Origin of the sequence: Streptomyces sp. NBRC 110028 (assembly GCF_001417735.1) — a bacterium.
Classification (GTDB): Bacteria; Actinomycetota; Actinomycetes; order Streptomycetales; family Streptomycetaceae; genus Streptomyces.
In genome coordinates this window covers 281350-336650 of record NZ_BBUZ01000025.1, presented here as the reverse complement: position 1 = coordinate 336650, position 55301 = coordinate 281350, and the positions used below count along the sequence as shown (strand labels likewise).

Genomic DNA, 55301 nt, shown 5'->3' with positions numbered 1-55301 from the left:
GGTGATGCGGCTGAGCCCGGACGAGCGGGAACCGGGCCGGGAGGAGCGGCATCTACGCATCCATACGCCTATGTGCGGACTGCTACCGGTGCCGCGCACCCGGACCGCGAGGGGACCCATGACCACGAAGGCAACCCGCCACCTCTACCTCACCCGGCACGGTGAGGCGACCGAGGACGAGCGCGCGCTGACGGACGACGGCCGCCGCCAGGCCACCCTGCTCGGCAAGCGGCTCCGGACCGTACCCCTGACCACCATCCACCACGGCCCGCTCCCCCGCGCCGCCCAGACGGCCCACCTGATCGCCGCCCAGCTCGACGGCGTCCCCACGCACGCGTGCGAGCCCGCCGGGGACTACGTCCCCCACACGCCGGAACGCCACGAACTCCCGCCGGACTCCGCCGACCTGCTCCTCGACTTCGTCCACCGCCTCCCGCCGGCCGAGCGCGCCGAAGGCCCACGCCTGGCCCACGAGGCCATGGGGGATGTCTTGTGGGCCAGGCCGGGCTCCCGACGCCTGGCACGGCACCTCGCGGCCCCGCGCTCGTCGCACGCAGCGCCGCTGCGCTCTCCTCACGCGGGTTGCGAGCTACCGCACCAGACGCCGCTCGCTGATCCGGCCTGACCCACAAGACACCCCCCGAACGCTTCACGGACCCGGTGCCCGGCACCGAGGACCGCCACGAACTGGTCGTCACCCACACCTTCCTGATCGGCTGGCTCGTCCGCGCCGCGCTCGACGCACCGCCCTGGCGCTGGATGGGCCTCAACCACGACAACGCGGCCCTGACCGTCCTCCGCTACCGCCCGGGCTTCCCCGTCTCCCTGCGGTGCTACAACGACACCTCCCACCTGCCGGCGTTTCAGCCGGACCGTACGGACCGGAGATGAGCCGGACGAAGGCCGGACCCGTGCTGTAGGGCCCGGCCTTCCGCATCCGAGTCACGTGCAGCCCAGCAACGTGAATAAGGACGGGAATCACGGTACGGCCACCCACCGACAGCCGCCGGAGCCTGTGGATAACCACCCCGACGGGTGCCGGGCGCCCTCGCGCTCCAGCACGGCTCCACCCCCGCAGGGCATACTCGCTACGCCTGTTCGGCCTGCGCGCCGGCCTTCCGATCCGCAACAATGAACACCCGGAGGTAGCCAGTGATCGCCGAGAGCAAGCACAAGGGTGATCCCGCCCCGATCAAGCCGTGGACGCCCCCGCCGCCTCCCCCGCCGGACGGCGATCAGCCATCGAAGCAGAGGTGAGGACCCGTTGACCGATGGGTGGCAGGAACGCCACACCGCACTCCTGAACGCGCTTGCCGCGTCGGGGGCGTTGTCCCCGGACTGGCGCGGCGCGTTCGAGGTCGTGCCGCGCCACCGCTTCATCCCCGCGGACATCTGGGAGCAGAAGGCCACCTGCGTGCCGGTCACGACGGACGATGCCTGGTGGGACCTGGTCTACCGCGACGTACCGATCGTCACCCAGGTGGACGACGGACGCGGTGACGGCCCTGGGCTGGCGACCTCGTCCAACTCCATGCCCACCATGGTGGCCCGGATGCTCGGTGCGCTCGATGTCGCCGCCGGGCACCGCGTACTGGAGATCGGCACCGGCAGCGGCTGGAACGCGGCGCTGCTCGCCGAGCGGCTCGGCAGTGAGAACGTCACCACCGTCGAGGTCGACGAGGCGCTGGCGAAGAGGGCCGCGAAGGTCATCGAGGCGGCGGGTTACCGCCCCGACGTCGTATGGGGCGACGGTGTGCACGGCTGGGAATCCGCGGCGCCGTACACCCGGATCATCGCCACCTGCGCGGTGCGCCGCATCCCCCACGCCTGGGTGCGGCAGACCACCGTGGGCGGGATCATCGTCGCACCGCTGGCCGGGGACTTCTGGTCCGGAGCCCTGGTACGGCTCGAGACGGCCGCGGACGGCACGGCCCGCGGCCGGTTCGTCGGAGGCGCCAGGTTCATGCCGATGCGCTCCGAACGCCCCCGCCCGGACGCCCCCGTGGACAGCGGCACCGGCCGGCGCGTCAGCCCCGGCCCACAGCCGCTCGGTGCGCTGGCCGACCTGGGCTTCGCCCTCTACGCGGGCGCGCGGCTGCCGGGCGTGGTCATGGCCGACGGGACACAGGACGATACGTACCAGGTGTGGCTCCATGATCGGGAGGGATCGGCTGCCGTGGTCAACGCCCAGGAGGCGTGGCAGTACGGTCCCCGCGACCTGTGGCGGGAAGTCACGGCCGTGTACGACGACTTCGTGACCGCCGGATGTCCCTCCGCCGACGTCTTCGAGCTGACGGTGACCTCCGAGGGCCAGCAGATGTGGCCGCACCCTGGCTCACAGGGCCGCTGACAGCTCCTCGCGCAGCCCTTCCAGAGCGGTGTGATCGTCTTCCGTACCGGTGTGCGGGGCGGCGAACCAGCGTGCGTACTCGTCGATCTCGGACAGCCGCCAGTCGAGCGCGAACAACTCGACCATCGCGGGGTCGGCGTGCAGGCGGTCGCCCGCCCTCAGTCACCGGATTTACCGCGCGGTCTTGCGAGGCGTCGCACCGCTCTCGAAACTGCTCACACCGGCAGGGGGAGGCGCGATGGCGGCACGACGAGGACAGACACCGTTACACCGCAGGGCCTGGCCCGTCATCGCCGCACTCCTCCTCATCCTGGCCCTGACCTGGGACACGGCGTGGCCGTACGTCATCGTCGTGACCCTCGCAGCCCTGCTCGGCGCCGCCGCCCGGTGGCTCCGTACGACGCACCGTAAGACGGTCGCCGGACATCGCGCCTGGCAGGCCGAGGAGGAGAGCAAGGCCCGCGAGCGCTCCATGACCGAGGTCGACGCCATGACGTGGCAGCGGTTCGAGCGGTACGTCGCGGAGCTGTGCCGCCGCGACGGCTGCACCCGGGTCGTCGTCTCCGGAAAGTCGGGTGACCTGGGCGCCGACGTCATCGGCCTGATGCCGGACGGCCGGCGGCTGGTGATCCAGTGCAAGCACTACGCGCCGCACCGCACGGTGTCGAGCGGGGACATGCAGAAGTTCCTGGGCACGGCGAAGGCCGAACACGGCGCGGACGTCTCGGTCTTCGTCACCACGGCCCACTTCACCCGGGCGGCCCAGGCCCTCGCCATCAAGCACGACATCCTCGCCCTGCACCGCAACCTGCTCGGCGCCTGGGTCAGGGGCGCCACCCTGGAATCCCTGCTCCCCCTCAACGGAGCGGGCACCGGCCCGCCGCGCGGACGCCGGACGAGGTCGCAGGCGCATCGGCGCTGAAGCGTTGTCAGTATGAGAAGGACATTCCAAGATCGGCGAGCAGACGATGCCGTCGGGACGAGCGCGAGGAGGAGTCCGTTTCCCATGGCTCGCACGCGGTGGCATCCGCCGGAGAGCTTGTTCAACGCCGCGAACCGCGCGGTCCGGCCCCTTCTCCGGTCCCGGCTCCATCCACTCGTGAGCAAGCGGCTCATGCTGCTCACGTACGAGGGCGCCAAGTCCGGGCGCACCTACGCGATCCCGGTGGCCTACTACCGATGGGGTCCGGACGAGGTGTGGGCATTCGGCGCGCGGACCGGCTGGATGAGCAACTTCCGCAACCCCCGCACCGTACGTCTGCTGCTGCGCGGCCGGGAGGTACGCGCCGAGGCCACCGCCGTCGAGGACCGGGAGCAGGTGGCGCGCCTGCTGGAGGAACTGGTCCAGCGCAAGGGCCCCGGCGCGGTCCGGGACCCGTTCGCCGGGCTGCCGCGCGACCGGTACCCCACCCACGAAGAGGCGCTGGCCTCGGCGGACAGGGTACGCATCGCACGCTTCCGCCTGTCGGCCAAGCCCTGAATCCCTCAAGCCCGGTCGAGGCGAAGGCGCTCGGCCCTCGGCAGCCCCGCGACCACCAGGTCGTACGAATCCTCAATCAGCTCCCGGACCAGCTGGTCCGGCAGGTCGCCGTCCACCGTCACCGTGTTCCAGTGGCGCTTGTTCATATGCCACCCCGGCACGATCAGTCCCGGGTGGTCACCGCGCAGCCGGACCGCGGTCTCCGGCTCACACTTCAGATTCACCGTGAGGGGCCGCGCGTCCAGGGTCGACAGCGCGAAGATCTTGCCGCGCACCTTGAAGGTCGAGACCTCCGGGGCACTCGGGAAGGGGAACTCCTCCACGGCCGCGTTGAAGGAGACACAAAACGCCCGCAGCTGGTCAGGGGTCACTCCGGGTACTCCTTGCGTTCGGCTGGGAGTGCATGATCCCTCCACTGTCCACGGTCGGCTGCATGTGCTCTTCAACGTTGTCCGACTCTGCGGCGCCGTCTACGGTCGCGATTCAGAGGATTCCTTCTCTGTCGCACCACTCGGCAAAGCCGCCTGGCTTGAAAGGGAGTCGGTACTGGCCGGTGAGAAGGTCATCAGCCAGAGCGGACACCAAAGGTACCGTGAGGAGCCCCGCGCGTATCGCATCGCAAAGCAGACCCAGAGTACGACGCAGTATCACGGGGCGGCCTCGGGAAGCCGCCACGGCTACTCGGTCGTCGACGACCGCCACGGCACCCGGCAGGGTTTCGGCGAGTGCCAGCACTCCGCACTCACCAATGTTGCGCCCGTTCGGACCGACTAGTTGACGCTCGTAATAAACAAACGCCGATAACTGAGCGAAAGTTTCGAGGGGTACAGTCTCGATCCAGGCTGCGTCGAGCACCGACTGCAGGTGAGGGTGCTGGTCGACTCCATGGCGCAATTCTCGTGCGACCACATCAGGAATCAGCACGTGATGGACCTTCAGAATGCTCTTGAGAACCCCAAGCCATTGAGCCTGCGCGAAATGACTCAGCGGACCGGTGTCCAGGACGTAGGAGGTCTCAACCTCGGTCACGAGGTCACTTCCCAGATTTCCGTCTCCGACCCGGGGGGCAGGGTCGGCAGCGAGTCCGGCCCGAAAGTGCCACGGAGCAGCCCCAGAGCCCGGTCCGCCGTGATGACTTCACGGCGATAGAGCTTCAATACCGCCTGCTCATACGGTCTCGGCAGCGTCACCGGAGCCATCTCATCCCGGACGACAAGGTTCTTCTCCACGATGTCGGCCTGCTTGGTGTGGACCCGACGGATGTCGTTCGCGCGACTCCCGTCCACCAGACCGAGTTCCTGAAGCCTGCGTGCCAGGGTCGCCATGTCCACTCCGTAGTGACTGGCTGCGCGTACCGCGGCGTCACGCCATGTCTCATCCGGGGCGGCCAGCCACTCGGCCCAGCGTCCCCGCAGGTCCTCGCCGGGGAGAAGCAGGGCGCGCGCGAAACGGTCCAGCCTGGCTTCAATCCCCTCCGCCTCCGCCGCCGCGACCCGCCAGTCCAAGGAAAATTCATCGGCGACGAGGTAATGGCCCAATTCATGGGCGGCGGCAAGCCGACGGCGGCCCACCCGCCAGTGCCCGTTGACAAGGGCTACGCCACCGCGCTTCAGCAGGACCGTCCCCGCATCCGCGCCTTCGCCGAGATCCACGGCAAATACCAACAGTCCTACGCTGGCGGCCAATCTGGAGATTTCCTGTGCCGGTTGCCCCGGGCCCAGGCCGAGGAGGCGTCGCGCACGGACCGCCAGATCCTCCGCATCTCTCATCGTGACCGGGTGCGGCAGGGGCTCCGGCTGCCCCGCGACCAGTTCAGGGCAGCCAGAAGCGACGAACTCGGCGTCGCGGACCAGGGAGTCGAGTTCAGTGTCGATGACTTGAACCGCCACCCCTGGCTGGGCCCTGCGGTAGGAGACGAGGGCAGGTGGAACTTCGTCCACAAACCACTCCACACGGCGCCCCAACTCGCGGGCGATCATCACAAGCTCCACGGCGGTCACACGGCGGCTCCCGGACTCGATTTTCGCCAGTGCCGTGCGATCCATGCCGATGGTGGCGGCCAGTTGAGCCTGGGTAGCTCCGCGTTCCCTCCTGGCCTCAGCGATCCGCGCCCCGATCTCCATGTGTGCGAATTTAGCACATCCCAGCCCGCCTATCACCCTATGAATTCAGGCGGCAACGGATCGCCACCGTGCGGGTCGAGCTACGCGTTGAGGGCTGGCCCCAGAGGGGCGCAGCCCTGCTGACGGCGGCCTGAAAGCCAAACGTCCCGGACCATGATCGCTTCGGGTGAAGCGTCAGCTGCTGGCGTACGCGTAGACCAGTCGCGCCAACGGCATCGTTCGCAGACCCCGCCCGCGCGCCGCGGGGACGACACACGGACGGGGCCGTCGGGTTACCCCTTCTGCTCCCCAGCCGGGGCACTGCCGCAGTCAGGAACAACGAACCCTCGCACCGGGCGCCCGGTGCATTCCCGAAGCGCCAGAAGCGTCTTCACGAGGGCGCGGTACCGCGGGTCAGTCCAGTCGATCATCGTGCCGTACCTCCTGGAGCGACCCTACGACCGGCGCCTGGGCGTGCTGGCGATACGGGGCGAAGTTCACTCCGTGGGGCCAGGGTCCGGCGGCATCGGCATGATGGCGCATTCCTCCGCGTGTTGGCACTGGGCCGCCACCACCACCGGGTCTTCGCCGGGCGGGCCCCACAGCTCCTCGTCCACGGAAAAGCCGAGAGCCGAGAGGCGGTCCTTCGTGCGCTCCAGGATGGCCGGGTCGTAGTTCCTGGGGTTGTAGCCGGGCGAGTGGTGGACGTACCCGCCCCGCTGCTTGCACAGCCGGTGGTACAGGTGGGTGTGCAGGATGAGGGCGTGCCAGCCCTCGTCCACCACACGCGACGGGGTCAGGTTGAGCCCCGGGGAGCAGAGGCGGCGATCACGAACGCCGTGGCCTGATCGATGATCCGGCCAGCCATGTCCTCGGCCATGTTGGGGTTGTTGTCCATGATGGTCTTGATGACGCCTGCCCGGTCGTCGCCGACCAGTAAGGCTGTAGCTTCAATTATGCGCCTTCCTCTCTCGATGGGGTGGTACGCGGCCTCCGTCCCGGTCGCCGGCCGTCCAAGCGCGCGTCCGGGGCGGGGGCTTAAGGGTTGCCGGCGGCATGCTGACACGGTTCGTCGCAGCTGTCGTCACAGTTGTGCGTGGTCTGCCTGACGTGCCGGTCGGCCAGGTCGCCCTGGCAGACTGCCGGATCGCTGGATGGACGCACGTCCCTGCTGTTCGTGGCTGCCTGGATCGTGTGTCGCCTGCTGGTCATGCGTACCTTTCTCGATGGGGCGGCGCCTTCGACGGGGCTCCGGCGTGGATGCCTGGCCGGAGCCGGAACCCCGTCTCCCTGCAGCCGGCCGCCGCACATCCGGCCGCAGGGGAGCGCGAGGGCGTGCGGGCCGTCGAGGTCGGCGACTGGCGGCACCACGGAGGACCGGTTGGACGCCACCACCCTGGGCAGCGTCCTCGCCCTGGTCGGGGTGCTGTCCGGCGCGGTGGTGGCGTTCGTTGGCAAGCGGTCGGAGAACGCGATCACCGGCTACAGCTCGCTGACCGACAACCTGCAAGAGGAGCGTGACCGGCTCGACCGGCAGGTGACCGAGCGGGACGCCCGCCTCGCCGAACTCGCCAGCCTGCGCGCCGTCGACCAAGCCGAGATCGCCCGACTCCGCGCCCTGATCATTCAACTCGGAGGAACTCCATGACCCGCACCGAGCGAGTGCTCGCCCGTCGGTGGCGTGGTGTGCTGCTGGCGTGCACGCTGGTCGCGCTCGCCGGTGCGGTCCTGATCCTGTGGTCCGAGTTCGACCGTGAGACCGAGCGTGCCCGAGCGCGGGAGGCGCAGGCCCGGGCGGAGGCGGACCGGCGCGGCAGCGCGGTCTCAACCCTGGCGACGGATGTGCGGCGGCTGCGGACGCAGGTCCGCGGCGAGGGCAAACGCCCGGTCGCGCCGGACCCGGCCCAGGCCGTGAGCAATCTCCCGGCCCGGGCGAAGGTGCCGGTGCCGATCCCGGGGCCGCGCGGGCCCTCCGGCAGTCCCGGGCAGGCTGGCCGCGACGGGGCGTCGGGGGCATCAGGGGCGCCGGGCCCGTCCGGCGCGGCCGGCCAGCCGGGGAGTGCTGGCGCGGCCGGGCAGCAGGGACCGCAGGGCCCGGCCGGTCCGCAGGGGCCCGCAGGTCCACCGGGCGCTGACGGCGCGGATGGCCGCGACGGTACGGACGGGAAGGACGGCCAGACCTGCCCGGACGGGTATTCGTTGCAGGCGCCGAGCTGGGATCCGGATGCGCTGGTGTGCCGGAAGGATGGGGCGCCGCAGCCTCAGCCGGAGCCGACGCCCTCCGCGAATTCGCCGGCCGCGCTGGCTCCGGACCGCCGACGCCTCTGACCCTTAATTTCGGGCGTGAATTCTTCACGGCGATCGTTAAGCCCTCTCTCGGCTGCGGCCGGGAGGGGGCGTTTCGTCGTGTCAAGGAAGCGCGACGGCCCCCACCGAAATGGGGGCCGATCAGCAGCACCCACGGAGCCGACCGGGGGTACCGTTCTGAGTGTCGAAGTCAGAACGGAGCCATGATGGCACAAGCCACTGACGGGCGCCCCAGGGGAGTTGGAGCGCGCATTCACGAACTGCGCGCCCTGCGCGACTACTCCCTTCGGGAACTCGCCCAACGAGCCCACGTCTCCAAGAGCATGCTGTCCGACGTCGAACGCGGCCAGCGGCAGCCGAGCGAACAGATCATCGCCGCCCTCGCCCGCGCGCTGGGCGTCAGCGTGTCCGTACTCCACGGCCAGCCCTACATTGAGCAGCTGCGCAAGGACCAGCTCGACCAGCTCATCACTCCTCTGGGTATCGCGCTCGATGACTGGGGCATCCCACCCGAGGACGACGCCCCGCCGCCCCGGTCCCTGCCCGAGCTTCAGCAGGCGATCAGCACGGTGCAGGAACTGCGGACTATCTCCGAGTACGGCAGGCTCGCCACCGGGCTCCCCGCGCTCCTGGCGGAAATCTCCTATGCGACGCTGCTGTACCCGACGCCCGGCCGCGACCGGGAGCTGATCCACTGGTTGCAGACAGAGGCCGCGCTGGGCGCGTTCGCCGTGGCCTACAAGTTCGGGTACATGGACCTCGCGCGGCTCTCTCTGGCCCGCATGGCATCTGCTGCGGTGCAGTCCGGTGACCCGCGCCAGGTGGCGGCCGAGCGCGTGAAGAGGGCCCAGCTCAGCACGGACGGACCGGCGATGGAGCAAGGGCTGAGGCTGGTCAAGCAAGGGTTGAGGGATCTGGAGGACGACGGTACCCCCCAGACTCGGGCGGTCCGCGGCGGGCTGCTCCTCAAGGGGGTGCAGCTGTATGGAGTGCTGGGCAAGGCCGATGAGTCAAACGCCTACTTGGAGGAAGCGGAGGGGATCGCCCGGGACATAGGGGAGACGAACCACTACCTCTTCGTGTTCGGGCCGACCAATGTCGCGCAGCACGCCATCGCGGCCGCAGCGGATCGTGACGAGCACGGCGAAGCACTGCGGCGCGCCCGGGAAGTCCGCCTCCCGGAGGGCTATTCGCCCGCGCGGGCAGGGGCGTACTGGATCGACCGGGCGCGCTCCGAAGCGCTCACCGCGCATCCGGACGAGGCCCTTGAGTCGCTGGTCAAGGCGCGGGAGACCACGCCGCAGCAGACGCGGTATCACCCGACGACGAGGGAGACGGTGGGCACGCTGCTGCGGGCCCGGCCGCGGCCGCCGCAGGAGCTGCGCGAGTACGCCCTCTGGAGCGGCGTGTAGCGCCTTCATCACCCAGAGTCAAGCCCCTGGTGTCCGCAACGAGCGGACGTCAGGGGCTTGTCCAGTCGACAAGATGTGACGGTCAACACACCGCCACATGGAGCCGACCATGACGACCAACGCCCTGCCGTGGACACCACCGAACACCGAGGACATCGAGGCGTTACCGGTGGGCAAATGGTGGGACGCCGTATCCGCACCCACCGCCATCGCAGACCGTGCCCTTGAACTCCTCGGCCCGGATACCGGCGCCGTGGTCCAAGACGACACCTACGGCAAGACGTACTGGCTGATCGGAGTCGACACCGCCCGCAGCTGGTGTATCCGGCAGGTCCGCGTCCTCACCTCGCTCATCGACGAGGGGACGCTCCTCGGTATCCCGCCCGCCTCCTGGACCACCGGCCACGGCACGTACTGGCGGGTGCCCTTCCGCATCGACCGCTGCCTCACCGACGCCCAGCAGCTGCACGAGGCCCTGGCCCAGGCCGCCCGCGATGTCCTCGGCCCCCGCCCGGAGGGTCGCCAGCTCTGCTACCGCTGCCAGCTGCCCACCGACGAGCCGGTACAGGTGAGCGTGGAGCACAGCGGCAGCGTCGCCAGCGCGACCGTTTACGCCTGCCCCACCCACGCCCGGGACTACCCGCGCGACGCCGTGGCCCAGGCCTCCGCCCAGCGCCGCGCCCTCGACCAGGGCAGGACCCGATGACGGCCGCCGAACAGACCGCCGACCCGTTCGCCGACGAGGCGTGGCGCGCGGCCATCGAGCACGCCGCAGGCTGCCTGGACTGCAAGACCCCCGGCGCCCGATGCGAGACGGGCGAGCAGCTGCTGCACGCCTACGAGGAAGCCACGCGGCAGGCCCGGGCGGGCGGTGCGCCATGAAGCACCGCCGACAGGGACGGGCCGAGCAGGTCGCCCTGCTCGCCTTCCGCGCAGCCCGGATGGGCCTGGTGCTCAGCTCGGCCGCCGCGCTGCTGGCGCTCGCGGTCTACCTCTGCGTGGCGGGCGATCCGGCCCCATAGGCCGGGCGGGCCGCCTGGCGTCTGGGCCCCCGTCCCGGACGAGCCTCGGCGGCCCGCCCCCTTCACCCCCTGCGGTCGGATGTGCGGCGGTCGGCCACAGGGAGGCGGGGCTCCGGCAACGGCCAGGAACCCGGCCGGAGCCTCGTCGAACACCCGCACCACCCCATGGAGAAAGGCGCATATGACCAGCAGGCGACACACGATCCAGGCAGCCACGAACAGCAGGGACGTGCGCCCGTCCAGCGATCCGGCAGCCCGCCAGGGCGACCTGGCCGACCGGCACGTACGGCAGAGCACGCACGTCTGTGACGACAGCTGCGATGACCCCTGCCAGCACGCCGCCGCCAACCCATAAGCCCCCGCCCCGGCCGCCCTCGTGAGGACGGACCGGCCGGGACGGGCCCGCAAGTACACGCACGAAGATCCACAGAAGGAGAGCACCCGTGCCCAGTCAGACCATGGAACGCCCCACCACCGTCAGGCCGTTCGGCCTGTCCAAGACGGTCCCCGTCCCCGCCGAACCGGTCGTCCTGCCCGCACTGCACCTCTGCCCCGAGCGGCAGATCAGCGTGACCACGGACGGGACGCCGTTCATCAACGAGCCTTCGATGGGGTCGTCCTTCGAGACCGTGAGCCAGACCAGGGAGGACAGCCAACTGGCGGACGACAAGGACAACGACACCGACTGACGTCGGCTGACCGGAGGATCTGAATCATGACCGTCCTGGTGCTGACCCGGCCCACTGACGCGACCGCTGACCTGGTCATCGCGGAACTCAACGGCCGCTCCGTGCCCGTCCATCGTCTCGACCCTGGGGACTTCCCAGAGGCGCTGGCGATGGCGGCTCGGATCGGCCCCGACTGCGCGTCGTGGGAGGGCGTCTTACGTGGTCAGCACCGGGACGTGTCCCTCGCCGACGTCCGGTCGGTGTACTACCGGCGACCCGCCGGGCACCGCCTGCATCCCGACATGCCCGAGCAGGATGCGCGGTGGGCCGATGCTGAGGCACGGGCCGGGTTCGGCGGCCTGGTCACCGCGCTGCCCTGCCTGTGGGTGAACTACCCCCACCGAAACACCCTCGCCGCCTTCCCGCCCGTCGCCCTGGCCACCGCAACCCGGAGCGGGCTCGCCGTCCCCCGCACGCTGATCACCAACGACCCGACCGAGGCCCGCGAGTTCGTTGCCGCACTGCCCGGCCAAGTCGCCGCGTACAAGGCCCTCGGCACCACCCACCCCAGCGACGACGGCGGCCGGCCGCAGGCCCTGTGGACGACGCAGGTCCGGCCAGGCGAGATCGACGAGTCCGTCAGGCGCACCGCCCACCAGTTCCAGGAGTGGGTCGACAAGGCGTACGAAGTGCGGCTCACCGTGGTGGGGCCCCACCTGTTCGCCGCCGAGATCCACGCGGGCTCAGCCGCCGCCCGCATCGACTTCCGGTCCGACTACGACAGCCTCACGTACAAGCCGTGCGAGGTGCCTCACCACGTCGCCGCAGGCGTCTACAAGCTGACCTACGCCTTCGGCCTCCAATACGCGGCCATGGACTTCCTCGTTAACCCACAAGGGGACTGGACGCTGATCGACCTCAACCCCAACGGGCAGTGGGGATTCATCCCCGACCTACGCGCGCCCATCACCCAAGCACTCGCCGACCTACTGGAGAGGCCCACCACATGACCATCACCGACGCGCCGTCCGCTGACGAACTGCGCCACCACATGGCCGACCACCTGGTGAGGGCAGGCTGCATCCGCTCCAAGCCGTGGCGCGCTGCCTTCCTGAGCGTCCCCCGCGAGTTGTTCGTCCCCGACTTCACCATCCGGACACAGGGCGCCCTCCACAGGTACAGCCAGGGCGACCCCGCGTGGCTGGCCGCGGCCTACCAGGACGTGTCCCTGCTTACCCAGTTCGACCAGGCGGGCACCGCCACCAGCTCCTCCACGCAGCCGTCCCTCATGGCGCAGATGCTCGAAGCCCTCGACGTGCAGGACGGCGACACCGTGCTGGAGGTCGGCGCCGGCACCGGCTACAACGCGGCGCTCCTCTCCCACCGCCTGGGCGCCGGCCACGTCGTGACGGTCGACGTCGACCCCGACCTCGTGGCCGCCGCCAGGACCCGCCTGCGCGCGGCCGGGTACGAGCCCACCCTCGTCGCCGGAGACGGCATGGCCGGTCACCCGGAGCGGGCCCCGTACGATCGGCTGCTGGCGACGTGCGGAGTGCCCCGCATCCCGGCGCCCTGGCTGGGGCAGCTCCGCCCGGGTGGTGTGATCGTGGCCAACATCGGCTGCGCCATCGCCCGCCTGGTGCGCGGGGACGACCACTCCGCTGCGGGCCGGTTCCTCCCCGGACTGGCGACCTTCATGAACGCCCGACCGACCGCCGACACGGTGGGCGCCTCCGCGGGAAAGCTGGTCAAGCCGATGCTGACCTGGACCGGCCACACGCGGGACATCACCGTGCCCGCCGGCCTGGACACCCCGGGGCCCCTGTTCCTTGCCTCGATGCTGCAGCCGACCGTCCGCGACTTCACGCTGACCGACGATGACGGCCGGCAGATCCGGTGCCTCTTCGAACCGAACACCTCGTCGTGGGCACGGGTCACCATGACTGGGGTGACGAGCGCCCGGCTCGACTACGGCGGGCCCCGTGATCTGTGGGCGGAGAGGGAGCCGCTGCTGGCCCACTGGCGGGATGCTGGGCGGCCGGGGCACGAGCGGTACGGCCTGACCGTGGCGTGGGACGGCGTGCATACGCTGTGGCTGGACGAGCCGGAGGGCGTGAGCTGGCATCTGCCGGGCTGAGCGTCGCGTTGTGCACGGTGATGCCGGTGGCGCGCTGGCCTACACGTACGCCAGCCGCTGAGGATCTGCGCAGGTCGTAACGCCTACTCACAGGTAGTCGCTGATCGTAGTGAGAAGTGTGTAGCCCTCACGAATCCACGGTCACGGGAACAGGCGATGGGACGCGACACCGAGCGCACGGGCCAGCCGGGCGATCTGATCAATAGACGTCGGGTGCCTGCCGTTCTCAATCCGGGAGATGGTCTTGTCGTCGACCCCGGCCCGGGTCCCCAACTGCAACTGGGTGAGACCTCTCTCGCGGCGCAGGTCGCGGAGACGGTGCCCAACATCCCATCGATGCTGCTGAATCCAGAGGGGGAGTTGATCGTCGGGCACCTTCCTACGCTCGGGCGATCACGCGCGGAAGTCCTTACCACGTGTGGTAAATCCCGCAGACTGAGCGCCTACAACCGCCTCCGCGCGGCGGGCGGGCGCTCTCAGGAGCGGCGCGGGGGCGTACGGAAATCCGCCCCATGTCGCCGTTAGACGCCAAGGTTCAGCCAAGGCGTCCCGCCCCGGGGGTGACGTGCCCCCGGGGCGGCTAGGTTTACGTACAGGCGCCCCCCGCCGAATGTTGCGGCGGGGGGGCGCTCTCCCGTGGCGCAACTCTCCCCAGCTGCTGGCCCACGGGTCTGCTGAGGCGGAAATCGGGGCGCCGGACTGAGAGCAGCGCCACCCCTCGCTGACCAATGTACGAGTGAGGTACCCCGTCGCGAGCGTTACACACCATTGCGCCCCCATGATCCACTGGGGATGTGGCATCTATGTGGCATCCGAACGCCGAACGGCCCCCCAACCCGGGTGGGTTGAGGGGCCGAAACAGGCTCTCACCTGCGGTCAATCACTGTGGGCGCAGACGGGTTCGAACCGCCGACATCTGCCTTGTAAGGGCAGCGCTCTACCGCTGAGCTATGCGCCCTGGGGGGCTGTCAGCCTACCTTGTTCGCGGGGCGGCGCCGCAATCCGGTCGCGCCGCCGGTCGTGGCAGGAAGAAGGCCGGCGACGCGAACCGTACCGACCTCTGTGTTCGTCCCTGGTGGGTGGGAGAATGACATCCGGGCCCGGGCGATCCATTGGGAGAGGGAAGTGGCGGCGACACCTGCGCGGCGGTGGTTCGGGGGACGCGGGGAGAGCCAGCGGGCGGAGGCGCAGGCGGCGAAGGATGCCGCGGCGGCCGCGTTCTACGAGCTGGACACCGCGCAGCGGGACCTGCGGATCTCGATAGAGACGATCACGGCGGTGGACGACTCCCCCGCCGCCCGCCGGGCCGCCGCCGACTTCGCGGCGCTCGGGCAGCGGATCGACCAGGTCAGCCATGAGTACATCAGCGCGGTGGACGCGCACGACCTGGACCATGACGGTCTGGACGCGGCGGCCGCCGGGCGGGCGCGGGCGGAGCTGACCCGGGCCCGGGACGAGCTGCGGCGGACCAAGGTGGATCTGGACCGGTTCGGGCAGGGGCTGGGGCCGCTGCTGCAGCAGGCCGAGACGCAGCTCGCGCGGCTGGCGCCGGCGGTGGAGCGGGCACGGCAGGCGCTGCTGGCGGCCACCAACGCGCTGGACGAGGTGCGCGGCTCCGGGTTGCGGGCGGACGATCTGGCGGCGCGGCTGGCGGCGCTGGCGCCCGAGCTGACCAAGCTCAACCAGGGCGCCGGGCGGCACGGTGTGCAGGAGACCATCCGGCGCGCGGACGATGTGCTGCGGCGGGCGGAGGCCGTCCGCGGGGAGGCGGAGCGGCTGCCGGAACGGGCGGCCGAGATAGACCGGCGGCTGGTGTCGCTGCGGACCCGCGCCCAGGCGATCACCACCCGGGCCGCCGGGGTGGAGCCGGTCCTCAGTGAGCTGCGCCGCCGCTACAGCGCGGCCTGCTGGCAGGACCTGCAGTCGGTGCCCGGGCAGGCGGCGCGGGACGTGGCGCAGGCCGAGGCGAAGCTCGGGGAGGCGCGGACGGCGCGTGAGGAGCAGCGCTGGCCGGACGCCACGGCCCTGCTCAGTACGGTACGGGCGCTGCTGAACACCACGGACGAGGCGGTGTCGGCGGCCGGGGACCGGTTGCGGCGGCTGGATGAGGTGTCGTTCAACCAGGACAAGGAGATCGAGCGCACCCGGTTCGCGATCCGCGACGCGCAGCGGCTGGCGATGGCCGGGCGCAGCACCCCCGATCCGCGCCACGCCCGCCCGCTGGACGACGCGGTGGGGCGGCTGGAGCGGGCGATCGCGGGGCTGGAGGGGCGGCATCCCGACTGGTGGCACTTCCTCATGGAGACGGAGGCGGTCCGGGAGACCGCCGCCCGGGTCGTGCGGGAGATCCGTGACGACCTCGGGGGCGGGCACTGAGGCCGGTCGCGGCGCGTACGGGCCGGGAATCGGGGGCTGCGGGGTGGCCGGGATGGTTATGCTCCTGACATGCCTCGCTACGAATACCGCTGCCGCGCCTGTGGGACCACCTTCGAGCTCAACCGGCCCATGGCCGAGTCCTCGGCACCCGCATCGTGCCCGGACGGGCATGACGACACGGTGAAGCTGCTGTCGACCGTCGCCGTGATGGGCGGTTCGGCCTCCTCCTCGGCGCCGGCGGCACCCGCCGGTGGTGGGGGCGGGTGTTGCGGGGGCGGGTGCTGCGGCTGATCCTGGGAGGTACGTCATGGGGGTGCGTAAAACGGCACGTATCCCCACGTACCCACCGGGTACGGCCTCGCCGGTTAGGAGGCCGACATGGCTACCGGCCGTCCCTCCCCCATCGGTCCGCACCCCGCGGGTTCCGCGCGGCATTTCCCGGAGCGGATCGGCGGGCGCACCAAGCTGGATGAGCATCTGCCGGTCGACCACAGCCTGAGCAGGGTCTACCGCCTCGGCGCGGGGCTGATGGGGCTGATCCTGCTCGCCTTCGGCATCCTCGGTCTGACCGACAACATCGGGTTCTTCGACATCGGCGGCACGACCGCCGCCGGGCTGAACACCGACGGCGCGCTGAGCGTGCTGTCCATCGCCATCGGGGCGCTGCTGTTCATCGGCATGGTCATCGGGGGCAACTTCGCCTCGACGCTCAACATGGTGCTCGGGCTGCTCTTCCTGCTGAGCGGATTCGTCAATCTCGCGGTGCTGGAGACCAGCTTCAACTTCCTGGCCTTCCGGCTGCAGAACGTGCTGTTCAGCTTTGTGGTGGGCCTGATGCTGATGTGGTTCGGGATGTACGGGAGGGTCAGCAGCAAGCTGTCGCACGACAACCCGTACTGGATCTCCCGCCACCCCGAACAGGCCGAGCGCGAGGCCCGGGCGCGCGAGCTCATGGCCGCCCGGCGGCGGGCCGCGGAGGCGGGGGCGGGGCAGGCCGTGTCCCCCGGCGAGCCCGCACGGCCCGGGGGCCCGCCGAGCCCTGCGCAACCGCCGGACCGGCCGGAGCGGCCGGGTCGGCGGAGCGTGGCCGATCATGTGGGCGGCGATGAGGCCACCCACCGGGCAGCCGGCGGGGAAGAGAAGCCGCCGGGGAAGTGGGGGAAGCTGGACCGGGCGCCGGAGGACGCGGCCCCGTCCGGGCCACGCCGCCCCCACCGGCACTGGCCCCGCCGCCACCGCGCCGAGGGCTAGGCCGGCGGCGGCGAGAGAGGCAGGTCAGAGGCGGCAGGTCAGCGGCGGCGAGCCAGGGTGAGGCCGTCGGCGATCGTGAGCATGACCGCCTCCATGCGGTCATCGGCCGCCACATGGTCGTTGAAGGCCCTGATCGCGGCGCCTCCCCCGGTGGCCGCCGGGTCGACGACGGCCCCGCCGTAGAAGACGTTGTCCGCGACGATCAGCCCGCCCGGGTTCAGCCGCGGCACCAGCTCCTCCCAGTACGGGATGTAGTTGCCCTTGTCCGCGTCCAGGTAGGCGAGGTCGATGTGCGGCTCGGCGGGCATCGCGCGCAGGCTGTCCAGGGCGGGCGCGATCCGCAGGTCGATGCGGTCGGCGACGCCCGCCTCGGCCCACGCCCGGCGCCCGTACGCGGTCCACTCGTCCGATACGTCGAGGGCGACCAGCGTGCCGTCGGCGGGCAGGGCCCGCGCCATGGACAGCGCGGAGAAGCCGGTGAAGGTGCCGACCTCGACGATGTGGCGGGCGCCGGTCAGCCGCACCAGGAACGCCAGCAGCGGGCCCTGCTCCTCGGCGGACTGCATCCCGGCGTACTGCGGCAGATGGGCGTGCGTCACGTCGACCAGTTCGCGCTGCACGGGGTCGAGCGGCGGGTTGTGGGCCAGCATGTAGCCGTACAACTCGCTGGTGATCGGGGTGCTCTTGCTCTCGGCCACATGGCCCCCTTCGTCCGTCCGGCTCAGGCGGTCCGGTCCCGTCCCCGTACCGGACTGTAACGCGGACGCCACGTGGGGGCCGGGACGGCCCGGCCCCCACGTGGTCCATGGGTTCGCTGTTCAGCCCCGGCCGCGGGAAACGGCGCGGATGACCTCGCGGCGGGCCTTCGCCCAGTGGAGGGAGGCGTGTTCGGACAGGGCGCGGGCGATCGCCTCGCCCGCCGCGACGCCCTGCTCCTCGACGGCCGTGACGTGCGGTGCCGTCCAGCCCTCGGTGGCCAGTTCGCCGTGGCCGGGGCGCCAGGCGTGGTCGGCGGCCGCCAGCAGGTCGGCGTCGAGGAGCGAGTCGCCCGCGGTGAGCACCTCGTCCGCGCCGGTGCGGCGCTTGATCTCGGCGACGGCCGCGCTCTTGGTGAGCGGCTTGGGCACGGCGTAGATCTTGCGGCCCTGGAGCGAGACGGTCCAGCCGCGCGGCTCCGCCCACATCGCCAGCTCCTTGACGTATTCGTCGGGCAGCAGCTTCCGCTCCACGACGAGATACGCGAACAGGTCCTCCGCGACCCGCTCCTTGAGCAGCCAGGCCGGGTCGGCGGTGGCGGTGAGGTGGGCGCGGACCTCCTCCAGCGGGGCGCAGCCGTCGGCCAGGGCGCCGCGCACACCGGCGTGCCACTCGGGGTCGGACTCGCCGTCGACGAGCAGATGGCCGCCGTTCGCGCAGATCGCGAAGCGGGGGGCCGGGCCGGGGAGCCGTACCCGCCGGTACTGCTCGGGCGTGCGGGTGGTCGTCGGTACGAAGACGGAGGTACGGGCCAGCTCGGCGAGCAGCCCGGCCGCGGTCTCCGTCAGGTACGACAGCGGCTTGCCCTCGTACACCTCGACGCACAGCAGCCGGGGCGCCTCGGCGTCGGGCACGGTGAGGCCGAGCGCCGCCGCCGAGTAGATCAGCGTACGGTCGAGATCACTTGCCACCAGAACGGTCATCGGGCCGCCTCCACCGCATATGCCGACATGTTCATCTCGCCGCCACCGCCTTGCCGTCCGCGCCGGTGGCGCCTCGTGTGTAGCGCGGGTGGATCAGCCCGACGCAGGTGTACGGCAGGCCGTCGGTCTCCTCGACCGGCACCCCGCGCTGCTCGGCGAGCAGCCGTACGTGGTCCAGGTCCGCGCCCGCGCCCCGCTTGGCGAGGATCTTCCACGGGACGCGGCGCAGCAGCACGCGCGTCGTCTCGCCGACGCCCGGCTTGACGAGGTTGACGTCGTGGATGCCGTACTCCTCGCTGATCCGCTCGACGGCCCGCCACCCCTCCCAGGTCGGGGTGCGGTCGGCGGCGGCCAGCTCCTTCGTGTCGGCCGCCACGCCGTCGGCGACCTCCTCGAAGCGGGCCGTGATGGCGTCGAGGAAGTCGCCGGAGAGGTCCACCCCGGCCAGCTCGCGGTAGAACTTCGCGCCGTGGAAGTCGTCCGGCCCGACGAGGTCGGCGCGGAGCACCGTGCGCGATATCAGCCCGGAGACGGTGGAGTTGAGGCACGCGGAGGGGACGAGGAAGTCGTCGCGGGTGCCGTAGGTGTCCACGCAGCGGCCCGGGTCGGCGAGGACCGCGATCCGCGGGTCGAAGTCCGGGTACGGGGCGAGGGCGTCCGACAGCTCGCGGGTGATCGCGCCCTTGCCCGTCCAGCCGTCGACGAAGACCACATCGGCCGGGTCGTGGTGGTCGGCCAGCCAGCGCAGCGCGGCGGTGTCGATGCCGCGGCCGCGCACGATGGAGACCGCGTAGTGCGGCAGGTCCAGACCGTGGGCGTGGCGCGCCCAGCGGCGCATCAGCACCCCGACGGGGGTACCGGCGCGGGCGAGCGAGACGAGGACGGGGCGCGGGGAGCGCTCGGCGAGCACGGTCTCGGTGACGGTGCCGACCGCGCGGGCGATCCGGCCCGCGGAGGCCGTCAGCGCGCCCCGGAACAGCTCCTGGTACGCCTTGCTGGGCTGGTACTCGACGGGCAGCGACTCGGCGTAGTGCGCTCCGCCGCTCTGGATCGCCTCCTCCCGCTCCTCGGTGGGGGCTTCGAGGGTGACGTGGGAGAAGTCCTGGAGCAGCCAGCCGACGTCATCGGGGGCGTAGGACGAGAACGCGGGACCGCGCAGGGGCTCGGGCGGCGGTTGGGGCATGGATGCCTGCCGTTCGGGGGCGGGGGCGGGCGTGGGGACGGGGACGGGCGTGGGGGCTGAGGGGGGCGGTACATGGGAGGGGACGACGGCCAGCAGCAGCCGGTCGGTGTGCGCGGCCAGCCGCGCGAGCAGCCCTTCGGGGGCGTGCAGCGCGGGGGTGTCGGCGGCCGAGTCGACGACGGCGACGACCGCGTCGAAGCGGCGCGCGGGGTCGGCGCCGGGCGCCACGTTGTACGCGTAGCGCGGCCCGGGCCCGTCGGCGGGGGCGTCATGGGCGGGGAAGGTGAGCGCGGTACGGATCGCGTAGCCGGGGTCGTCCACGGCCAGCACGGGCGACCGCGTGGTGGTCGAGAACCGTACCTCGGCGTCGTCGAGCACGTCGTCCAGCGCCCCGGCGAGCCGCAGCGGGGCGTACATCAGCTCCTCGAACCCGAGGACAAGCACGCGGCGAGGCGCGGCGCCGGGCGCTGGCGCCGAACCGTTGGCGGACGGCACGGGGGTGCCCGGCCCGGCCGGGGCGCCCGGCGCGTCGGTCAGCGCCTCGGCGAGGCGCGCCGCCATGGCCGGGAGCGCGGCCTCCAGTCGGGCGCGGTGGGCGGGGGTGAAGCCGTGCCGCCCGCCGTCCGGCAGGCCCGCGGGCCAGCCCAGCTCGACCCGGAGGAGCTGCGGGCCGTCCGCGCCCGGGCCCCCGGCCGTCGCCGGGGCCGCCCCCGCTTCCGGCGGGGCCGGGGCGTGGGCGGCCACCAGGGCGCGGCCGCGCGGCAGGACGTCGGGCGGGAGGTCGACCGTGCCCGTCGCCGCGGAGACGAGGTCCACGCGGGCGCCCAGGTCGGACGCGAAGGCGTCCAGGTGGGCGCGGTCCTCGGGGGAGCGCATGTCGACCAGGGCGACCACCACATAGCGGTCGCGGGGGAAGCGGCGGTGGAGGGCGGCGATGGTGTTGAGGACGGTACGGCCGGTCGAGAACTCGTCGTCCACCAGGACCAGCGGGCCGTCCGTGGCCAGCAGCCGGGGGTCTTCCGGGAGCAGCAGATGCGACGTGGCGTGGCTGTGCTCCTCCTCGAAGCCGCCCACCGTGGGCACGCCCGCGACCGGGCGGCGGGTCGAGTGCAGATAGGGGGCCAGGGCGAGCCCGTCCGCGACGCTGTGGCCGAGGCCGGTGGCCGTCTCGGCGTAGCCGAGGACGACGGCGCGGGCCGCCGCCTCGTCGCCCAGCAGGGCGCGCACCCGCTGTCCGAGCGCTACGCCCGCGCCGTGGACGGCGGCGGGGCGCTGGGGGACGTGCTTGCCGAGCACGTTCGACACGAGCAGATGCGCCCGCTTGGGGTTGCGCCGCAGGGCGAGCCCGAGCAGCCCGGGCAGCCGCCCGTCGCCGTCGAGCCGTACGCCGAGCCGGTCCGCGACCCACTGTCCCGACCACACCACGCTGTCCGCCTCGTTTCCGCTCATAGGGGTCACGCCGTTCGTACCGTCCGCAGGCTCGCGGCCAGCAGCTCCACGAAGCTCACGTCCTCCCGGGCGACGCCAAAGACCTCGGCGCGCTGCAAGGTCCGCTCGGCCCAGGCCCGGTGGGGTTTCACCTCGTTCATCTTGTTGGTGTACGCGGAGCGCAGCACACCGCCCCCGCAGCGCTCGGGTTCGAGGATGTCCACCGCGTCGCTGAACTCCTCGTGGCTGACCACGGACAGGGCGTGCACCGGGGCGACATGGGTGGGGTGGATGCAGGTCTTGCCCTGCAGCCCGTTGGCCCGGTCCAGTTCGATCTCGCGGAGCAGCCCGTCCATGTCGTGCTCGATGAGCGCGGCGCGCAGCGATTCGGCGCGCCCGGAGAAGGGGCTGAGCCGCAGCTGTGGTTTGAACATGCGCTCGTGCTGCTTGAAGTACTCCCACACCGGGCCGGTGACGGTGAATCCAGTGCCGTCGGCGCGGCCCAGCATGTTCACCACGTCGCCGATGACGGACGCGACGAGCTGGACGTCGTACGCGGTCATGTCGGGCGCCCGGCGCAGCCCGTACGCGGAGCACAGGTCGGTCACCCCGAGCCGCAGCGCCAGCACCCGCTCCCGGTATTTGTCGACGATCCGGCCGATCCCGGCGAGGGTTTCGGTGCGGGTTTCGCGGTGCATCAGCTCCGGTGACTCCAGAACCGGCATCGCATACAGTCGCCGGTCCCCCAACTCCTCGGCCACCTCATGGCTTTCGGCCGATATCAGCGCCTCCAGGAACGGAACTCCGCGCTCCTCGGTGAACTTGGGCAGTACGAATCCGGACAGCAGCCGCACGGCCGGGCCGAGCCGCCGGACGAGATCGACGATCTGTTCAGGAGTGCGGACGCGGATGAAGAGCAGCGGCAGTTCGGTGTCCAGGCCGCGTCCGGCGAGATCGGTGAACTGCCGCACGAGGTTCTCCTCAGCGCCCGGCACCTCGGCGTCGTGGATCGAGTCCTCCAGACACAGCACCATGGAGACAACGCCCCGACCTGCCTGTTTGACGATGTCGTCGGCGAGGGCGGGCCGGGTGGCGGGACTGTAGAGGGTGGCGCCGAGCGCGACGGCGAGGGTCCGGGCCGGTGAGTCGACCGTGAATTCGACGGGCTGCTGATGGAAGAGACGTGTCCGCGCCTCGTCCGGCAGATGTCCAAAATGCCGCATGTTTCTCCCCGCACTGCCGGTTCCCCACCCGGGCCACACGACCCTCGGGTGGCCGATTATCGTACGTCCAGGCCCGGGTCAAAAGTTCCCCAAGGCCGTGAAAATCACGTAACTCCTATGCGTCGCCCCGGTATCCGGCATGCCCGTCCCGCCACATCCCACCAGCACTTCCCCGTACCCCTGCGTTGTCCCCGCACCCGGCGGGAGGGCAGGATGACGGCCATGACGCACGCGATGCTGAAGGGATCGAACATCCCGCTCGAGGCCACGGCCATACGCGCGGTGCTGCGCTGGACCCCCGGCACGGACGTGCCGGACATCGACGCCTCGGCGCTGCTGCTGGGCGGGGACGACCGCGTGCGCTCGGATGAGGACTTCGTCTTCTACAACCAGCCGCGCCACCCATCGGGCCTGGTCCGGCACCTGCCCAAGAAACAGGCGCCCGAGGGGCTGACGGACACCATCGAGGCCGATCTGACCGGGCTGGAGCCGGGAGTGCACCGGGTGGTGCTGGCGGCGTCGGCGGACGGCGGCACCTTCGGGCAGGTACGGGATCTGAGCCTGCTGCTGTACGACGCGTCGCCGTCGGCCGCCGAGGAGCCGCTGGCGATCTTCGCGGTGCTGCCGGAGACCGGCAAGGAGGCCGCGCTGATCTGCGGCGAGCTGTACCGCCGGGGGGACAGCTGGAAGTTCCGCGCGCTGGGGCAGGGCTATGAGTCCGGTCTGGTCGGGCTGGCCACGGAGTACGGCATCTCGGTGGACGACGGCGAGGGCGCGGAAGCGGAGGCGGACCAGAGCGCCGGGCAGAGCACCGGCCAGGGCGGCGCGGAGGAGCCGGAGGCCCTCGCCACGGCCGAGCCGAGCAGCCCGCAGGCCCCGGCCCCGAGCCAGGCCGAGACGACCGCTCTGCCGCCGCCCCGGCCCCTGCCGCAGCCCGACCCCTGGGACCCGCAGGCGACCCAGCCGCTCGCCGCCGGACAGGGCGCCACCCCGACCGGCGCGACGGGCGACGGCGACTACTACCTGCCGCCACAGCCGCCCGTACCGCCTCAGGTGCCGCCGCACGTCCCGGCACCGGCCTATCCGCCGCCCGCCCAGCCCCCGGCGCCGCCCGCGTACGGCTATCCGCAGCAGCCGTCGTACGGCTATCCGCAGCCGCCCGCGTACGGCTATCCGCAGCAGGTGCAGCGGACCGATCCGCCGCCCCCGCCACCGCTCCCGATGCCGTTCCCGGACCCCAACTTCACCCTGCCGCCGCAGGGGCCGCAGTTCCAGAAGCGCTAGCAGCGACGGCCGGGGCCGCTCCTACACCTTCGACTTGTAGCCGCGGCCCCACTGGAGGCCCCACCCGTACAGCCGGTCCAGCTCCGCCTGGAAGCCGTACACGTACTTCACCTCGCGGCGGACGATCATCTCGCCCTTGACGTTCTCCAGCATCACCACGGCGCAGGAGCGGGCCTGCGGGGCCCGCTCGTCGAGCGCTATCTCCACCCGCGGGCCGTTGCTGGGGTACAGCGTGACCATGCCGTGCGTACGGTCGAAGGCAGGGGTGCCGTCGTAGATGTAGACGAAGACGAGCAGACGCTTGATGTCGTCCTTGTGGTCCAGATTGATGTAGATCGTCTCGCCCATGCCGGAGCCGAACCGGTCATCCCCGCTGAGCTTGACGTACGGCGCCTCGTTGAGGTTGCCGAAGAAGTCGCCGAGCGGCTGGACCACGCCCTTGGCTCCGCTCTTCAGCTCGTACATGACGGCCAGGTCCAGGTCGACATTGACCATGGCGGGCCCCTGGGCCTGCACCACCTGCGGTTTGAACATCTGCAGCGGGTGGCGCAGCAGACTGGGCCCCTTGCTGTTGAAGTCCGAGGTGCGCATCTGCCAGGACAGGTTGATCCGCAGGTTGCCGCTGGCGGCGCCCTGTTTGGTCAGCGAGATGGTCTGGTGGCGCTTGGTCAGCTCGACCGCGCCGCTCGCGTCGCCGCTGTCGAACTCGCGCCACGCGGACCGCCCCCAGTTGCTCCAGAACGCCATCGTGCGCACCCCACCCTTCGTGGCTCCCACTGCCTCAAAGCCGCTCAACTACGGCGGGGCGGCCGGGAGGTCCACAGACCTCGGCCGCCCCGCTTCAGAGCGTTCCTCAAACGCCGGTGTGTCACACTCCGGCGGTCAGACTCCGGACGTGACTTCCGTTTTTTCCTCGGATCCGGCCCCGCCGCCCTGTGCTTCCCGGCGGTTGCGGATGACCGAGGACCAGTACGAGGCGCCGATGAGGGCGACGCCCACCACGCCGGTGATGACCTCGTTGATCTCGTACTTGATGGTGACCAGCAGGATGCCGGCGAGCGCGCCGATGGCGTAGTGCGCGCCGTGCTCCAGGTAGACGTAGTCGTCCAGGGTGCCCTGGCGGACCAGGTAGACCGTCAGCGAACGGATGTACATCGCGCCGATGCCCAGACCCAGCGCCATCTCGAAGATGTCGTTGGTGATCGCGAAGGCGCCGATCACGCCGTCGAAGGAGAACGAGGCGTCGATGACCTCCAGGTAGAGGAACATGAAGAACGCGGCCTTGCCGGCCAGGCCGACCACCGTGGCACCGCTGCTGCCGCGCGCGGCGCCGCCGTTCAGCTGGGCGCTCTCGGCGGGCTTCTTCTCGTCGACCCCGTCCTCGCCGTCCGCGCCCTCGTCATCGTCGTCGTCCTCTTCGAGCTTGTCCTCGAAGAATCCGGAGACCCCGTTGACGATCAAGTACGTCATCAGTCCGGCGACCCCGGACAGCAGCACGGTCGCGCTCTTGTCGCCGCCGCCGTGCGCCACGTCGGTGGCGAAGGTGGTGGCGGTGATCAGCAGCACGGCCAGGGCGATGACCACCGAGAAGGTGTCCAGCTTGCCGAGCTTGGACAGCGGCTTCTCCAGCCAGCCCAGCCAGCGGATGTCGCGCTCCTCGAAGATGAAGTCGAGGAAGATCATCAGCAGGAACATCCCGCCGAAGGCCGCGATCGCCGGGTGGGCACCCGTCACCAGGTGTTCGTACTTGTCCTTGTCGTTGATCGCGAGGTTCACGGCCTCGATCGGCCCCAGCTTCGCCGTGATGGCGACGATGACCACCGGGAAGACCAGACGCATGCCGAAGACGGCGATGAGAATGCCGACGGTCAGGAAGATCTTCTGCCAGAAGGCGTTCATCTTCCGCAGGATGCCCGCGTTGATGACCGCGTTGTCGAATGAGAGCGAGATCTCCAGGATCGAGAGGATCCCGACGATCGCGAGCCCCTTCCACCCCCAGAGGACGCCGGCCAAGGCCAGACCGATCACCGTGACGGCGAACGACCAACCAAAGGTTTTGAGGAGCACTGGCAACCCAATCCTTCTGCGTACGGTCTCCCCCGCGCCTTGTTACGCGGCTTTACGAAACGTTGACTCCGAAGTCTAGAGCGATACCCCGGAGGCCTGACGCGTACCCCTGCCCTACCGCACGGAACTTCCACTCGCCGTTGTACCGGTAAACCTCGCCGAAGATCATCGCGGTCTCGCCGGAGGCGTCCTCGGAGAGGTCGTAGCGGGCCAGCTCATTGCCGTCCGCCTGGTTCACCACGCGGATGAACGCGTTGCTGACCTGCCCGAACGTCTGGCGCCTGGCGTCGGCGTCATGGATCGAGACCGGGAAGACGATCTTGTCGACCCGCTCCGGGACCTTGGTCAGGTCGATCAGCAGCGACTCGTCGTCGCCGTCGCCCTCACCGGTGAGGTTGTCGCCGGTGTGCTCCACGGAGCCCTCGGGGCTCTTGAGGTTGTTGTAGAAGACGAAGTACTCGTCGCCGAGCACCCGCCCGGACTCGCACAGCAGCGCGCTGGCGTCGAGGTCGAACGGTGCTCCGGTGGTGGAGCGCGCGTCCCAGCCCAGGCCGACGAGCACCTGGGTGAGATTCGGCGCGGCCTTGGAAAGGGAGACGTTGCCTCCCTTGGCGAGCGTGACGCCCATGATCCTGGTCCCTCCCCGGGGTAGTGCGTGGTGCGACGCGCATCCGGCGCCGCACTCCCGTCTGTCGTCCACAGGAGTGCGGCGCCGGACGCGGCGGCCTCGGCGTGCCCGGCAGGCTCAGGAGATGTCTCCCGCCGGCCCGGCCGGGCTGCCGGGCCGGTTCAGACGTTGACGCCGAAGTCCTGCGCGATGCCACGCAGGCCCGAGGCATAGCCCTGGCCAATGGCACGGAACTTCCACTCCGCCCCGTTCCGGTACAGCTCGCCGAAGACCATGGCGGTCTCGGTGGAGGCGTCCTCGGAGAGGTCGTAGCGGGCCAGCTCATTGCCGTCGGCCTGGTTCACCACGCGGATGAACGCGTTGCGCACCTGGCCGAAGCTCTGCTGGCGGGTCTCGGCGTCGTAGATCGACACCGGGAAGACGATCTTGGCGACATCGGCCGGGACCCCGGCCAGGTTCACCTTGATCTGCTCGTCATCGCCCTCGCCCTCACCGGTGATGTTGTCACCGGTGTGCTCGACGGAGCCGTCGGGGCTCTTGAGGTTGTTGAAGAACACGAAGTTCTGGTCGTTGGCGACCTTGCCCTCGGTGTTGGTGAGCAGGGCACTGGCGTCGAGGTCGAAGTCAGTGCCCGTGGTGGTACGGGCGTCCCAGCCCAGACCGACGACGACCGCGGTCAGGTTAGGGGCTTCCTTGGTCAGCGAGACGTTGCCGCCCTTGCTGAGGCTGACTCCCACGAGTCCTCCCAATAGGGTTCGTCAGGAGCACTGCGTGCCCCTATCTCCATGAGGTTTCCCACCAGGATCAACGCGTCGATCCCAGTGAGCGGTTCCCGCCCGATACAGGCTTCCGGCCGCCCGGTATCGGCTTCACGTGCCCGTTACAGGCTTTCGAGGGCCTTGGCGTAGTCGTTCAGGTCCCGGGCGTCCGGGAGGCCGTTGACGACCGTCCAGCGGACCACGCCCTCCTTGTCGATCACGAACGTGCCGCGCACCGCGCAGCCCTTCTCCTCGTCGAAGACGCCGTAGGCGCGGCTGGCCTCGCCGTGCGGCCAGAAGTCCGACAGCAGCGGGTACTCCAGGCCCTCCTTCTCGGCGAAGACCCGCAGGCTGAAGGGCGAGTCGTTGGAGACGGCGAGCAGCTGCACATCGTCGTTGACGAACGTCGGCAGCTCATCGCGGAGCGCGCACAGCTCGCCGGTGCACACGCCGGTGAAGGCGAACGGGTAGAAGAGCAGCACGACGTTCTTCTCGCCGCGGAAGTCGGAGAGCCGGACCGACTCGCCGTGCTGGTTCTTCAGCTCGAAGTCCGGGGCCTTCGTACCGACCTCTATGGCCATGGGAGCCATCCCTTCACATCAAAGAATCGACTGATCACGCCCACCCTACGCGCCGAGCCCCCCACCGAAAGGGAACGGCGGGGGGCTCGGTTGTGTAGGTCCTTCGGCCTCAGCGCTTGCCCGAACGGGCGGCCTTCGGAGTGACCAGGCGGCTGCCGGTCCAGTCCTTGCCCGCGTTGAAGCTCTTCGTCTGGGACAGGCCCGCGGTGGTCGCGGCCTCGTTGATGTCGCTCGGCTCGACATAGCCGTCACGGCCGGTCTTGGGCGTCAGCAGCCAGACCGGTGCGCCGTCGTCGATCATCTGGATGGCGTCCACCAGCGCGTCCGTCAGATCGCCGTCGTCCTCCCGGAACCACAGCACAACGGCGTCGGCCACATCGTCGTACTCCTCGTCGACGAGCTCCTGGCCGGTGATCTCCTCGATGGCCTCGCGGAGCTCCTGGTCGACATCGTCGTCGTAGCCGATCTCCTGGACCACCTGTTCGGGCTGAAAACCCAGCCTCGCGGCAGGGTTGGTCCGCTCCTCCGCGTGGTCCGCGGTCGCGCTCACGGATTGCCTCCTGTCATCTTTCATTCACTCTTCGGATCTGGGGACCCCGCGCGCGTACGCGAGGCATGGGGCGTAGTCCACACGGGCCGGGCGGATCGCGCAAGTACCCGGCCAGCGATCCCGCCCAAACGTTGACGTTCGCCGCAACTCCCATCATGGAGGAACGACACGGAACGACGCACCGCTGCCCGACTTACCCCGTTATGCCTAGCTTACGTGTGTGTATCGACACCCTACGCCGCCCGGAGCCGAACGGCCGTACGCAGGTGCCCCCGGACGTGGGCGTAAGGTTGCGATTTGGCCGTCGCGACGCCGACCGCACGCCGACCGGTACCGTCCGGCCCGTGAGCGCCCCGTCTCACCAGGTCTTGGTTACCCCCCGGTAGAGGTGACGTATCCCGTTACCGAGGTACACGATGGAGACCGGCGCGACAGCAGCAGAGCACGAATCCATGTGCGTGCACAGCACGACCGAAAAGCGAAGGAATAGCGTGGCTTCCGGATCCGATCGCAACCCGATCATCATTGGCGGCCTTCCCAGCCAGGTCCCGGATTTCGATCCCGAGGAAACCCAGGAATGGCTCGACTCGCTCGACGCAGCCGTCGATGAGCGAGGCCGGGAACGTGCCCGCTACCTGATGCTTCGCCTGATCGAGCGCGCCCGCGAGAAGCGGGTGGCCGTGCCCGAGATGCGCAGCACCGACTACGTCAACACCATCGCCACCAAGGACGAGCCGTTCTTCCCCGGCAACGAGGAGATCGAGCGCAAGATCCTGAACGCGACCCGCTGGAACGCGGCGGTGATGGTCTCCCGTGCCCAGCGCCCGGGCATCGGCGTCGGCGGCCACATCGCCACCTTCGCCTCGTCCGCCTCGCTGTACGACGTGGGCTTCAACCACTTCTTCCGCGGCAAGGACAAGGACAGCGGCGACCAGATCTTCTTCCAGGGGCACGCCTCCCCCGGCATCTACGCCCGTGCCTTCCTGCTCGACCGGCTGTCCGAGGACCACCTGGACGGATTCCGTCAGGAGAAGTCCAAGGCCGGTCACGCGCTGTCCAGCTACCCCCACCCGCGGTCGATGCCGGACTTCTGGGAGTTCCCGACCGTCTCGATGGGCCTCGGCCCGCTCGGCGCGATCTTCCAGGCGCGGATGAACCGCTACATGCAGGCGCGCGGCATCGCCGACACCTCCGCCTCCCACGTCTGGGCGTTCCTCGGCGACGGTGAGATGGACGAGCCCGAGTCGCTGGGCCAGCTCTCCCTGGCCGCCCGCGAGGGCCTGGACAACCTGACCTTCGTCGTCAACTGCAACCTGCAGCGGCTCGACGGCCCGGTGCGCGGCAACGGCAAGATCATCCAGGAGCTGGAGTCGCAGTTCCGCGGCGCCGGGTGGAACGTGATCAAGCTGGTGTGGGACCGCAGCTGGGACCCGCTGCTCGCCCAGGACCGCGACGGCCTGCTGGTCAACAAGCTGAACACCACGCCGGACGGCCAGTTCCAGACGTACGCCACCGAGACCGGCGCGTACATCCGCGACCACTTCTTCGGTGACGACCAGCGGCTGCGCAAGATGGTCGAGGGCATGACCGACGACCAGATCCTGCACCTGGGCCGCGGCGGCCACGACCACAAGAAGATCTACGCGGCGTACGCGGCGGCCAAGGCCCACAAGGGCCAGCCGACCGTGATCCTCGCCCAGACCGTCAAGGGCTGGACGCTCGGCCCGAACTTCGAGGGCCGCAACGCGACCCACCAGATGAAGAAGCTGACGGTCGACGACCTCAAGGGCTTCCGCGACCGGCTGCACCTGCCGATCCCGGACAAGGAGCTGGAGTCCGGCGTTCCGCCGTACTACCACCCGGGTCCGGACTCCGAGGAGATCCAGTACATGCACGACCGCCGCAAGGCGCTGGGCGGCTACACGCCGACCCGCGTGGTGCGCGCGAAGCCGCTGCAGCTCCCCGGCGACAAGGCCTACGCGGCGGTCAGGAAGGGCTCCGGCCAGCAGCAGATCGCCACCACCATGGCCTTCGTCCGGCTGCTGAAGGACCTCATGCGGGACAAGGAGATCGGCAAGCGCTTCGTGCCGATCGCGCCCGACGAGTACCGCACCTTCGGCATGGACTCGCTCTTCCCGTCGGCCAAGATCTACAACCCGCTGGGCCAGCAGTACGAGTCCGTCGACCGCGAGCTGCTGCTCGCCTACAAGGAGTCGCCGACCGGGCAGATGCTGCACGACGGCATCTCCGAGGCGGGCTGTACGGCCTCGCTGATCGCGGCCGGTTCGGCGTACGCCACGCACGGCGAGCCGCTGATCCCGGTCTACGTCTTCTACTCGATGTTCGGCTTCCAGCGCACGGGCGACCAGTTCTGGCAGATGGCCGACCAGCTCGCGCGCGGTTTCGTACTGGGCGCGACCGCCGGCCGTACGACCCTGACCGGTGAGGGCCTTCAGCACGCGGACGGCCACTCCCAGCTGCTGGCCTCGACCAACCCGGCCGTCGTCGCGTACGACCCGGCGTTCGGCTTCGAGATCGCCCACATCGTGCAGGACGGTCTGCGCCGGATGTACGGCGAGAACAGTGAGGACGTCTTCTACTACCTCACCGTCTACAACGAGCCGATCAAGCACCCGGCCGAGCCTTCGAACGTCGACCGCGAGGGCATCCTCAAGGGCCTGTACCGCTTCAAGCAGGGCGAGTCCGGCACCCACCCGGCCCAGATCCTCGCCTCCGGCGTCGCGGTCCCGTGGGCCGTGGAGGCCCAGCGGATGCTGGCCGAGGACTGGGACGTCCGCGCCGACGTCTGGTCCGCCACCTCCTGGAACGAACTGCGCCGCGACGCGGTGGAGGCCGAGGAGCACAACCTGCTCCACCCGGAGGAGGAGCAGCGCGTCCCCTTCGTCACCCGCAAGCTCAGCGACGCGGAGGGCCCGAAGGTCGCCGTGTCCGACTGGATGCGCGCCGTCCCGGACCAGATCGCCCGCTGGGTGCCGGGCACGTACCAGTCGCTCGGCGCCGACGGCTTCGGCTTCGCCGACACGCGCGGCGCGGCGCGGCGCTTCTTCCACATCGACGCCGAGTCGATCGTGCTGGGCGTGCTGACGGAGCTGGCGAAGGACGGCAAGATCGACCGCTCGGTCATGAAGCAGGCCATCGACCGTTACCAGCTCCTGGACGTCACCGCGGCCGACCCGGGCCCCGCGGGCGGCGACGCGTAGCCGTCCGCGACGGCGGATAGCCGGCGAAAGCGCCGGGTGGGCTGGAAGACCAGCCCACCCGGCGCTTTGCGTACCGGCTGCGCGGAGATGGGCCGGGATGCCCTCGCCCCGCCCCCGCGCACTGCTGACCAGCGCCGAGGAGCGCCGGGCGGTGCGGGAGTGGAGCGACCCGCCCTGCCCCGCGCGGGGGAGCCGCATATATCGCGCTGCGGGAAGGGGCGGGGTGGGGGAAAGCCCCGGCCCCGCCCCGCGCGTCACCGCTCCCAGATCTTGAAGGCCCGGACCTGGTAGGCCGTTTCGGGGGCCCAGGAGCCGGTCGGGTAGGTGCGGAATTCGCCCGTCTCGGCGCACTCCGCGCTCTGGTACGCCGTCACCGGCCGCCCCGTGCGGTTGGCCAGGGACGCGGCCGAGACGCCCCGCGGCAGGGGCACACAGCTCTCGATGTCGGTGTCGGCCAGTTCATGGACCTGACGCGCCCCGGTGAAGGCCGTCTTGTGCCAGAGGCACAGCTGCCCGGTGGCACAGCTCCCGAGCCGGGGCCCGGGCGCCGCGTCAGCGGAAGCAGAGGCAGAGGCAGAAGCGGAGGCGGAGGCGGAAGCGGAAGCGGAGACAGGGGCCAGGGCGCAGGCCAGGGCGAGGGTCGCCGTGGCGAGGATGGTCGTACGCATGTGGATCACTCCCCGTGTGGAAATGCGGCAATACGAACGGGAGCCAGCCTGTCGGCCGGCTCCCGTCCCCACCACGGGGTCGATCACGGTCCACCCGGATAGGGGGCTTGACCCTGAGAGGTCAGATGTGCACGCCCCCGCCGCCCGCTTCCGCGTTGTCCCCGCGCTTGGTGAGCACCGCGACCAGCGCGGCGACCACCGAGACGACGGAGGCGACGGTGAAGGCGAGCCCCATCCCCGACACGAACGTGTCATGCGCGACGCTCGTGATCTTCCCGAGGATCTCCGGCGGGGTGCCCTTGGGCGCGGGCGTGATGCCGACCGCGACCGCGTCGGACGCCTTGGACGCCTGCTCCGGCTTCAGGGGCGGCAGTCCGGCCTTGGCCCACTTGTCCGGCAGGGTGTCGTCCACCTTGCCCGCCATGATCGCGCCGAGGACGGCCGTACCGAGGCTGCCGCCGACCTGCATCGCGGCCTGCTGGAGACCGCCGGCGACACCGGCGTGCTCAAGCGGCGCGTTGCCGACGATGACCTCCGTGGCGCCGACCATCACGGGGCCGAGGCCGAAGCCGAGGAGGCCGAACCACACGGACATCTCGAGCGTGCCGGTGCCGACCTCCAGCCGGGAGAGCCCGAACATGGCGACGGCGGTGAGCGCCATGGCCCCCACCAGCGGCACCCGCGGCCCGAGCTTGGTGATCAGCGCTCCGGCGATCGGCGAGGAGACGATCATCGTGGCGGTCAGCGGCAGCAGGTGCAGACCGCTGTTGACCGGCGTCATGCCGTGCACGTTCTGCAGGTAGAAGGTGACGAAGAACAGCCCGCCCATGAAGCCGAAGGCCATGAGCACCATCAGCACGGTCCCGGCGCTCAGCGGCACCGAGCGGAAGATGGACAGCGGCAGCAGCGGCTCGCGGGTCTTGTTCTCCCAGAACACGAAGACGACGAAGAGGACGGCCGCGAGGCCCAGGAACCCGAGCGTCCTGGAGCTCCCCCACTGCCAGTCGGTGGCCTTGATGAGCGCCCAGATCAGGCAGAACATGGCGCCGGACAGCAGCACGATGCCGGGGATGTCGAAGGACCGCGGGGCGTTCTCGGCCCGGTGGTCCACGAGGAGGACCAGGCCGAGGACGAGGGCGAGGATGCCCACGGGCAGGTTGATGAAGAAGACCGACTGCCAGTTGACGTGCTCGACGAGCAGCCCGCCGACGATGGGGCCGGCGGCGGTGGAGGCGCCGATCACCGCGCCCCAGATGCCGATCGCCATGTTGAGTTTCTCGGCGGGGAAGGTGGCGCGCAGCAGACCGAGCGCCGCGGGCATCAGCAGCGCTCCGCACAGGCCCTGCAGCACGCGGAAGCCCACGACGAGCGCCACATCGCTGGAAAAGCCGATGGCGGCGGAGGCGGCCGCGAAGCCGACGACGCCGATGAGGAAGGTCTGCCGGTGGCCGAAGCGGTCACCCAGCTTGCCCGCGGTGATCAGCGCGACCGCGAGGGCCAGCAGATAGCCGTTGGTGATCCACTGGACGTCGGCGAGCGAGGCGCCGAGGTCCTTCTGGATGGCCGGGTTGGCGATGGCAACGATCGTGCCGTCGAGGGCGACCATCGTCACACCGATCGCGACGGTGAAGAGCGTCAGCCAGGGGTGACCCCGCAGCCCCTTCGGGGGATCCGATATGGGAGGTTCCGGCGCCTTATCGGCGACGGTGGTCTCAGACGTCATGCTCGGAGGCTAATGTCAGCGTCTGACAATTGACAAACTGATTCATCAGCTGGTCTCTGTCGTCTGGGCCACAGGTATGGTGGCCTGCCCAAACGCGACAGAAAGCGAGCACGAGCGGTGACAGCGGACGAGGCGGTGGCACCGCCGCCGACCGGACTGCGCGAACGCAAGAAGCAGCGGACCCGCAGCGCACTGGTGCGCTCGGCGCTGGATCTGTTCACCTGTCAGGGGTACGACCACACGACGGTGGACGAGATCGCGGAGTCGGTGGACGTCTCGCAGCGCACCTTCTTCCGCTACTTCGCGAACAAGGAGCAAGTGGCCTTCGCCACCCAGGACTCGACGGAGTCGCACTTCTTCGCCGCACTGCGCGCACGCCCCGCCCACGAGGCCCCGCTGGCCGCCCTGCGCGGCGCCGTCCTCGACTCGTGGAGCACCATCGGGGACTCCATCGAGCAGCTGGTTCCGGCCGAACTCCACATGCGGATGTACCGGGTGATCGAGTCGACGCCCGCGCTGCTCGCCGTCCATCTGCGCCGCACCGCCGAGCTGGAGGAGCGGATCGCCTCGGAGATCGCCCGCCGCGAGGGCCTCGACGTCCGCGTGGATCCGCGGCCACGGCTGCTGACCGCCATGTTCGGCGGGGTGATCCAGATCGCGGGGAAGCTGTGGGGGGAGGGCGACGACGACTCCATGGACACCCTGCGGGACATCACCGCGTTTCACCTGGATCATGTGGGTCCGGCCCTTGCCGAGAACTGGCGCACCGGACAGTAAAACCGACAAATTTCCCTAAAGCCATCACGTCCGACATAAGCTTCCGTCAAAATCACCCTCTCAAACGTGATGTAAATCACGGTATTTGGCACGTGTGGCCGCGCTTCTCCTAGGGTGTCCCGCGGTGACTTCCTTCTCGGAGCTCGGTTCTCCCTCCCCCGGTTCCACCGCCTGGCGCGCTCTGCTCGCCCTGGCGGTGGTGTTCGTCCTGCTCGCCACCACCGGCTGGACGGCCATACGGAGCCACAGAGGAGGAGCGGATCCGCTGTCCGTGTCGGTCAGCGCCTGGCGTCACGGCTCCCTCGGCGGTCACCGGCTGCCCGATCCGTACGCGTCGCCGCGCTTCCTGGGCCGTTGGCTGGATTCGCTCACCAAGGCCCAGCGCGACCGCCTCGTCCACCGCTATCCGCTGGTCGTCGGCAATCTCAACGGCGCTCCGGCGCGGCTGCGCTATCGGGCCAACCGGATCGCGCTGACCCAGGCCAGGGACATCGAGCGCCGGCGGATGCGCGACAACGAGCTGACCCCGCTCGGGCGCCATGACGCCGGGCGGCGGATGCACCGGTACGAGGACCTGCTGAGCGGGAAGCGGCAGATCCTCTCGTTCGACCCCGCGGGCGCCGGGCGGGCCGCCGAGGTCTTCGGCGACCTCGCCCACGCCCGCCGCGTCTCGGTCGTGGTGCCCGGTGTGGACACCAACATCCTGACCTTCCAGAAGTCCGACCGCCCGTACACCGCCACCGTCGGCATGGCCCGCGCGCTCTACCACAACGAGCGCGCCGAGGCCCCGGGCACCCACACCGCCGTGATCGCCTGGGCCGACTACACCTCCCCGGCCGGGATCGGCATGGACGCGGCCACCGGCAAGCTCGCCGCCCAGGGCGCGCTGCGGCTGCGCGCGCTGGTGGGCGCGCTGCCCGCACCGGCCCGTGTGTCGCTGATGTGCCACAGCTACGGCTCGGTGGTGTGCGGGGTCGCCGCCCGCGACCTGCCGTCCAAGGTCACCGACATCGCGGTGGCGGGCAGCCCCGGCATGCGCGCCGACCGCGCCTCGCAGCTGGGCGCCGGGCGCCGGGTGTGGGCGATGCGGGACTCCGGCGACTGGATCCAGGACATCCCGCACCTGGAGGTCGGCGGCCTCGGCCACGGCGCCGATCCGCTCTCCTCCGGCTTCGGGGCCCGCATCCTGTCGGCCGCCGGGGCCCAGGGACACGCCGGGTACTTCACCCCCGGCACCACCAGCCTGGACAACTTCGCCCGGGTCGGGGTCGGCCGGGTCACGACAGTGAGCTGTGGGGGCGGTGCCGCGTGCACCGCGGGGCTGAGCTGACCCGCCGATGAGCGCGCGACCAGCGGGCGGCGGGCGACCCCATCCACGCACGGGCCTCGGGGAGGACGTTTGACGCGCGTAGCGCCCAAGGGGGGACGGGCGGGCCACCGCCGCATACGATGAGCCGCATGGGTGATGTGCTGGCCGGTTTTCAGACCGTCTGGGAGTTCGACACCGACTCCGTGCTCATCCGCTTCGAACGGGGGATCCGCACGCCGAAGCTGCTTCAGGCGCTCGGCGAACGGCACATCCCCTACGAAGCGCTGTCCGCGGTCGATCTCGCTCCCGGTAAACGCGGAACGGTGGTATTGCGCGCGGTGCCCAGACCCGGCGCCGATCCGCTGATGGACGTCGCCGACGGGCAGCTCAAGGAGGGGTACGACCCGTACCGCCTGGTGCTGCCCACCGAGCGCGCGTCCCTCGCCGAGTACTACGCCGAGGAGCTGCGGGGCGCGCTCGGGCCCGGCGCGGACACCGCCGCCGAGTCCCATCTGGTGGCGGCGCCCCCGCCGCCGCTGTCCTTCAAGGCGTACGACGGCAAGGCGTCCTTCGACGGCAAGGCGGTGTCCTTCCGCTGGTTCTGGACCGGCGCGTCCTCGGCGAAGTGGAAGGCCGGGGACCAGCGGTTCCGGATCGACGAGCTGGCCGGGGTGGAGTGGCGCTCGCCCGAGAACCGGGGCTCGGGCGGCGCCGCCGCGAAGGCGTCGGGCACGGCGCCGGCGGAGGATCCGGAGGCGCCGGGACCGGACGCGAAGGGACCGGCCGGCAAGGGCTCGGCCCCCAAGGGCGGTGGCCACGGCCATCTGCGGCTGGTGCCGCGCGGCGCCGAGGACCACCCCGCGGGCCGCCCCGACCACGATCCGGCCGCCGTGGTGTTCGGGATGGGGTACGGGCTCGTCCACGAGTCCCTGCCGTTCGCCGCCGCCGTACTGGAGGCCGTACGGGCGTCCGCCCCCGCGCCGAGCGCCGAGTGCTCCCCCGCGCCCGCCCGCACCCCGGCCGCCCCGGCGCGCCGCGACCCGGCCGACATCGCCGACCGCATCCGTCACCTCGGCGAGCTGCACACGGCGGGGCTGCTGACGGACGAGGAGTTCAGCGCGAAGAAGGCCGAGCTGCTGGCGGAGCTGTAGCTCCGTGGAGCGGTGGGGGTGCCGTGCGGGGGGACCCGGGGCCGGACGGGCCCCCTACCCAGGTATGAGCCAGAAATGGGCTCCCCGGTATGACGTACGCCCAGGGCGCCGACTCTACGCTGAGGCGACCATGTCCTCACCCTCGTCCGCCGCCCCGGCCACGGCATCCGCCGGTACCGCGTCCACCGCGCACGAGAGCCTGCCCGCGGCCGCCCGGCGGCAGGCGGGCGGCCTCGCCCGGGCCCTGGTGACCCCCAGCTATCCGGCGACCCCGCTGCTCGCGGGGTCCTCCCGGCGCTGGCGGCGGAGGGCGCCGTACGCCGTCGCGATGCTCCTCACCGCGATCCTGGTCCCGGTCGCCGCCCAGCTCCTGTCCGACGACTACGGGGTGAGCGGCGGGCTCGCCACCCTGCTCGGGCTGGCCCAGGCCACCCCGCTGCTGCTGGCGGTCACCCGTCCCCTCCAGGCCTGGTGGCTCGTCTTCCTCGCCGATGTGACGACCGCGCTGGTGGTGCTGGGCACCTCCGACCTCCACCACCGCGTCTGGCCCTGGCAGCCGCCCGCCATCGTCGGCTACCTCTTCCTCCTCCTCGCCCTCGCGCTGCGCGAACCGCGCCGCACCCTGGTGGCGGTGTGGCTGGTCACCGGCGGCGCCGGGCTCGTCCTCGGCATGGTGTCCGAGACCAAGAGCGACGGCAGCAACGTGCTGCTGTTCGTGCTCAGCGGCGTGGTGCTGCTGGTCGGCGGGGCGCTGCGGGAGCGCGGCGACGTCCAGCGGCGGCTGGCCGAGCAGGAGACCATCAGCGAGGCGGAGCGGGCCCACCGCACGCTGCTGGAGGAGCGCGCCCGCATAGCCCGCGAACTGCACGACGTCGTCGCCCACCACATGTCGGTGATCACCGTCCAGGCGGACAGCGCCCCGTACCGGATCGGCGGGCTGCCGCCCGAGGCGGAGCGGGAGTTCGGCACCATCGCCGCCACCGCCCGCGAATCCCTCGCCGAGATGCGGCGGCTGCTGGGCGTGCTGCGCAGCGAGGAGACGCGCGGCGAGCGCACCCCGCAGCCGGGCCTGCGCCAGGTGCCGCAGCTGGTCGAGGCGACGGTACGGGCCGGGATACCCACCGAGCTGTCCATCGGCGACGACGTGGCGGGGCTCGGCGCCCTGCCCCAGGCCGTGGAGCTGTCCGCGTACCGGATCGTGCAGGAGGCGCTGGCCAACGTCGTACGGCACGCCCCGGGCGCCGCCACCCGCGTCTCGGTCTCGACGGCCGAGGGCGGCTCCGGGATCACCCTCCTCATCGTCAACGGCCCCCCGGCCGAGGCCCCCGCCAAGCCGCTGGAGACCAGCGGCACCGGCCACGGCCTGGTGGGGATGGTCGAGCGCGTCCGCCTCGTCGACGGCATGCTCGACACCGGCCCGCTGCCGGACGGCGGCTTCCGGGTGGCGGCCCGGCTCCCTCTCGTAGACCCGGACGGACCGGAAGAAACGGACTTATGACCATCCGAGTGATCATCGTCGACGACCAGGCCATGGTCCGGGCGGGCTTCGCCGCGCTGCTCGCCGCGCAGAGCGACATCGACGTGGTCGGCGAGGCCCCGGACGGACGCCAGGGGGTGGACGTCAGCCGCAGCACCCACCCCGACGTCGTCCTCATGGACGTCCGCATGCCCGAGATGGACGGCCTGGAGGCCGCCCGCCGCCTCCTCGAACCACCCCGCGGCGTCACCCACCGCCCGAAGGTGCTCATGCTCACCACCTTCGACGTGGACGACTACGTCTACGAGGCCCTGCGCGCCGGCGCCAGCGGCTTCCTCCTCAAGGACGCCCCACCGGCCGACCTGATCTCGGCGGTCCGCGTCGTCGCCGCGGGCGAAGCCCTCCTCGCCCCCTCGGTCACCCGCCGCCTGATCGCCGAATTCGCCCGCCAGCGCCCGGCCCCCCGCCGCAACAGCTCCGAACTGCGGCGCAGCGGCCTCACCCCGCGCGAGACGGAGGTCCTGGAGCTGATCGCGCGGGGCCTGTCCAACCAGGAGATAGCGGAGTCGCTGATCCTCGCCGAACAGACCGTCAAGACCCACATAGGCCGCGTCCTGGCCAAACTCGGCCTCCGCGACCGCGCCCAAGCGGTGATCTTCGCGTACGAGTCGGGCCTGGTCACCCCGGGCAGCGGCTGACGCCGCCCTGCCGCCCTCCCGGCGGGGATGGGGGAGGATGGGCCGCGCGGCAAGGTGATCAAGGGGGAGCCGATCGTGGGAATGTCCGGCTGCTGGGCGGTGGGCGCGCTCGCCGCGGAGGACATCGCGGAGCTGGCGCGGCGGGCGGGGCCGGCGATCGCGGCCGCGGCGGCGCGCCCGTCCGCCATCGCGGCCTGGGGGCGCTGGGAGCGGGACGCCGCGCGGGGTGGCGGGGCGGTGCCGGTGTGGCGGCCCGACGGCTACAACACCGAGGAGGCCCTGCGTCTGTACGACATGGTCGACGACTCCGCCTTCGACGCCATGGACGCGAACCACGAGCTGCACGTGATGGAGTGGTGGGACCGCTTCGACCCCGGCATCGAGCCGTACATCGGGGCCGTGCGCAAGGACAACCCGGTGGCGGCCCTCTTCCACGGCCTCGGCCCGGCCCGGGCGGCGGCGTTGCCGGGCTGGGCGGGTGATGTGGTGCTCACGTCCGACGAGGTGCGCCGCCTGCTGCCCGCGGTCGAGGGGGCACTCGCCGTGACAGGGGCGGAGCGCGCCCGGGTGCTGGCGCGGATCGACGACTGGCCCGGCGACAAGGAGCCCGAGGACATCCTCGACGGGCCGCTGCGGGCGTGGCGGAACGCGGCCGGGGCCGGGGCGGGGCTGCTGGCGGCGCGCATCTGGTTCTGAGACCGCCGGCTCTCGGGGTCCGGCGCGCGCCCCCGGGCACCCCCTACCCCGGTATGACATCCGACGTGGCACCGGGGGGTGACGCCCCGGCACCCGTCCGCTCCCTACCTTTCCCTCCGCCACCGACCGGAAGAGGGAACCCGCCGCCATGTCCCAGACGCTACGCACCCGGCACTACGCCCGGCGCCTGATCACAGCGGCGCTCACCATCACCGTCATGGCCGGGACGGCCGGCTGGACCGTGGCGCACGAGGAGCAGGCCATCACGGGGCCGCCGCCGGGGACCGGGCGGTGGCTGGCCGATCACTCGCTGGGCGGGCGCGAACTGCCGGACCCGCGGAGCACCTCGCCCGCCCGTATCGCCCGGTTCTTCGACGGGCTCGGCCCCGCGCAGCGGCAGGCGCTGGTCATCCGGCACCCCGACGTCGTGGGCAACCTCGACGGGGCCCCGCCCGCGCTGCGTTACGCGGCCAACGCGCGGGCCCTCCGGTCGGCGCGGGACGCGGAGCGGAAGGCGGATCCGGACGGCGCGCCGGCCAAGCGGTACGACGCGCTGCTCGCACCCGGGCGGCAGATCCTGGCCTTCGATCCGCGCGGGCGCGGACAGGTGGCCGAGGTGTTCGGGGACCTGGCGACGGCGCGGCGTACGGCGGTCGTCGTACCGGGATCGGACATCGATCTGGCCGGCTTCGACCGTACGCACGACCGGTACGGCACCCCCGCCGGGATGGCGACGTCGCTGCGGGCGCAGCTGGCCCGGGACGCGCCGGGGACCCGTACCGCCGTGGTGGCGTGGGCGGGGTACACCACCCCGGTCGGGCTCGGGCCGGACGCGGCGACCAGCCGGCTGGCGAAGGCCGGGGCGCCACGGCTGGACCGCTTCCTGGCGGGGCTGGCGGTGACCACGGCGGCGACCGCCGACGCGCCGCCCACCGTGTTCTGCCACAGCTACGGCTCGGTCGTGTGCGGGGTGGCGGCGGCCGCCATGGACCGTACCCGGGTGTCCGATCTGGTGGCGTTCGGCAGCCCCGGCATGGGCGTGGACGACGCCGACGACCTGGGCACGGAGGCGCGGGTGTGGGCGGCGCGGGACGACTCGGACTGGATACGACGGGTCACCGGTTACGACTTCATGGGGCTCGGCCACGGCGAGGACCCCACGGCCTCCGCCTTCGGCGCCCGCGTCGTCTCCGCCGACCACGCCCACGGCCACACCGGCTACTTCGCCCCGGGCACGGACTCGCTGCGCAACTTCGCGCGGATCGTCCTCGGGGACTTCGGCGCGGTGCGCTGCGGCCACCCCGCGCGGGACCAGGACTGCCGCCATGACCTGGTATGACGCGCCGGGGAGCTACGCGCCCTCCGGCCCCTTCCGGGCGCCGGCGTACTTGTCGATCTTGAAGTCGAGGACATCGAGCGTGCTCTCCAGCTCGGCGATCCGTTCCCGGACGTTCGCGCGGTGCGCGGTCAGCAGCTCCTCGCGTTCGGCGAAGGTGTGCTCGCCCTCCCGCACCAGCTCGGCGTAGCGGACCATGTCCGCCACCGTCATGCCGGTCAGCCGCAGCTTGCCGACGAGGTCGAGCCAGTCCAGGTCGCGGTTGGTGAAGCGGCGCTGGCCGGTGTGGGTGCGGTCCACGTGCGGCATCAGCCCGATCCGCTCGTACCAGCGCAGGGTGTGCGCCGTGAGGCCGGTGTGCTCGGCGACCTCGCTGATCGTGTACCGGTCCTGCCCGGTCGGCCGGGGGTGCGGGGGGCGCCCCACGCACGCACGCGGCCTCGCCGGCGCCGGAGCCCGCTCCAGATCCCGCTTCAGGTCCCGCTCAAGGTCCTGCTTCAGGTCCTGCTTCAGGTCCTGCTCCATTACGGTCATGCCCATCCACCCTCTCGCCGTCGCCGATGCGCGAAGCCCACGACGGTCTCAACGCTATGGGCTTCGAGTGCACTCCAAGCAAGCGCGGATTTGGCGCAATCTTGGTCGGCGATAGGCTCGGGCCCCATGGAGAGCCTGCGGATGATCGAGAACTGGCCGGTCCCGACGGCGGCGGCCGCCGTCGTACGCGCGGACGGCACCGTGGCCGGATCGTACGGCCCGGCCGGGCACAGATTCCCGCTGGCCTCGGTGACCAAGCCGCTCGCCGCGTACGCCGTGCTGGTCGCGGTCGAGGAGGGCGCGGTCGAGCTGGACGAGGCGGCCGGGCCCGAGGGCGCCACGGTGCGCCATCTGCTCGCCCACACCTCCGGGCTCGCCTTCGACGAGCACCGGACCGTGGCCGCGCCCGGAAACCGGCGGCTGTACTCCAACGCCGGGTTCGAGGTGCTCGGCGATCACATCGCCAAGGCGACGGACATCCCCTTCGGTGAATATCTGCGCCAGGCCGTCCTGGAGCCGCTGGGCATGACCGCGACGGAGCTGGCCGGCTCGCCCGCCAAGGACGGCGTCTCGACCGTCGAGGACCTGGTGCGCTTCGCCGCCGAGCTGCAGGCGCCCCGGCTGCTGGCGGCCGAGACGGTGGCGGAGGCGACGTCCGTCGTGCACCCGGGGCTGACCGGGGTGCTGCCGGGCTACGGGCACCAGAAGCCGAACGACTGGGGGCTCGGCTTCGAGATACGCGACGGCAAGTCGCCGCACTGGACGGGGGCTTCGTCCTCGCCCCGCACCTTCGGCCATTTCGGCCAGGCCGGGACGTTCCTGTGGGTCGACCCGGACGCGCGGGCGGCGTGCGTCGCCCTGACGGACCGGGCGTTCGGGCCGTGGGCGATCGAGGTCTGGCCCGCGCTCACCGACGCGGTGCTGGCCGAGCTGTCCTGAGCCCCGGGAAGGGGCGGGGCCGGCGAAGAGCCGGCGCTAGCCGTACACCGGCTCCGCCCGCATCTCCCACACCAGCAGCTCCGCCGCCCCCACCCCGCGCGCCTCCAGGTCCCGCGCGTCCGTGACCCGGGCCGCGTCGCCCGCCGCGAGGGTTTCGCCTCCCACCCGCGCCTCGCCCCGCACCACATGCGCGTACACCCACGGCGCGTCCGGCAGCGCGGTGCGCTCGCCGTCGCCCAGGCGGCGTACGTGCAGCACCGCTTCGGCGCGGGACAGGGCGTACGGGGTGCCGTCGGCGATGCCGCGGACGACCTCGTACGCGGGCTCGGCGCCGACCGCGCCGGAGGCCAGCCACATCTGGACGAAGGTGAGCGGCGCAGCGGACTCGTTGCGCTCGCGGTGGCGTACGCCGCTGCCCGCGCTGAGGCGCTGGACGTCGCCGGGGCGGACCACGCTCCGGTGGCCGGTGGAGTCCTCGTGGGTGAGTTCGCCGTCGACGACCCAGGTCACGATCTCCAGATCGCGGTGGGGGTGTTCGGCGAAGCCCGCACCGGGGGCGAGGTGTTCCTCGTTGCAGGCGACGAGGAGCCCGAACCGCACGTTGTCCGGGTCATAGTGTCCAGAGAAGGAAAAGGCGTGGCGCGTCTCGACGCCCGCTCCGTCCCCGCCCGGATACCGTGCTGCGGACCGCTGTACCCACATCATCCGGTCCACGGTAGTGCGCCCCGGACCGGCCCGCGCCTGCCCCGTCCCTACCCCCGCGTAGCCTCCCGCTCCCAGCGTTCACCCTCCGATAAGGCAGTCTTGTCCTCGTGCCTGAACCAGCCGCGAATACCCCGCATCCGCACAGTGCCACCCTGCGCCGCCTGGAGAAGTCGTCCGGGAAGCTGGCCGCCGCCGCCATCACGCGCATGGACGAGCAGCTGCCGTGGTACCGGGCGATGCCACCGGAGAACCGCTCGTGGATCGGGCTGGTGGCGCAGGCGGGCATCGCGGCCTTCACGGAGTGGTTCCGGCATCCGGAGGCGCCGCAGGCGATCAGCACCGATGTGTTCGGTACGGCACCGCGCGAGCTGACCCGGGCGATCACGCTGCGGCAGACGGTGGAGATGGTCCGTACGACCATCGAGGTCATGGAGTCGGCCATCGACGAGGTGGCGGCTCCCGGCGACGAGGCGGTGCTGCGCGAGGCGCTGCTGGTCTACGCGCGGGAGATCGCCTTCGCGACCGCCCAGGTGTACGCGCAGGCCGCCGAGGCGCGCGGCGCCTGGGACGCCCGGCTGGAGTCGCTGGTGGTGAACGCGGTGCTGTCCGGGGAGGCCGACGAGGGCGCCCTGTCCCGGGCGGCGGCGCTCGGCTGGAACTCGCCCGAGCACGTGTGCGTGGTGCTGGGCACGGCGCCCGACGGGGACAGCGAGCTGACCGTGGAGGCGATCCGGCGGGCCTCCCGCCACGCCAAGCTGCAGGTGCTCACCGGGGTGCTCGGCAACCGGCTGGTGGTGGTGGCGGGCGGCTCGGACAATCCGCTGCAGTCGGCGAAGGCCCTGATCGGGCCGTTCGCCTCGGGGCCGGTGGTGGCCGGCCCCGTGGTGTCGGACCTGCTGGCGGCGACCCGCTCGGCGGCGGCCGCCGCGGCCGGTCTGAAGGCGTGTACGGCCTGGCCGGACGCCCCGCGTCCGGTGCTGGCGGACGATCTGCTTCCGGAACGCGCGATGGCCGGGGACCCGGCCGCCCGTGCCCAGCTGGTGGAGGAGATCTACAGACCGCTGGAGGAAGCGGGCTCGGCTCTGCTGGAGACGCTGAGTGTGTACCTGGAACAGGCGAGCAGTCTGGAAGGCGCCGCCCGGATGCTTTTTGTTCATCCCAACACCGTGCGCTACCGGCTGCGACGTGTGACCGACGTCACCGGCTGGTCACCATCCGACGTCCGGTCGGCCTTCACGCTACGGATAGCCCTGATCCTCGGACGTCTTGCCGACGGGGACATATTTCCCTAGCTGTTTGTTGGACCCCGACAATTCCCTTAACCGTTCTTCGTCCTTGTCCTCACGGGCGGGCGGGACCACCCACAAGAGAGAGTGTGAGAGTGCTCGTACTCGTCGCTCCCGGCCAGGGCGCCCAAAAGCCCGGCTTCCTGACTCCCTGGCTCGACCTCCCCGGCGTCACCGAACGCCTGCGGTGGTGGTCGGCCGTGTCCGGCCTGGACCTGGTCCACTACGGAACCGAGGCCGATGAGGAGGCGATCCGCGACACCGCGGTGGCCCAGCCGCTGCTGGTGGCCGCCGGACTCGTCTCCGCCCAGGCCCTGTTCGCCGACGGTCCGCACCGCGTCCGGGACGTGGTCGGCGCCGCCGCGGGCCACAGCGTGGGCGAGATCACCGCGGCCGCCGCCACCGGGGTGCTCGGTCACGAGGCCGCCATGGTCCTGGTGCGCCACCGCGGTCTGGCGATGGCCGAGGCCGCGGGCCGCGCCGAGACCGGCATGGCCGCCATACTGGGTGGTGAGCAGGAGACCGTCGTCGCGCACCTCGACAAGCTCGGACTGACCGCGGCCAACGTCAACGGCGCCGGGCAGATCGTCGCCGCGGGCACCGCAGGGCAGCTGGCGGCGCTGGCCGAGGACAAGCCGGAGGGCGTGCGCCGCGTCGTTCCCCTGAAGGTGGCCGGCGCGTTCCACACCGACCACATGGCCCCGGCGGTGGCCACGCTGGAGAGCCTGGTCGCGGGCGTACCGATCGCCGACCCGGGTACGGCGTACGTCTCCAACCGGGACGGTGAGGTCGTGGCATCCGGCGCCGAGGTGATCCAGCGCATGGTCGCCCAGGTGTCCAACCCGGTCCGCTGGGACCTGTGCATGGAGACGTTCCAGAAGCTGGGCGTCACCGCGATGATCGAGGTGGCGCCGGGCGGGACGCTCACCGGCATCGCCAAGCGGGCCCTGCCGGGCGTGGCGACCCTGGCACTCAAGACTCCGGACGACCTCGACGCGGCACGCGCGCTGATCGCCGAGCACGCCGCACCCGCCTCCGACACCCCGGCCGCAAAAGCCGAATAGGAGTTCCGAGCGCATGACCGCGAAGATCAGGCCCAGCAAGGGCGCCCCGTACGCGCGCATTCTCGGCGTCGGCGGCTACCGCCCCACCCGGGTGGTGCCGAACGAGGAGATCCTGAAGCACATCGACTCCTCGGACGAGTGGATCCGTTCCCGCTCGGGCATCGCCACCCGCCACTGGGCCGGTCCGGAGGAGACGGTCGCCCAGATGTCCGTCGAGGCGGGCGGGAAGGCCATCGCCGACGCGGGGCTGACGCCCGAGCAGATCGGCGGCGTGATCGTCTCGACGGTCTCGCACCTGAAGCAGACCCCGGCGGTCGCCACCGAGATCGCCCATCTGCTGGGCACCGGCAAGCCCGCCGCGTTCGACATCTCCGCGGGCTGCGCGGGCTTCGGCTACGGGCTGACCCTCGCCAAGGGCATGGTCACCGATGGCACGGCGGACTACGTGCTGGTCATCGGCGTGGAGCGGCTTTCGGACCTGACCGACCTGGAGGACCGGGCGACGGCCTTCCTGTTCGGCGACGGCGCGGGCGCCGTGGTCGTCGGCCCGTCCAAGGAGCCCGCGATCGGCCCGACCGTCTGGGGCTCGGAGGGCGACAAGTCCGACACCATCGCCCAGACGCTGCCCTGGGACGTCTACCGCGACCACCCCACCGGCGAGGTGCGCTTCCCGGCGCTGCGCCAGGAGGGCCAGGCGGTCTTCCGCTGGGCGGTGTACGAGATGGCGAAGGTCGCCCAGCAGGCCCTGGACGACGCGGGGGTCAGCGCGGAGGACCTGGACGCGTTCATCCCCCACCAGGCCAACATGCGGATCATCGACTCGATGATCAAAACCCTCAAGCTGCCGGAGCACGTCACGGTCGCCCGTGACGTGGAGACCACCGGCAACACCTCCGCCGCCTCCATTCCGCTCGCGATGGAGCGGCTGTTGGCGACGGGGCAGGCGAAGAGCGGCGACACCGCGCTCGTCATCGGCTTCGGGGCGGGTCTCGTCTACGCAGCGACGGTCGTTACCCTCCCATAGGCTATTCAGCCCAGACCCACGCAGCCCCGGACGAGTCGGGCGCTGCTCACCCACCGCAACACACCGAAGAAGGAGCGCCGCAATGGCCGCCACGCAGGAGCAGATCCTCGAAGGTCTCGCCGAGATCGTCAACGAGATCGCCGGTATCCCGGCCGAGGACGTCGCGCTGGACAAGTCCTTCACCGACGACCTGGACGTCGACTCGCTGTCCATGGTCGAGGTCGTCGTCGCCGCCGAAGAGCGCTTCGACGTGAAGATCCCGGACGACGACGTCAAGAACCTGAAGACCGTCGGCGACGCCGTCGACTACATCCTGAAGCACCAGGGCTGAGCGAAGCGTCTGTCGCCACCCGTGCGGTGGCGGAGGTCCAGCACCTGCTACGTAGGAGTGAAGAATTCCTGTGAACTCGACCAATCACACCGTGGTCGTCACCGGTGTTGGTGCCACGACGCCGCTGGGTGGCGACGCCTCATCGACCTGGGAAGCACTGCTCGCCGGCCGCTCCGGCATCAGCCTCATGGAGCAGGAGTGGGCAGCCGACCTGCCCGTCCGGATCGCCGCGAGCGCCGCGGTGGACCCGGGCACCGTCCTGCCCCGCCCGCAGGCGCGCAAGCTCGACCGGTCGGCGCAGTTCGCCCTGATCGCGGCCCGTGAGGCATGGGCCGACGCGGGCTTCACCGGCAAGGCCGGCGAGGACCCGGCGGTCGACCCGGACCGGCTGGGCGCGGTCGTCGCCTCCGGCATCGGCGGCGTGACCACCCTGCTCGACCAGTACGACGTGCTGCGCGAGAAGGGCGTCCGCAAGGTCTCCCCGCACACCGTGCCGATGCTGATGCCCAACAGCCCGGCGGCCAACGTCGGCCTGGAGGTCGGCGCCCGCGCCGGTGTCCACACCCCGGTCAGCGCGTGCGCGTCCGGCGCCGAGGCCATCGGCTACGCCGTCGAGATGATCCGCAGCGGCCGCGCCGACGTGGTCGTCGCGGGCGGCACCGAGGCGTCCATCCACCCGCTGCCCATCGTCGCCTTCGGCAACATGATGGCGATGTCCAAGAACAACGAGGACCCGCAGGGCGCCTCGCGTCCCTTCGACGTCAACCGCAACGGCTTCGTCATGGGCGAGGGTTCGGGCGTCATCGTCCTGGAGTCGGCGGAGCACGCCGCCGCGCGCGGCGCCCGGGTGTACGCGGAGGCGGTCGGTCAGGGCATCTCGGCCGACTCCCACCACATCACCCAGCCGGAGCCGTCCGGCAACGGCATCGCGCACGCGCTGCAGAACCTGCTGCAGAGCACCGACCTGAAGCCCGCCGAGATCGCGCACATCAACGCGCACGCGACCTCGACGCCGCAGGGCGACGTGGCCGAGATCAAGGCGCTGCGCAAGATCTTCGGCGACGATGTGGACCACATGGCGATCTCCGCCACCAAGTCCATGACGGGGCATCTGCTGGGCGGCACCGGCGGTGTGGAGACGGTGGCCAGCGTGCTCGCGCTGTACCACCGGATCGCCCCGCCGACGATCAACATCGACGAGCTGGACCCCGAGGTGGACGCGGACGTCGTGCGCGCCGACGCGCGGGCGCTGCCGGGCGAGGGCCCGATCGTGGCGCTGAACGACTCGTTCGGCTTCGGCGGCCACAACGTGGTGCTGGCCTTCCGCACCGTCTGAGGCGGCGATACGGGTGAAGGGCGTGCTCCCGGCTCCGGCCGGGGGCACGCCCTTCGCGTATCAGCCCTTGTCGCCCTCGGTGCCGTCGAAGCTGGCGAAGTACGAGGCGATCATGTCCTCGTCGCCGTGCCCCTGTTCGACGGCCCGCCGGAACCGCTCCGCGCCCGCGGCCGCCAGGTCCATCCGTACGCCGGACCGCTCCCCCGCCTCGACGATCAGCCGGGCGTCCTTCTCCGCGGTCCTGGCCGCGAAGCTGGGTGCGAGGTCACCGCTGCGCAACAGGCCCGCCTTGGCGTGCAGATAGCCGTTGTCCAGCGGTCCGCCGGCGATGGCGTCGAAGAAGCCCTGCGGCTCCACGCCGAGCCCCTCGGCGAGGGCGAGCGCTTCGGCGGTCCCGTGGGTGATGGCGAGGATCCAGCTGTTGATGACGAGCTTGAGCCGGGTGGCCGCGCCCTCCTCCCCTCTCTCGCCGACCCAGACCGTACGGCTGCCGATCGCGTCGAAGACCGGCCCCGCGGCGGTGCGGGCGGCGGGCGGACCGGCGGCGAGGACCACGAGCTGCCCGCTCTCGGCGGGCTGCTTGGTGCCGAGGACGGGCGAGTCGAGGAGGATCAGGTCCCGCTCGCGGGCGAACGCGGCGAGCGTGTCGAGCCCGTCGAGGCCCGCGGTGGTGGCCTGGGCCCACACCGTGCCGGGGCGCAGGGCCGGGGCGGCCTGGCGCATCGTCTCCAGGGCGGCCGGGCCGTCGTGCAGGATCGTCAGGACGACATCGGCGCCGTCCACGGCCTGCGCGGGGGTGTCGGTGACGCGTACGCCGTCGGGCGCGAGCGGTTCGGCCTTGGCGCGGGTGCGGTTCCACGCGCGGACGTCGAGCCCGGCGCGGGCGAGGTTGCGCGCCATACCGGAGCCCATGATGCCGGTGCCGAGGACCGCGACGGAGGTCGCTGCCGGGAGTTGTTCGGTCATCCCTTCACGTTAGGGGGTGCCTCGCCGATCAGGCCGGATCAGCGAGCGGCGTCTGGTGCGGGGGCACCTCCCAGCGGTAGCCGGGGGAAGCGCGCAACCCGCCTGAGGAGACCGCGGCGGCGCTGCGTGCGACGAGCGCGGGGCCGCGAGGTGCCACCCGCCGCGCGGCAGCGGCTGATGTCACAGCGGCGCCGGGAGCCCGGCATGATCGGCAAGGCACCCCCTGAGGGGGTCAGGTCCCGGTCAGACGACCTGGTGCAGCCAGCGGACGGGGGCGCCCTCACCCGCGTAGCGGAACGGCTCCAGCTCGTCGTCCCACGGCTTGCCGAGCAGTTTGGCGATCTCGGCCTGGAGATCGCCCTCACCCCGGGCGGAGCGGGCCAGCGCGGCGCGCAGCCGGTCCTCGGGGATCAGGATGTCGCCATGCAGGCCGGTGACGGCGTGGAAGATGCCCAGTTCGGGGGTGGAGCTGTAGCGCTCGCCCTCGGCGGTGGCGCAGGGCTCGGCGGTCACCTCGAAGCGCAGCAGATGCCAGCCGCGCAGCGCGGAGGCCAGCTTGGAGGCCGTGCCGACCTCGCCCTGCCAGGAGAACTCGGCGCGCCAGGTGCCGTTGGCGGCGGGCTGTTTGATCCAGTCGAGGCTGACGCGCACACCGAGTACGCCCGCGACGGCCCATTCGACGTGCGGGCACAGCGCGCGCGGAGCGGAGTGCACATATAGAACTCCACGTGTCGTCACCGGGGCCTCCTGTGCGGTTCGAGGTGCGCCTTCCCCAGCGGCCTCGCGCCCCTACCGGTCACGCCCGGGACAGCACACGACATTCTGCCCTAATGATCACCCTCGCACCAGTCCCGAGGTTACCTGCCGTGAAATTTATCGGGCAGAATTCTCTAGAAAAGGGACAGGATGTGACGCAACGTAACGTGACGGTATCGCAACGCGCTACGTGGTGCTGGGCTGCTGCCCAACTGCCACAAGAAAAACGTACCGCGCGGACCGGCCACAGGAGTGACGTACCGTCGGTACCGGATAGATATCACCCAACAGCCGGAGGGGGAACAGCCATGCGGGCCAGCGCACCACGCCGGAAGCAGCGGACCACCGTGCGTACCGGTGCCGTCCTGCTCACGACGGCCGCGGTCATGAGCACGGCGGGCTGTTTCGGCAGCTCCGACGCCCCCTCCCGGAACGGGCCGAGCCGCGGCGGCAAGAGCCACGCCGAGGGCCCCGCGTGGAACACCCGCCCCACCTCCATCGCCTCCCTGGGCGACTCCATCACCCGCGGCTTCGACGCCTGCTCGGTGCTCTCCGACTGCCCCAAGGTCTCCTGGTCCACCGGCACCGATGTGAACAGCCTCGCCCAGCGGCTGCGCTCGGGCGCGCGCAGCTGGAACTACGCCAGGACCGGCGCGCTCATGGCCGATCTGCCCGGCCAGATGCAGGCGGCGGCCACGCGCAAGCCGCAGCTGGTGACCGTGATGATCGGCGCCAACGACGCCTGCCGGGACTCGGTCGCCGACATGACCCCCACCGACCAGTTCCGCTCCACCTTCGCCTCGGCCCTCACCCAGCTGCGCCGCGAGGTGCCGAAGACGCAGGTGTACGTCGCGAGCGTCCCGGATCTGAAGCGGCTGTGGTCGCAGGGGCGGAAGAACGTGCTGGGCCGGCAGATCTGGAAGCTGGGCATCTGCCCGTCGATGCTGAAGGACTCCGACGCGATGGACGCGGCCTCGACGCAGCGGCGGCAGCAGGTCGACGAGCGGGTGGACGACTACAACCGGGTGCTGAAGGACGTATGCGGGAAGGACCCGCTGTGCCGCTACGACGACGCGGTGCACAACTATCGCTTCACCGAGCGCGAGTTGAGCAAGTGGGACTGGTTCCACCCCAGCAAGGCGGGTCAGCAGCGGCTGGCCTCGATGGCCTACCGCCGCATCACCAGTCCCTAGTGCCGCGTCAGCCAAGGTTCACCCCGCTCGCCGCCCTGGCACGGCCATCTGCGGCGTTGCCGAATCGACCGAGTAGGCCCGCCCCCGGACTCCGTCCGGGAGGTGCCCCCGCGAGGCCGATCCGGCGCCTTGCATCTGACCGCACCAGGACGCCTCGCTACCGGGCAAACCTTGGCTGACGCGGCACTAGGGGGTGTCTTTCAGGACACGCCCACCGGTGCCGTGAGGCGGAGGTCGGCCACGCTGCGGCCCGCTTCCGCCGTGTACGGGCCCGGGATGAGGCTCCAGGCGCCGGCCTCCTCGTCCCAGATCTCCGCCGCGCGACGCCGCACCGGGATCGCCACCTCCACCGACTCCCCCGGTCCGGCCTCCGCGACCGCGAAGCCCGCCAGGCACCGGGCCGGGCGGTCCTCAAAGCCGCCGGGCGGCGGGGCCAGATAGAGCTGGACCACTTCCCGGCCCGGCCGGGAGCCCACGTTCCGCACTCGGACCGTGACCGTGCCCAGTTCGCCCGCCGCGTCGCCCGCCGCATCACCCGCGGGGGTGAAGGCCGCCGCCTCGTACGCCCAGTCGGTGTACCCGAGGCCGTGCCCGAACCAGTACGCCGGAGCGGCGCCCTTCCGCCGCTCCCATGCCCGGTAGCCGATGAAGACGCCCTCGTCGTAGGAGAGTTGGCCGCCGCTGGGCGTCACCTGGCTCACCGGAGCGTCCGTCAGCCGGGCCGGCCAGGTCGTCGGGAGGCGGCCGCCGGGCTCCTCGGCGCCGAGCAGGACGTCCGCGAGGGCGGCGCCCGCCTCCTGGCCCGGGAACCAGCCGAGGAGGACCGCGGCGACATCCTCGCGCCAGGGCATCTCCACGGGCGAGCCCGCGTTGACGACCACCACGGTCGGGGTACCGGTGGCGGCGACGCGGCGCACCAGCTCGTCCTGACGGCCCGGCAGCCGCAGGTCCGTACGGTCGAAGCCCTCGCTCTCGACGCTCTCCGTGGTCGCGACCACGACCACGGCGGTGTCGGCCTCGGCGGCCGCGGCGACGGCCTCCTCGATCAGCTCCCGCGGATCGCGCTCCGGGGCGCGGTGCACCAGGCTGAAGCAGACGGCCTGCCAGTTCGCCTCGTCCGGCTTGGCGACCGTGCTGGTGAGGCTGACCTCGACCGGTTCGCCCGCCGTCAGCTCGGCCCGCCCGCGCGGCACGGGCGAGCCGAAGAAGGCCTCGAACGGGTCCTCGGCCTCCTCCATGGCCTGGTGCCCGTCGAACAGCACCTCATCGCCGACGACCAGCCGGAAGCCGCCGAGTCCCCGGGTGCCGAAGGAGTGCGCGCCGCTCTCGCGCGGGGTGAAGGTGCCGGTGACCTCGACGGTGCGCAGTTCCTCGTACGCGACCCCCTCGGGGAAGTCACCGAGCCACTGCACCTGGCCGCTGGGCAGCCGGGACTCGCCCAGCACCCGCCCGTCCCCGTCCCGGACGACGGCGCGCAGCGCGAAGCCCTGCCCGGCGGGGGCGAGTTCGTCGGTGGGGTCGGCGCCCAGGGCGTACCCCAGCCGGACGTCGGCCGGCAGCGCGGCGCGCAGCCCGTCCAGCGGGGAGACCACATGGTCGGGGAAGACCAGCGCCGAGCCGCCGCCCAGCACCCGGGCGTCCCGCGCGGCGGCGCCGATGAGCGCCAGGGACCGTATGCCAAAGGGCCCGCCGGGCCGCAGCGGCAGCACCGCCGCCGCGCCCTGACCGGCCGGCTCGTTCCGCAGGAGCACGAAGGAGCGCCGGGCGATCTCGCGGGCGAGCGCGTCGCCGTCGATCGGCCCGGGCCGGTCGGCGGGGGCGACGGCGGGCTCCGCGCCGTCCAGGGCGCCGACCCGGGCGGCCAGGGTCAGCACCCGGCGCACCGCGTCGTCGACGTCCCGCTCGGCCACCCGGCCGTCGCGCACGGCGGCGGCCAGCGCCTCACCGTAGACGGTCTGCGGGCCGGGCATGGCGACGTCGAGCCCGCCGGTCAGGGCCCCGACGGTGTCGCGGGCGGCCGTCCAGTCGGAGACGATGAAGCCGTCGAACCCCCACTCGCCGCGCAGCACGCCCTGCTGCAGGGCGCGGTGCTCGGTCATCGTCGCGCCGTTGACCCCGTTGTAGGCGGCCATCACCCCCCACGGGCGGGCGTCCTTGACGATGGCTTCGAAGGGCGCGAGATACAGCTCGCGCAGCGCCCGCGCGCCCACCTGGTTGTCGACGGTGAAGCGCTCGGTCTCCGCGTCGTTGGCGACGAAGTGCTTGACGGTGGTGCCCACCCCGCCGTCCTGGACACCGCGCACATAGCCGGTGCCGATCGCGCCGGTGAGATACGGATCCTCGCTGTACGCCTCGAAGTGGCGGCCGCCCAACGGCGAACGGTGCAGATTGACGGTCGGGGCGAGCAGCACGTCCACCCCCTTGCGCCGGGCCTCCTGGGCCAGCAGCCGCCCCGCGCGGCGGGCCAGGGCGGGGTCCCAGGTGGCGGCGAGGGCGGTGGGGCTGGGCAGGGCGACGGAGGGGTCGTCGGCGGTCCAGTGGACGCCCCGGACGCCGATCGGGCCGTCCGACATCACCAGGGAGCGCAGTCCGATGGCGGGGACGGCGGGCAGGGACCACATGTCCTGCCCGGCCAGCAGCCGGGTCTTGGTCTCCAGATCGAGTGCGCCGAGCGCCTTCTCGACGACACCGCTCACACCCGCACTGATCGCATCTGCCACGGTCGGCCTCCTCAGGTCGCCCATATCGTGAACCCGATTACCTGTAATCCGATAGGTACCGTTATCGTTTCGTTATCAAAACTGCTCTACGGTACTCCCATGGAGAAGCTGGAGAAGCCGGAGAAGCGGGGCGACGACGCGCCGACCCGGCGCGGGCAGGAGCGGCGCGCGGAGATCGTCCGCTGCGCCCTCGAAGTCATCGCCGAGCGCGGCTACCGGGGCGCCACCCTGAGCGCGGTGGCCGAGCGCGCCGGGCTCACCCAGCAGGGGCTGCTGCACTACTTCCCCACCAAGGACGCCCTGCTCATCGCCGTGCTGGCCGAGCGCGACCAGTGGGACACCGGCGCCGCGCGCCGGGACGGCGGCGGCGTCTGGCCGCTGGAACTGCTCGCCTCCCTGGTGGAGTACAACGCGATGCGCCCCGGCATCGTGCAGACCTTCTCCGCGCTGCTGGGCGAGAGCGTCACTCAAGGCCACCCCGCGCGCGACTGGTTCACCCGCCGCTACGACCGGGTGCGCGCCGACATGGCGGACACCCTGCGCCGGGAGTGCGGCGACCGGCTGCCCGGCGGGCTCACCCCCGAGAGCGCCGCGCCGCTGCTGGTCGCGGTGCTGGACGGGCTGCAGTTCCAGTGGCTGCACGATCCGGACGCGGTGGACATGCCCGCCCTCTTCCGCGCCTTCGTCTCCCTGCTGCGGCAGGGCGACGAGGACGAGACGACGTAGCGTCAGCCGGCGGGAGCCGGGCAGGTGTACCGACCCCCCGGTCCCCACGTCTGGCGGATGTCCGTCGCGGTGACCGCCCCGCACAGCAGCGCGGCCCGCCCGGCGCCCTCCTCCGTCAACAGCACCACCGGCACCCTGCTGCGGCTGCGCCGCTGCTGGATGACCAGCTTGTCGAACGC

Annotated in this window: 57 protein-coding genes, 1 tRNA gene and 2 pseudogenes (1 of these 60 running past the window's edge); 35 read left to right on the top strand and 25 right to left on the bottom strand. The window is 71.5% G+C overall.

Annotated elements, in window-relative coordinates:
- Nucleotides 1–118 precede the first annotated feature (118 nt).
- The 3 genes and pseudogenes from ASC60_RS14150 (at nucleotide 119) to ASC60_RS14140 (ending at nucleotide 2350) form a co-directional block, all read left to right on the top strand.
- The gene (locus ASC60_RS14150; protein ID WP_079038416.1) at nucleotides 119–625 is read left to right on the top strand and encodes a histidine phosphatase family protein; all 507 of its coding nucleotides are present in this window, start codon (nucleotides 119–121) and stop codon (nucleotides 623–625) included.
- Between the two features lie 20 nt (nucleotides 626–645).
- A pseudogene (locus ASC60_RS14145) lies at nucleotides 646–891 on the top strand (histidine phosphatase family protein); the annotation flags it as partial.
- 373 nt (nucleotides 892–1264) lie between these two features.
- Complete coding sequence (locus tag ASC60_RS14140; protein WP_055550636.1) at nucleotides 1265–2350, top strand: methyltransferase domain-containing protein; 1086 nt, start codon at nucleotides 1265–1267, stop codon at nucleotides 2348–2350.
- Here the strand turns inward: ASC60_RS14140 and ASC60_RS39145 are convergent.
- Nucleotides 2336–2500, bottom strand: a pseudogene (locus tag ASC60_RS39145) (aminoglycoside phosphotransferase); the annotation flags it as partial. The gene ASC60_RS14140 and the pseudogene ASC60_RS39145 sit on opposite strands and share 15 nt — an antisense overlap.
- Before the next feature lie 88 nt (nucleotides 2501–2588).
- Between ASC60_RS39145 and ASC60_RS14135 the strand changes: the two are divergent.
- Together ASC60_RS14135 and ASC60_RS14130 are read left to right on the top strand one after the other, a co-directional pair.
- Nucleotides 2589–3272 carry a restriction endonuclease gene (locus ASC60_RS14135; RefSeq protein ID WP_055550634.1) on the top strand — a complete coding sequence of 228 codons (684 nt, stop codon included), beginning with the start codon at nucleotides 2589–2591 and terminating at the stop codon, nucleotides 3270–3272.
- Between the two features lie 177 nt (nucleotides 3273–3449).
- Nucleotides 3450–3830, top strand: a complete 381-nt coding sequence (locus ASC60_RS14130) for a nitroreductase/quinone reductase family protein (RefSeq protein ID WP_234356941.1) — start codon at nucleotides 3450–3452, stop codon at nucleotides 3828–3830.
- A gap of 5 nt (nucleotides 3831–3835) precedes the next feature.
- Here ASC60_RS14130 and ASC60_RS14125 read toward each other — a convergent pair whose 3' ends face one another.
- The 4 genes from ASC60_RS14125 to ASC60_RS42855 form a co-directional block, all read right to left on the bottom strand.
- On the bottom strand, nucleotides 3836–4201 hold the full coding sequence (locus ASC60_RS14125) for an MmcQ/YjbR family DNA-binding protein (RefSeq protein ID WP_055550630.1): 366 nt from the start codon (nucleotides 4199–4201) through the stop codon (nucleotides 3836–3838).
- Between the two features lie 112 nt (nucleotides 4202–4313).
- Nucleotides 4314–4859 carry a hypothetical protein gene (locus ASC60_RS39140; RefSeq protein WP_079038387.1) on the bottom strand — a complete coding sequence of 182 codons (546 nt, stop codon included), beginning with the start codon at nucleotides 4857–4859 and terminating at the stop codon, nucleotides 4314–4316.
- Nucleotides 4856–5953 carry a helix-turn-helix domain-containing protein gene (locus ASC60_RS14115; RefSeq protein ID WP_055550626.1) on the bottom strand — a complete coding sequence of 366 codons (1098 nt, stop codon included), beginning with the start codon at nucleotides 5951–5953 and terminating at the stop codon, nucleotides 4856–4858. Before ASC60_RS14115 ends, ASC60_RS39140 begins: the two co-directional genes overlap by 4 nt.
- Nucleotides 5954–6429: 476 nt before the next feature.
- Nucleotides 6430–6717, bottom strand: a complete 288-nt coding sequence (locus ASC60_RS42855; RefSeq protein ID WP_234356940.1) for a hypothetical protein — start codon at nucleotides 6715–6717, stop codon at nucleotides 6430–6432.
- Nucleotides 6718–7313: 596 nt separating this feature from the next.
- Here ASC60_RS42855 and ASC60_RS14105 point away from each other — a divergent pair.
- From ASC60_RS14105 to ASC60_RS14070, 10 genes are all read left to right on the top strand, one after another.
- Nucleotides 7314–7580, top strand: coding sequence for a hypothetical protein (locus ASC60_RS14105; RefSeq protein ID WP_055550624.1), 267 nt, complete (start codon nucleotides 7314–7316; stop codon nucleotides 7578–7580).
- Nucleotides 7577–8260, top strand: coding sequence for a collagen-like protein (locus ASC60_RS14100; protein ID WP_055550622.1), 684 nt, complete (start codon nucleotides 7577–7579; stop codon nucleotides 8258–8260). The genes ASC60_RS14105 and ASC60_RS14100 overlap by 4 nt, the downstream gene beginning before the upstream one ends.
- A 185-nt stretch (nucleotides 8261–8445) precedes the next feature.
- Nucleotides 8446–9651 (top strand): helix-turn-helix domain-containing protein, encoded by a 1206-nt coding sequence (locus ASC60_RS14095; RefSeq protein WP_055551090.1) that lies wholly within the window; start codon nucleotides 8446–8448, stop codon nucleotides 9649–9651.
- A gap of 109 nt (nucleotides 9652–9760) precedes the next feature.
- On the top strand, nucleotides 9761–10357 hold the full coding sequence (locus tag ASC60_RS14090) for a hypothetical protein (protein ID WP_055550620.1): 597 nt from the start codon (nucleotides 9761–9763) through the stop codon (nucleotides 10355–10357).
- Nucleotides 10354–10533, top strand: a complete 180-nt coding sequence (locus tag ASC60_RS14085) for a hypothetical protein (RefSeq protein ID WP_055550618.1) — start codon at nucleotides 10354–10356, stop codon at nucleotides 10531–10533. Before ASC60_RS14090 ends, ASC60_RS14085 begins: the two co-directional genes overlap by 4 nt.
- Complete coding sequence (locus tag ASC60_RS42200; protein WP_199830953.1) at nucleotides 10530–10673, top strand: hypothetical protein; 144 nt, start codon at nucleotides 10530–10532, stop codon at nucleotides 10671–10673. Before ASC60_RS14085 ends, ASC60_RS42200 begins: the two co-directional genes overlap by 4 nt.
- A gap of 181 nt (nucleotides 10674–10854) precedes the next feature.
- On the top strand, nucleotides 10855–11028 hold the full coding sequence (locus ASC60_RS41650; protein WP_159043261.1) for a hypothetical protein: 174 nt from the start codon (nucleotides 10855–10857) through the stop codon (nucleotides 11026–11028).
- A gap of 88 nt (nucleotides 11029–11116) precedes the next feature.
- Nucleotides 11117–11362 carry a putative ATP-grasp-modified RiPP gene (gene tgmA / locus ASC60_RS14080; protein ID WP_234356939.1) on the top strand — a complete coding sequence of 82 codons (246 nt, stop codon included), beginning with the start codon at nucleotides 11117–11119 and terminating at the stop codon, nucleotides 11360–11362.
- A 26-nt stretch (nucleotides 11363–11388) separates the two neighbouring features.
- On the top strand, nucleotides 11389–12351 hold the full coding sequence (gene tgmB / locus ASC60_RS14075) for an ATP-grasp ribosomal peptide maturase (protein ID WP_055550614.1): 963 nt from the start codon (nucleotides 11389–11391) through the stop codon (nucleotides 12349–12351).
- The gene (locus tag ASC60_RS14070) at nucleotides 12348–13478 is read left to right on the top strand and encodes a methyltransferase domain-containing protein (RefSeq protein ID WP_055550612.1); all 1131 of its coding nucleotides are present in this window, start codon (nucleotides 12348–12350) and stop codon (nucleotides 13476–13478) included. The genes tgmB and ASC60_RS14070 overlap by 4 nt, the downstream gene beginning before the upstream one ends.
- Before the next feature lie 141 nt (nucleotides 13479–13619).
- On the opposite strand, the gene ASC60_RS14065 is transcribed toward ASC60_RS14070, so the two are convergent.
- Both ASC60_RS14065 and ASC60_RS14060 read right to left on the bottom strand, forming a co-directional pair.
- On the bottom strand, nucleotides 13620–13853 hold the full coding sequence (locus ASC60_RS14065) for a helix-turn-helix domain-containing protein (protein WP_055550611.1): 234 nt from the start codon (nucleotides 13851–13853) through the stop codon (nucleotides 13620–13622).
- A 511-nt stretch (nucleotides 13854–14364) separates the two neighbouring features.
- Nucleotides 14365–14436: transfer RNA gene (locus ASC60_RS14060), tRNA-Val, on the bottom strand.
- Between the two features lie 167 nt (nucleotides 14437–14603).
- Between ASC60_RS14060 and ASC60_RS14055 the strand changes: the two genes are divergently transcribed.
- The 3 genes from ASC60_RS14055 to ASC60_RS14050 all read left to right on the top strand — a co-directional run bounded on the left by ASC60_RS14055 (nucleotide 14604) and on the right by ASC60_RS14050 (nucleotide 17105).
- Complete coding sequence (locus ASC60_RS14055; protein WP_079038386.1) at nucleotides 14604–15854, top strand: hypothetical protein; 1251 nt, start codon at nucleotides 14604–14606, stop codon at nucleotides 15852–15854.
- 69 nt (nucleotides 15855–15923) lie between these two features.
- Nucleotides 15924–16145 carry a zinc ribbon domain-containing protein gene (locus tag ASC60_RS39135; RefSeq protein WP_079038385.1) on the top strand — a complete coding sequence of 74 codons (222 nt, stop codon included), beginning with the start codon at nucleotides 15924–15926 and terminating at the stop codon, nucleotides 16143–16145.
- Nucleotides 16146–16232: 87 nt separating this feature from the next.
- The gene (locus ASC60_RS14050) at nucleotides 16233–17105 is read left to right on the top strand and encodes a DUF4383 domain-containing protein (RefSeq protein ID WP_055550609.1); all 873 of its coding nucleotides are present in this window, start codon (nucleotides 16233–16235) and stop codon (nucleotides 17103–17105) included.
- 38 nt (nucleotides 17106–17143) lie between these two features.
- On the opposite strand, the gene ASC60_RS14045 is transcribed toward ASC60_RS14050, so the two are convergent.
- The 4 genes from ASC60_RS14045 to ASC60_RS14030 form a co-directional block, all read right to left on the bottom strand.
- Entirely contained in the window at nucleotides 17144–17755 is a 612-nt protein-coding gene (locus ASC60_RS14045; protein WP_055551086.1) for an O-methyltransferase, read from the bottom strand.
- A gap of 168 nt (nucleotides 17756–17923) precedes the next feature.
- Nucleotides 17924–18784 carry a hypothetical protein gene (locus tag ASC60_RS14040; protein ID WP_055550607.1) on the bottom strand — a complete coding sequence of 287 codons (861 nt, stop codon included), beginning with the start codon at nucleotides 18782–18784 and terminating at the stop codon, nucleotides 17924–17926.
- A 31-nt stretch (nucleotides 18785–18815) separates the two neighbouring features.
- Entirely contained in the window at nucleotides 18816–21416 is a 2601-nt protein-coding gene (locus tag ASC60_RS14035) for a phosphoribosyltransferase (protein ID WP_055550606.1), read from the bottom strand.
- A gap of 5 nt (nucleotides 21417–21421) precedes the next feature.
- The gene (locus ASC60_RS14030; protein ID WP_055550603.1) at nucleotides 21422–22618 is read right to left on the bottom strand and encodes an HpcH/HpaI aldolase/citrate lyase family protein; all 1197 of its coding nucleotides are present in this window, start codon (nucleotides 22616–22618) and stop codon (nucleotides 21422–21424) included.
- A 222-nt stretch (nucleotides 22619–22840) separates the two neighbouring features.
- Here ASC60_RS14030 and ASC60_RS14025 point away from each other — a divergent pair, with 222 nt between their 5' ends.
- The gene (locus ASC60_RS14025; protein WP_055551084.1) at nucleotides 22841–23902 is read left to right on the top strand and encodes a TerD family protein; all 1062 of its coding nucleotides are present in this window, start codon (nucleotides 22841–22843) and stop codon (nucleotides 23900–23902) included.
- A gap of 21 nt (nucleotides 23903–23923) precedes the next feature.
- Here ASC60_RS14025 and ASC60_RS14020 read toward each other — a convergent pair whose 3' ends face one another.
- From ASC60_RS14020 to ASC60_RS13995, 6 genes are all read right to left on the bottom strand, one after another.
- Nucleotides 23924–24649, bottom strand: a complete 726-nt coding sequence (locus ASC60_RS14020) for a TerD family protein (protein ID WP_055551082.1) — start codon at nucleotides 24647–24649, stop codon at nucleotides 23924–23926.
- Nucleotides 24650–24784: 135 nt separating this feature from the next.
- On the bottom strand, nucleotides 24785–25969 hold the full coding sequence (locus ASC60_RS14015; protein WP_055550600.1) for a DUF475 domain-containing protein: 1185 nt from the start codon (nucleotides 25967–25969) through the stop codon (nucleotides 24785–24787).
- Nucleotides 25970–26021: 52 nt separating this feature from the next.
- Nucleotides 26022–26597, bottom strand: a complete 576-nt coding sequence (locus ASC60_RS14010; RefSeq protein WP_055550598.1) for a TerD family protein — start codon at nucleotides 26595–26597, stop codon at nucleotides 26022–26024.
- Nucleotides 26598–26758: 161 nt separating this feature from the next.
- Nucleotides 26759–27334, bottom strand: coding sequence for a TerD family protein (locus ASC60_RS14005; RefSeq protein WP_055550596.1), 576 nt, complete (start codon nucleotides 27332–27334; stop codon nucleotides 26759–26761).
- 143 nt (nucleotides 27335–27477) lie between these two features.
- The gene (locus ASC60_RS14000; protein ID WP_055550594.1) at nucleotides 27478–27936 is read right to left on the bottom strand and encodes a peroxiredoxin; all 459 of its coding nucleotides are present in this window, start codon (nucleotides 27934–27936) and stop codon (nucleotides 27478–27480) included.
- 109 nt (nucleotides 27937–28045) lie between these two features.
- On the bottom strand, nucleotides 28046–28486 hold the full coding sequence (locus ASC60_RS13995; protein WP_009718270.1) for a DUF3052 domain-containing protein: 441 nt from the start codon (nucleotides 28484–28486) through the stop codon (nucleotides 28046–28048).
- 491 nt (nucleotides 28487–28977) lie between these two features.
- On the opposite strand from ASC60_RS13995, the gene aceE reads away from it, so the two are divergent.
- Complete coding sequence (gene aceE, locus ASC60_RS13990; RefSeq protein ID WP_055550592.1) at nucleotides 28978–31707, top strand: pyruvate dehydrogenase (acetyl-transferring), homodimeric type; 2730 nt, start codon at nucleotides 28978–28980, stop codon at nucleotides 31705–31707.
- 254 nt (nucleotides 31708–31961) lie between these two features.
- On the opposite strand, the gene ASC60_RS13985 is transcribed toward aceE, so the two are convergent.
- Entirely contained in the window at nucleotides 31962–32375 is a 414-nt protein-coding gene (locus ASC60_RS13985; RefSeq protein ID WP_055550590.1) for a peptidase inhibitor family I36 protein, read from the bottom strand.
- A gap of 121 nt (nucleotides 32376–32496) precedes the next feature.
- On the bottom strand, nucleotides 32497–34098 hold the full coding sequence (locus ASC60_RS13980) for an MFS transporter (protein WP_055550588.1): 1602 nt from the start codon (nucleotides 34096–34098) through the stop codon (nucleotides 32497–32499).
- Between the two features lie 117 nt (nucleotides 34099–34215).
- Between ASC60_RS13980 and ASC60_RS13975 the strand changes: the two genes are divergently transcribed.
- The 7 genes from ASC60_RS13975 (at nucleotide 34216) to ASC60_RS13945 (ending at nucleotide 41545) form a co-directional block, all read left to right on the top strand.
- Nucleotides 34216–34875 carry a TetR family transcriptional regulator gene (locus ASC60_RS13975; RefSeq protein WP_055550586.1) on the top strand — a complete coding sequence of 220 codons (660 nt, stop codon included), beginning with the start codon at nucleotides 34216–34218 and terminating at the stop codon, nucleotides 34873–34875.
- 124 nt (nucleotides 34876–34999) lie between these two features.
- Nucleotides 35000–36205, top strand: a complete 1206-nt coding sequence (locus ASC60_RS13970) for an alpha/beta hydrolase (RefSeq protein ID WP_055550584.1) — start codon at nucleotides 35000–35002, stop codon at nucleotides 36203–36205.
- A 128-nt stretch (nucleotides 36206–36333) separates the two neighbouring features.
- On the top strand, nucleotides 36334–37335 hold the full coding sequence (locus ASC60_RS13965) for a DUF4429 domain-containing protein (protein WP_055550582.1): 1002 nt from the start codon (nucleotides 36334–36336) through the stop codon (nucleotides 37333–37335).
- Between the two features lie 130 nt (nucleotides 37336–37465).
- Nucleotides 37466–38833, top strand: coding sequence for a sensor histidine kinase (locus ASC60_RS13960; protein ID WP_055550580.1), 1368 nt, complete (start codon nucleotides 37466–37468; stop codon nucleotides 38831–38833).
- The gene (locus ASC60_RS13955; RefSeq protein ID WP_055550578.1) at nucleotides 38830–39510 is read left to right on the top strand and encodes a response regulator transcription factor; all 681 of its coding nucleotides are present in this window, start codon (nucleotides 38830–38832) and stop codon (nucleotides 39508–39510) included. Before ASC60_RS13960 ends, ASC60_RS13955 begins: the two co-directional genes overlap by 4 nt.
- Before the next feature lie 27 nt (nucleotides 39511–39537).
- The gene (locus ASC60_RS13950) at nucleotides 39538–40206 is read left to right on the top strand and encodes a hypothetical protein (protein ID WP_055550576.1); all 669 of its coding nucleotides are present in this window, start codon (nucleotides 39538–39540) and stop codon (nucleotides 40204–40206) included.
- Nucleotides 40207–40354: 148 nt separating this feature from the next.
- Nucleotides 40355–41545, top strand: coding sequence for an alpha/beta hydrolase (locus tag ASC60_RS13945; protein ID WP_055550574.1), 1191 nt, complete (start codon nucleotides 40355–40357; stop codon nucleotides 41543–41545).
- A gap of 12 nt (nucleotides 41546–41557) precedes the next feature.
- On the opposite strand, the gene ASC60_RS13940 is transcribed toward ASC60_RS13945, so the two are convergent.
- Nucleotides 41558–42076, bottom strand: coding sequence for a MerR family transcriptional regulator (locus ASC60_RS13940; RefSeq protein WP_079038384.1), 519 nt, complete (start codon nucleotides 42074–42076; stop codon nucleotides 41558–41560).
- A gap of 126 nt (nucleotides 42077–42202) precedes the next feature.
- Here ASC60_RS13940 and ASC60_RS13935 point away from each other — a divergent pair, with 126 nt between their 5' ends.
- Nucleotides 42203–43015: a serine hydrolase gene (locus ASC60_RS13935; RefSeq protein ID WP_055550572.1), complete on the top strand. Its 813-nt coding sequence runs from the start codon at nucleotides 42203–42205 to the stop codon at nucleotides 43013–43015.
- 36 nt (nucleotides 43016–43051) lie between these two features.
- Here ASC60_RS13935 and ASC60_RS13930 read toward each other — a convergent pair whose 3' ends face one another.
- Entirely contained in the window at nucleotides 43052–43717 is a 666-nt protein-coding gene (locus ASC60_RS13930) for a pirin family protein (protein WP_055551078.1), read from the bottom strand.
- A 110-nt stretch (nucleotides 43718–43827) separates the two neighbouring features.
- On the opposite strand from ASC60_RS13930, the gene ASC60_RS13925 reads away from it, so the two are divergent.
- The 5 genes from ASC60_RS13925 (at nucleotide 43828) to fabF (ending at nucleotide 48761) form a co-directional block, all read left to right on the top strand.
- Nucleotides 43828–45012 (top strand): CdaR family transcriptional regulator, encoded by a 1185-nt coding sequence (locus ASC60_RS13925; RefSeq protein WP_055550570.1) that lies wholly within the window; start codon nucleotides 43828–43830, stop codon nucleotides 45010–45012.
- Between the two features lie 89 nt (nucleotides 45013–45101).
- Nucleotides 45102–46070: an ACP S-malonyltransferase gene (locus ASC60_RS13920; protein WP_055550568.1), complete on the top strand. Its 969-nt coding sequence runs from the start codon at nucleotides 45102–45104 to the stop codon at nucleotides 46068–46070.
- A 13-nt stretch (nucleotides 46071–46083) separates the two neighbouring features.
- Entirely contained in the window at nucleotides 46084–47094 is a 1011-nt protein-coding gene (locus ASC60_RS13915) for a ketoacyl-ACP synthase III (RefSeq protein WP_055550566.1), read from the top strand.
- Between the two features lie 82 nt (nucleotides 47095–47176).
- Entirely contained in the window at nucleotides 47177–47425 is a 249-nt protein-coding gene (locus tag ASC60_RS13910) for an acyl carrier protein (RefSeq protein WP_009718247.1), read from the top strand.
- Nucleotides 47426–47495: 70 nt separating this feature from the next.
- The gene (gene fabF / locus ASC60_RS13905) at nucleotides 47496–48761 is read left to right on the top strand and encodes a beta-ketoacyl-ACP synthase II (RefSeq protein ID WP_055550564.1); all 1266 of its coding nucleotides are present in this window, start codon (nucleotides 47496–47498) and stop codon (nucleotides 48759–48761) included.
- 60 nt (nucleotides 48762–48821) lie between these two features.
- Here fabF and ASC60_RS13900 read toward each other — a convergent pair whose 3' ends face one another.
- On the bottom strand, nucleotides 48822–49727 hold the full coding sequence (locus ASC60_RS13900; RefSeq protein ID WP_055550562.1) for an NAD(P)-dependent oxidoreductase: 906 nt from the start codon (nucleotides 49725–49727) through the stop codon (nucleotides 48822–48824).
- 243 nt (nucleotides 49728–49970) lie between these two features.
- The gene (locus ASC60_RS13895; protein ID WP_055550560.1) at nucleotides 49971–50465 is read right to left on the bottom strand and encodes a DUF3145 domain-containing protein; all 495 of its coding nucleotides are present in this window, start codon (nucleotides 50463–50465) and stop codon (nucleotides 49971–49973) included.
- A gap of 326 nt (nucleotides 50466–50791) precedes the next feature.
- On the opposite strand from ASC60_RS13895, the gene ASC60_RS13890 reads away from it, so the two are divergent.
- Complete coding sequence (locus tag ASC60_RS13890; RefSeq protein WP_055550558.1) at nucleotides 50792–51676, top strand: SGNH/GDSL hydrolase family protein; 885 nt, start codon at nucleotides 50792–50794, stop codon at nucleotides 51674–51676.
- Between the two features lie 200 nt (nucleotides 51677–51876).
- On the opposite strand, the gene ASC60_RS13885 is transcribed toward ASC60_RS13890, so the two are convergent.
- Nucleotides 51877–54420: a glycoside hydrolase family 3 protein gene (locus ASC60_RS13885; RefSeq protein ID WP_055550556.1), complete on the bottom strand. Its 2544-nt coding sequence runs from the start codon at nucleotides 54418–54420 to the stop codon at nucleotides 51877–51879.
- A gap of 75 nt (nucleotides 54421–54495) precedes the next feature.
- Between ASC60_RS13885 and ASC60_RS13880 the strand changes: the two genes are divergently transcribed.
- Complete coding sequence (locus tag ASC60_RS13880) at nucleotides 54496–55122, top strand: TetR/AcrR family transcriptional regulator (RefSeq protein WP_055550554.1); 627 nt, start codon at nucleotides 54496–54498, stop codon at nucleotides 55120–55122.
- Between the two features lie 2 nt (nucleotides 55123–55124).
- Here the strand turns inward: ASC60_RS13880 and ASC60_RS13875 are convergent, their stop codons facing one another.
- On the bottom strand, nucleotides 55125–55301 hold the 3' portion of the coding sequence (locus ASC60_RS13875) for a hypothetical protein (RefSeq protein WP_055550551.1). It continues 63 nt past the right edge of the window; only the last 177 of its 240 coding nucleotides appear in the window; its start codon lies beyond the right edge, outside the window; the stop codon is at nucleotides 55125–55127.

Excerpts from the sequence above, each read along its gene's own strand:
- ASC60_RS39135 (WP_079038385.1), top strand. The coding sequence starts at position 15,924 with ATGCCTCGCTACGAATACCGCTGCCGCGCCTGTGGGACCACCTTCGAG.
- ASC60_RS14090 (WP_055550620.1), top strand. The coding sequence starts at position 9,761 with ATGACGACCAACGCCCTGCCGTGGACACCACCGAACACCGAGGACATC.
- ASC60_RS14095 (WP_055551090.1), top strand. The coding sequence starts at position 8,446 with ATGGCACAAGCCACTGACGGGCGCCCCAGGGGAGTTGGAGCGCGCATT.
- ASC60_RS14115 (WP_055550626.1), bottom strand. The coding sequence starts at position 5,953 with ATGGAGATCGGGGCGCGGATCGCTGAGGCCAGGAGGGAACGCGGAGCT.
- ASC60_RS13980 (WP_055550588.1), bottom strand. The coding sequence starts at position 34,098 with ATGACGTCTGAGACCACCGTCGCCGATAAGGCGCCGGAACCTCCCATA.
- ASC60_RS13930 (WP_055551078.1), bottom strand. The coding sequence starts at position 43,717 with ATGTGGGTACAGCGGTCCGCAGCACGGTATCCGGGCGGGGACGGAGCG.
- ASC60_RS42200 (WP_199830953.1), top strand. The coding sequence starts at position 10,530 with ATGAAGCACCGCCGACAGGGACGGGCCGAGCAGGTCGCCCTGCTCGCC.
- ASC60_RS41650 (WP_159043261.1), top strand. The coding sequence starts at position 10,855 with ATGACCAGCAGGCGACACACGATCCAGGCAGCCACGAACAGCAGGGAC.
- ASC60_RS13885 (WP_055550556.1), bottom strand. The coding sequence starts at position 54,420 with ATGGGCGACCTGAGGAGGCCGACCGTGGCAGATGCGATCAGTGCGGGT.
- ASC60_RS14000 (WP_055550594.1), bottom strand. The coding sequence starts at position 27,936 with ATGGCCATAGAGGTCGGTACGAAGGCCCCGGACTTCGAGCTGAAGAAC.
- ASC60_RS14085 (WP_055550618.1), top strand. The coding sequence starts at position 10,354 with ATGACGGCCGCCGAACAGACCGCCGACCCGTTCGCCGACGAGGCGTGG.
- ASC60_RS14035 (WP_055550606.1), bottom strand. The coding sequence starts at position 21,416 with ATGAGCGGAAACGAGGCGGACAGCGTGGTGTGGTCGGGACAGTGGGTC.
- ASC60_RS13940 (WP_079038384.1), bottom strand. The coding sequence starts at position 42,076 with ATGACCGTAATGGAGCAGGACCTGAAGCAGGACCTGAAGCAGGACCTT.
- ASC60_RS13960 (WP_055550580.1), top strand. The coding sequence starts at position 37,466 with ATGTCCTCACCCTCGTCCGCCGCCCCGGCCACGGCATCCGCCGGTACC.
- ASC60_RS14040 (WP_055550607.1), bottom strand. The coding sequence starts at position 18,784 with ATGACCGTTCTGGTGGCAAGTGATCTCGACCGTACGCTGATCTACTCG.
- ASC60_RS14100 (WP_055550622.1), top strand. The coding sequence starts at position 7,577 with ATGACCCGCACCGAGCGAGTGCTCGCCCGTCGGTGGCGTGGTGTGCTG.
- ASC60_RS14020 (WP_055551082.1), bottom strand. The coding sequence starts at position 24,649 with ATGGCGTTCTGGAGCAACTGGGGGCGGTCCGCGTGGCGCGAGTTCGAC.
- ASC60_RS13900 (WP_055550562.1), bottom strand. The coding sequence starts at position 49,727 with ATGACCGAACAACTCCCGGCAGCGACCTCCGTCGCGGTCCTCGGCACC.
- ASC60_RS14045 (WP_055551086.1), bottom strand. The coding sequence starts at position 17,755 with ATGCTGGCCCACAACCCGCCGCTCGACCCCGTGCAGCGCGAACTGGTC.
- ASC60_RS13945 (WP_055550574.1), top strand. The coding sequence starts at position 40,355 with ATGTCCCAGACGCTACGCACCCGGCACTACGCCCGGCGCCTGATCACA.
- ASC60_RS14030 (WP_055550603.1), bottom strand. The coding sequence starts at position 22,618 with ATGCGGCATTTTGGACATCTGCCGGACGAGGCGCGGACACGTCTCTTC.
- ASC60_RS13950 (WP_055550576.1), top strand. The coding sequence starts at position 39,538 with ATGGGGGAGGATGGGCCGCGCGGCAAGGTGATCAAGGGGGAGCCGATC.
- ASC60_RS13910 (WP_009718247.1), top strand. The coding sequence starts at position 47,177 with ATGGCCGCCACGCAGGAGCAGATCCTCGAAGGTCTCGCCGAGATCGTC.
- ASC60_RS13935 (WP_055550572.1), top strand. The coding sequence starts at position 42,203 with ATGGAGAGCCTGCGGATGATCGAGAACTGGCCGGTCCCGACGGCGGCG.
- ASC60_RS13890 (WP_055550558.1), top strand. The coding sequence starts at position 50,792 with ATGCGGGCCAGCGCACCACGCCGGAAGCAGCGGACCACCGTGCGTACC.
- ASC60_RS13965 (WP_055550582.1), top strand. The coding sequence starts at position 36,334 with ATGGGTGATGTGCTGGCCGGTTTTCAGACCGTCTGGGAGTTCGACACC.
- ASC60_RS13880 (WP_055550554.1), top strand. The coding sequence starts at position 54,496 with ATGGAGAAGCTGGAGAAGCCGGAGAAGCGGGGCGACGACGCGCCGACC.
- ASC60_RS13985 (WP_055550590.1), bottom strand. The coding sequence starts at position 32,375 with ATGCGTACGACCATCCTCGCCACGGCGACCCTCGCCCTGGCCTGCGCC.
- tgmB (WP_055550614.1), top strand. The coding sequence starts at position 11,389 with ATGACCGTCCTGGTGCTGACCCGGCCCACTGACGCGACCGCTGACCTG.
- ASC60_RS14050 (WP_055550609.1), top strand. The coding sequence starts at position 16,233 with ATGGCTACCGGCCGTCCCTCCCCCATCGGTCCGCACCCCGCGGGTTCC.
- ASC60_RS13915 (WP_055550566.1), top strand. The coding sequence starts at position 46,084 with ATGACCGCGAAGATCAGGCCCAGCAAGGGCGCCCCGTACGCGCGCATT.
- ASC60_RS13955 (WP_055550578.1), top strand. The coding sequence starts at position 38,830 with ATGACCATCCGAGTGATCATCGTCGACGACCAGGCCATGGTCCGGGCG.
- ASC60_RS14135 (WP_055550634.1), top strand. The coding sequence starts at position 2,589 with ATGGCGGCACGACGAGGACAGACACCGTTACACCGCAGGGCCTGGCCC.
- ASC60_RS14010 (WP_055550598.1), bottom strand. The coding sequence starts at position 26,597 with ATGGGCGTCACGCTCGCCAAGGGAGGCAACGTCTCCCTTTCCAAGGCC.
- ASC60_RS14070 (WP_055550612.1), top strand. The coding sequence starts at position 12,348 with ATGACCATCACCGACGCGCCGTCCGCTGACGAACTGCGCCACCACATG.
- ASC60_RS14150 (WP_079038416.1), top strand. The coding sequence starts at position 119 with ATGACCACGAAGGCAACCCGCCACCTCTACCTCACCCGGCACGGTGAG.
- ASC60_RS14025 (WP_055551084.1), top strand. The coding sequence starts at position 22,841 with ATGACGCACGCGATGCTGAAGGGATCGAACATCCCGCTCGAGGCCACG.